This is a genomic window from Acinetobacter sp. AOR01_HL (assembly GCF_027855455.1).
Lineage (GTDB): Bacteria > Pseudomonadota > Gammaproteobacteria > Pseudomonadales > Moraxellaceae > Acinetobacter > Acinetobacter baumannii.
Genome location: NZ_JAKTIM010000051.1, coordinates 1 through 57,671 on the forward strand (window position 1 = coordinate 1; position 57,671 = coordinate 57,671).

The 57,671-nt window shown below is 41.2% G+C and carries 51 protein-coding genes, 2 tRNA genes and 3 rRNA genes (1 of these 56 running past the window's edge); 27 read left to right on the forward strand and 29 right to left on the reverse strand.

Annotated elements, in window-relative coordinates:
- Positions 1-174: 174 nt before the first annotated feature.
- From MKL62_RS15420 to MKL62_RS15445, 6 genes are all read left to right on the forward strand, one after another.
- Positions 175-1,711, forward strand: a 16S ribosomal RNA gene (locus tag MKL62_RS15420).
- 59 nt (positions 1,712-1,770) lie between these two features.
- Positions 1,771-1,847 (forward strand) — tRNA-Ile (locus tag MKL62_RS15425).
- A 55-nt stretch (positions 1,848-1,902) separates the two neighbouring features.
- Positions 1,903-1,978: transfer RNA gene (locus MKL62_RS15430), tRNA-Ala, on the forward strand.
- A 340-nt stretch (positions 1,979-2,318) separates the two neighbouring features.
- A 23S ribosomal RNA gene (locus MKL62_RS15435) occupies positions 2,319-5,211 on the forward strand.
- Between the two features lie 185 nt (positions 5,212-5,396).
- Positions 5,397-5,511, forward strand: a 5S ribosomal RNA gene (rrf, locus tag MKL62_RS15440).
- Together the 16S, 23S and 5S rRNA genes with 2 tRNA genes alongside form the textbook arrangement of a ribosomal RNA operon.
- Positions 5,512-5,651: 140 nt before the next feature.
- Complete coding sequence (locus tag MKL62_RS15445; protein ID WP_005127802.1) at positions 5,652-6,203, forward strand: glutathione S-transferase family protein; 552 nt, start codon at positions 5,652-5,654, stop codon at positions 6,201-6,203.
- Positions 6,204-6,308: 105 nt separating this feature from the next.
- Here the strand turns inward: MKL62_RS15445 and MKL62_RS15450 are convergent, their stop codons facing one another.
- Positions 6,309-7,001, reverse strand: coding sequence for a TIGR04219 family outer membrane beta-barrel protein (locus MKL62_RS15450; protein WP_000698062.1), 693 nt, complete (start codon positions 6,999-7,001; stop codon positions 6,309-6,311).
- Between the two features lie 628 nt (positions 7,002-7,629).
- Here MKL62_RS15450 and MKL62_RS15455 point away from each other — a divergent pair.
- The gene (locus MKL62_RS15455; protein WP_000132725.1) at positions 7,630-9,108 is read left to right on the forward strand and encodes a sodium-dependent transporter; all 1,479 of its coding nucleotides are present in this window, start codon (positions 7,630-7,632) and stop codon (positions 9,106-9,108) included.
- A 12-nt stretch (positions 9,109-9,120) separates the two neighbouring features.
- Positions 9,121-9,264: a methionine/alanine import family NSS transporter small subunit gene (locus MKL62_RS15460; RefSeq protein WP_001097630.1), complete on the forward strand. Its 144-nt coding sequence runs from the start codon at positions 9,121-9,123 to the stop codon at positions 9,262-9,264.
- 42 nt (positions 9,265-9,306) lie between these two features.
- Here MKL62_RS15460 and rsmB read toward each other — a convergent pair whose 3' ends face one another.
- Together rsmB and fmt are read right to left on the reverse strand one after the other, a co-directional pair.
- A complete protein-coding gene (gene rsmB / locus MKL62_RS15465; RefSeq protein ID WP_000084727.1) occupies positions 9,307-10,611 on the reverse strand; it encodes a 16S rRNA (cytosine(967)-C(5))-methyltransferase RsmB in 1,305 nt (434 codons plus the stop codon).
- Complete coding sequence (gene fmt / locus MKL62_RS15470; protein ID WP_000691199.1) at positions 10,608-11,570, reverse strand: methionyl-tRNA formyltransferase; 963 nt, start codon at positions 11,568-11,570, stop codon at positions 10,608-10,610. The genes rsmB and fmt overlap by 4 nt, the downstream gene beginning before the upstream one ends.
- Before the next feature lie 348 nt (positions 11,571-11,918).
- On the opposite strand from fmt, the gene ilvD reads away from it, so the two are divergent.
- The 3 genes from ilvD (at position 11,919) to MKL62_RS15485 (ending at position 16,161) form a co-directional block, all read left to right on the forward strand.
- On the forward strand, positions 11,919-13,748 hold the full coding sequence (gene ilvD, locus MKL62_RS15475) for a dihydroxy-acid dehydratase (RefSeq protein ID WP_025469976.1): 1,830 nt from the start codon (positions 11,919-11,921) through the stop codon (positions 13,746-13,748).
- 313 nt (positions 13,749-14,061) lie between these two features.
- Positions 14,062-15,351 (forward strand): hypothetical protein, encoded by a 1,290-nt coding sequence (locus tag MKL62_RS15480; protein ID WP_000055250.1) that lies wholly within the window; start codon positions 14,062-14,064, stop codon positions 15,349-15,351.
- Between the two features lie 78 nt (positions 15,352-15,429).
- Positions 15,430-16,161 carry a sulfite exporter TauE/SafE family protein gene (locus tag MKL62_RS15485; RefSeq protein WP_000143321.1) on the forward strand — a complete coding sequence of 244 codons (732 nt, stop codon included), beginning with the start codon at positions 15,430-15,432 and terminating at the stop codon, positions 16,159-16,161.
- Positions 16,162-16,169: 8 nt separating this feature from the next.
- Here the strand turns inward: MKL62_RS15485 and MKL62_RS15490 are convergent, their stop codons facing one another.
- From MKL62_RS15490 to MKL62_RS15505, 4 genes are all read right to left on the reverse strand, one after another.
- Entirely contained in the window at positions 16,170-17,060 is an 891-nt protein-coding gene (locus tag MKL62_RS15490) for a LysR family transcriptional regulator (protein WP_001209848.1), read from the reverse strand.
- Positions 17,061-17,139: 79 nt separating this feature from the next.
- Complete coding sequence (locus MKL62_RS15495) at positions 17,140-18,435, reverse strand: solute carrier family 23 protein (RefSeq protein WP_000073454.1); 1,296 nt, start codon at positions 18,433-18,435, stop codon at positions 17,140-17,142.
- 300 nt (positions 18,436-18,735) lie between these two features.
- A complete protein-coding gene (gene ppc, locus MKL62_RS15500; RefSeq protein WP_000250584.1) occupies positions 18,736-21,420 on the reverse strand; it encodes a phosphoenolpyruvate carboxylase in 2,685 nt (894 codons plus the stop codon).
- Between the two features lie 170 nt (positions 21,421-21,590).
- Complete coding sequence (locus tag MKL62_RS15505; protein ID WP_033523151.1) at positions 21,591-22,214, reverse strand: TetR/AcrR family transcriptional regulator; 624 nt, start codon at positions 22,212-22,214, stop codon at positions 21,591-21,593.
- Between the two features lie 149 nt (positions 22,215-22,363).
- Between MKL62_RS15505 and MKL62_RS15510 the strand changes: the two genes are divergently transcribed.
- The 4 genes from MKL62_RS15510 (at position 22,364) to dnaJ (ending at position 28,326) form a co-directional block, all read left to right on the forward strand.
- Positions 22,364-23,464, forward strand: coding sequence for an efflux RND transporter periplasmic adaptor subunit (locus MKL62_RS15510; RefSeq protein WP_001050646.1), 1,101 nt, complete (start codon positions 22,364-22,366; stop codon positions 23,462-23,464).
- A 2-nt stretch (positions 23,465-23,466) separates the two neighbouring features.
- Entirely contained in the window at positions 23,467-26,592 is a 3,126-nt protein-coding gene (locus MKL62_RS15515; RefSeq protein ID WP_005127806.1) for an efflux RND transporter permease subunit, read from the forward strand.
- Between the two features lie 139 nt (positions 26,593-26,731).
- Positions 26,732-27,109, forward strand: coding sequence for a hypothetical protein (locus tag MKL62_RS15520; RefSeq protein WP_005127807.1), 378 nt, complete (start codon positions 26,732-26,734; stop codon positions 27,107-27,109).
- Between the two features lie 104 nt (positions 27,110-27,213).
- Entirely contained in the window at positions 27,214-28,326 is a 1,113-nt protein-coding gene (gene dnaJ, locus MKL62_RS15525; RefSeq protein ID WP_001119029.1) for a molecular chaperone DnaJ, read from the forward strand.
- Between the two features lie 114 nt (positions 28,327-28,440).
- Here dnaJ and MKL62_RS15530 read toward each other — a convergent pair whose 3' ends face one another.
- Positions 28,441-28,788 carry a hypothetical protein gene (locus tag MKL62_RS15530; protein ID WP_000555693.1) on the reverse strand — a complete coding sequence of 116 codons (348 nt, stop codon included), beginning with the start codon at positions 28,786-28,788 and terminating at the stop codon, positions 28,441-28,443.
- Between the two features lie 184 nt (positions 28,789-28,972).
- On the opposite strand from MKL62_RS15530, the gene dapB reads away from it, so the two are divergent.
- The gene (dapB, locus tag MKL62_RS15535; RefSeq protein ID WP_005127808.1) at positions 28,973-29,794 is read left to right on the forward strand and encodes a 4-hydroxy-tetrahydrodipicolinate reductase; all 822 of its coding nucleotides are present in this window, start codon (positions 28,973-28,975) and stop codon (positions 29,792-29,794) included.
- Between the two features lie 51 nt (positions 29,795-29,845).
- Positions 29,846-30,499: an START domain-containing protein gene (locus tag MKL62_RS15540; protein ID WP_001036017.1), complete on the forward strand. Its 654-nt coding sequence runs from the start codon at positions 29,846-29,848 to the stop codon at positions 30,497-30,499.
- 40 nt (positions 30,500-30,539) lie between these two features.
- Here the strand turns inward: MKL62_RS15540 and MKL62_RS15545 are convergent, their stop codons facing one another.
- Both MKL62_RS15545 and dkgB read right to left on the reverse strand, forming a co-directional pair.
- Positions 30,540-31,730, reverse strand: coding sequence for an MFS transporter (locus MKL62_RS15545; RefSeq protein WP_001097146.1), 1,191 nt, complete (start codon positions 31,728-31,730; stop codon positions 30,540-30,542).
- Between the two features lie 4 nt (positions 31,731-31,734).
- Positions 31,735-32,538 carry a 2,5-didehydrogluconate reductase DkgB gene (gene dkgB / locus MKL62_RS15550; protein WP_001025227.1) on the reverse strand — a complete coding sequence of 268 codons (804 nt, stop codon included), beginning with the start codon at positions 32,536-32,538 and terminating at the stop codon, positions 31,735-31,737.
- 120 nt (positions 32,539-32,658) lie between these two features.
- Here dkgB and MKL62_RS15555 point away from each other — a divergent pair, with 120 nt between their 5' ends.
- Positions 32,659-33,561: a LysR family transcriptional regulator gene (locus tag MKL62_RS15555; RefSeq protein WP_000843067.1), complete on the forward strand. Its 903-nt coding sequence runs from the start codon at positions 32,659-32,661 to the stop codon at positions 33,559-33,561.
- On the opposite strand, the gene MKL62_RS15560 is transcribed toward MKL62_RS15555, so the two are convergent.
- Positions 33,545-33,919 carry a hypothetical protein gene (locus MKL62_RS15560; protein WP_005127809.1) on the reverse strand — a complete coding sequence of 125 codons (375 nt, stop codon included), beginning with the start codon at positions 33,917-33,919 and terminating at the stop codon, positions 33,545-33,547. The two genes, MKL62_RS15555 and MKL62_RS15560, sit on opposite strands and share 17 nt — an antisense overlap.
- A 90-nt stretch (positions 33,920-34,009) precedes the next feature.
- Here MKL62_RS15560 and MKL62_RS15570 point away from each other — a divergent pair, with 90 nt between their 5' ends.
- Positions 34,010-35,434: an aminotransferase-like domain-containing protein gene (locus MKL62_RS15570; RefSeq protein ID WP_005127810.1), complete on the forward strand. Its 1,425-nt coding sequence runs from the start codon at positions 34,010-34,012 to the stop codon at positions 35,432-35,434.
- 2 nt (positions 35,435-35,436) lie between these two features.
- On the opposite strand, the gene ahr is transcribed toward MKL62_RS15570, so the two are convergent.
- The 8 genes from ahr to MKL62_RS15610 form a co-directional block, all read right to left on the reverse strand.
- Complete coding sequence (gene ahr, locus MKL62_RS15575) at positions 35,437-36,465, reverse strand: NADPH-dependent aldehyde reductase Ahr (RefSeq protein WP_000069843.1); 1,029 nt, start codon at positions 36,463-36,465, stop codon at positions 35,437-35,439.
- A gap of 38 nt (positions 36,466-36,503) precedes the next feature.
- Complete coding sequence (locus MKL62_RS15580; protein ID WP_000857017.1) at positions 36,504-37,064, reverse strand: DNA-3-methyladenine glycosylase I; 561 nt, start codon at positions 37,062-37,064, stop codon at positions 36,504-36,506.
- Between the two features lie 30 nt (positions 37,065-37,094).
- Complete coding sequence (locus tag MKL62_RS15585) at positions 37,095-37,340, reverse strand: hypothetical protein (RefSeq protein ID WP_001287365.1); 246 nt, start codon at positions 37,338-37,340, stop codon at positions 37,095-37,097.
- Positions 37,341-37,349: 9 nt separating this feature from the next.
- Positions 37,350-37,886, reverse strand: coding sequence for a M23 family metallopeptidase (locus tag MKL62_RS15590; RefSeq protein ID WP_001252461.1), 537 nt, complete (start codon positions 37,884-37,886; stop codon positions 37,350-37,352).
- A gap of 47 nt (positions 37,887-37,933) precedes the next feature.
- Entirely contained in the window at positions 37,934-38,968 is a 1,035-nt protein-coding gene (gene mutY / locus MKL62_RS15595) for an A/G-specific adenine glycosylase (protein ID WP_005127811.1), read from the reverse strand.
- A gap of 140 nt (positions 38,969-39,108) precedes the next feature.
- Positions 39,109-39,471 carry an HIT family protein gene (locus tag MKL62_RS15600; protein ID WP_000130110.1) on the reverse strand — a complete coding sequence of 121 codons (363 nt, stop codon included), beginning with the start codon at positions 39,469-39,471 and terminating at the stop codon, positions 39,109-39,111.
- Between the two features lie 185 nt (positions 39,472-39,656).
- Positions 39,657-40,394 (reverse strand): dienelactone hydrolase family protein, encoded by a 738-nt coding sequence (locus tag MKL62_RS15605; protein WP_005127812.1) that lies wholly within the window; start codon positions 40,392-40,394, stop codon positions 39,657-39,659.
- A 171-nt stretch (positions 40,395-40,565) separates the two neighbouring features.
- Positions 40,566-40,724, reverse strand: a complete 159-nt coding sequence (locus MKL62_RS15610) for a DUF1328 domain-containing protein (RefSeq protein WP_000490267.1) — start codon at positions 40,722-40,724, stop codon at positions 40,566-40,568.
- A 194-nt stretch (positions 40,725-40,918) separates the two neighbouring features.
- Here MKL62_RS15610 and MKL62_RS15615 point away from each other — a divergent pair, with 194 nt between their 5' ends.
- From MKL62_RS15615 to MKL62_RS15625, 3 genes are all read left to right on the forward strand, one after another.
- Positions 40,919-41,377, forward strand: a complete 459-nt coding sequence (locus MKL62_RS15615; protein ID WP_005127813.1) for a YcgN family cysteine cluster protein — start codon at positions 40,919-40,921, stop codon at positions 41,375-41,377.
- A gap of 109 nt (positions 41,378-41,486) precedes the next feature.
- Positions 41,487-42,659, forward strand: a complete 1,173-nt coding sequence (locus MKL62_RS15620; RefSeq protein ID WP_005127814.1) for a PQQ-dependent sugar dehydrogenase — start codon at positions 41,487-41,489, stop codon at positions 42,657-42,659.
- Positions 42,660-42,764: 105 nt separating this feature from the next.
- On the forward strand, positions 42,765-44,030 hold the full coding sequence (locus MKL62_RS15625) for a replication-associated recombination protein A (RefSeq protein WP_030423586.1): 1,266 nt from the start codon (positions 42,765-42,767) through the stop codon (positions 44,028-44,030).
- Between the two features lie 15 nt (positions 44,031-44,045).
- Here the strand turns inward: MKL62_RS15625 and MKL62_RS15630 are convergent, their stop codons facing one another.
- From MKL62_RS15630 to dapA, 5 genes are all read right to left on the reverse strand, one after another.
- On the reverse strand, positions 44,046-44,885 hold the full coding sequence (locus tag MKL62_RS15630; RefSeq protein ID WP_000349489.1) for a formate/nitrite transporter family protein: 840 nt from the start codon (positions 44,883-44,885) through the stop codon (positions 44,046-44,048).
- A 285-nt stretch (positions 44,886-45,170) separates the two neighbouring features.
- A complete protein-coding gene (locus MKL62_RS15635; protein ID WP_000418560.1) occupies positions 45,171-45,374 on the reverse strand; it encodes a hypothetical protein in 204 nt (67 codons plus the stop codon).
- 192 nt (positions 45,375-45,566) lie between these two features.
- Positions 45,567-46,286: a phosphoribosylaminoimidazolesuccinocarboxamide synthase gene (gene purC, locus MKL62_RS15640; protein WP_188200015.1), complete on the reverse strand. Its 720-nt coding sequence runs from the start codon at positions 46,284-46,286 to the stop codon at positions 45,567-45,569.
- Positions 46,287-46,323: 37 nt separating this feature from the next.
- Positions 46,324-46,926, reverse strand: coding sequence for a hypothetical protein (locus MKL62_RS15645; RefSeq protein ID WP_001177091.1), 603 nt, complete (start codon positions 46,924-46,926; stop codon positions 46,324-46,326).
- 15 nt (positions 46,927-46,941) lie between these two features.
- Entirely contained in the window at positions 46,942-47,835 is an 894-nt protein-coding gene (gene dapA / locus MKL62_RS15650; protein WP_000193600.1) for a 4-hydroxy-tetrahydrodipicolinate synthase, read from the reverse strand.
- 329 nt (positions 47,836-48,164) lie between these two features.
- On the opposite strand from dapA, the gene pncA reads away from it, so the two are divergent.
- From pncA to MKL62_RS15665, 3 genes are all read left to right on the forward strand, one after another.
- Positions 48,165-48,809 (forward strand): bifunctional nicotinamidase/pyrazinamidase, encoded by a 645-nt coding sequence (gene pncA / locus MKL62_RS15655; protein WP_005127819.1) that lies wholly within the window; start codon positions 48,165-48,167, stop codon positions 48,807-48,809.
- 54 nt (positions 48,810-48,863) lie between these two features.
- Positions 48,864-49,802, forward strand: a complete 939-nt coding sequence (locus MKL62_RS15660) for a bile acid:sodium symporter family protein (protein ID WP_001275073.1) — start codon at positions 48,864-48,866, stop codon at positions 49,800-49,802.
- Between the two features lie 178 nt (positions 49,803-49,980).
- Complete coding sequence (locus MKL62_RS15665) at positions 49,981-51,324, forward strand: MATE family efflux transporter (protein ID WP_005127820.1); 1,344 nt, start codon at positions 49,981-49,983, stop codon at positions 51,322-51,324.
- A 20-nt stretch (positions 51,325-51,344) separates the two neighbouring features.
- Here the strand turns inward: MKL62_RS15665 and MKL62_RS15670 are convergent, their stop codons facing one another.
- On the reverse strand, positions 51,345-51,815 hold the full coding sequence (locus tag MKL62_RS15670; protein WP_000924612.1) for a 2-thiouracil desulfurase family protein: 471 nt from the start codon (positions 51,813-51,815) through the stop codon (positions 51,345-51,347).
- Positions 51,816-52,338: 523 nt separating this feature from the next.
- Here MKL62_RS15670 and hppD point away from each other — a divergent pair.
- Positions 52,339-53,394 carry a 4-hydroxyphenylpyruvate dioxygenase gene (hppD, locus tag MKL62_RS15675; protein WP_000353163.1) on the forward strand — a complete coding sequence of 352 codons (1,056 nt, stop codon included), beginning with the start codon at positions 52,339-52,341 and terminating at the stop codon, positions 53,392-53,394.
- 65 nt (positions 53,395-53,459) lie between these two features.
- On the opposite strand, the gene MKL62_RS15680 is transcribed toward hppD, so the two are convergent.
- The 4 genes from MKL62_RS15680 to fahA all read right to left on the reverse strand — a co-directional run bounded on the left by MKL62_RS15680 (position 53,460) and on the right by fahA (position 57,031).
- The gene (locus tag MKL62_RS15680) at positions 53,460-54,239 is read right to left on the reverse strand and encodes an IclR family transcriptional regulator (RefSeq protein WP_000568800.1); all 780 of its coding nucleotides are present in this window, start codon (positions 54,237-54,239) and stop codon (positions 53,460-53,462) included.
- A 299-nt stretch (positions 54,240-54,538) separates the two neighbouring features.
- Positions 54,539-55,087: a VOC family protein gene (locus tag MKL62_RS15685; protein WP_000141645.1), complete on the reverse strand. Its 549-nt coding sequence runs from the start codon at positions 55,085-55,087 to the stop codon at positions 54,539-54,541.
- A 17-nt stretch (positions 55,088-55,104) separates the two neighbouring features.
- Entirely contained in the window at positions 55,105-55,737 is a 633-nt protein-coding gene (gene maiA, locus MKL62_RS15690; RefSeq protein ID WP_000781238.1) for a maleylacetoacetate isomerase, read from the reverse strand.
- Positions 55,724-57,031, reverse strand: coding sequence for a fumarylacetoacetase (gene fahA, locus MKL62_RS15695; protein ID WP_000435861.1), 1,308 nt, complete (start codon positions 57,029-57,031; stop codon positions 55,724-55,726). The genes maiA and fahA overlap by 14 nt, the downstream gene beginning before the upstream one ends.
- A 358-nt stretch (positions 57,032-57,389) precedes the next feature.
- Here fahA and MKL62_RS15700 point away from each other — a divergent pair, with 358 nt between their 5' ends.
- On the forward strand, positions 57,390-57,671 hold the 5' portion of the coding sequence (locus MKL62_RS15700) for an amino acid permease (RefSeq protein WP_000107090.1). It continues 1,107 nt past the right edge of the window; the window shows 282 of its 1,389 coding nt (coding positions 1-282); it begins with the start codon at positions 57,390-57,392; the stop codon falls past the right edge of the window.

Consider the following 57,671-nt stretch of genomic DNA (forward strand, 5'->3'; position numbering starts at 1 on the left):
ATCATTAAGAGAATTGAAGAACAACTTGTGTGGATTTTTACTGATTGATTAATCGAAATAATTTTCATTGATTGATTGGTTTAAATTACTCGAAGTTTATTTGAGCGAAATTTAAGTCAGTAATTGATGAGCCAGAATTGGTACCTTGTCTATAAATAAGGTGCAAAATGATTTTAACTGAAGAGTTTGATCATGGCTCAGATTGAACGCTGGCGGCAGGCTTAACACATGCAAGTCGAGCGGGGGAAGGTAGCTTGCTACTGGACCTAGCGGCGGACGGGTGAGTAATGCTTAGGAATCTGCCTATTAGTGGGGGACAACATCTCGAAAGGGATGCTAATACCGCATACGTCCTACGGGAGAAAGCAGGGGATCTTCGGACCTTGCGCTAATAGATGAGCCTAAGTCGGATTAGCTAGTTGGTGGGGTAAAGGCCTACCAAGGCGACGATCTGTAGCGGGTCTGAGAGGATGATCCGCCACACTGGGACTGAGACACGGCCCAGACTCCTACGGGAGGCAGCAGTGGGGAATATTGGACAATGGGGGGAACCCTGATCCAGCCATGCCGCGTGTGTGAAGAAGGCCTTATGGTTGTAAAGCACTTTAAGCGAGGAGGAGGCTACTTTAGTTAATACCTAGAGATAGTGGACGTTACTCGCAGAATAAGCACCGGCTAACTCTGTGCCAGCAGCCGCGGTAATACAGAGGGTGCGAGCGTTAATCGGATTTACTGGGCGTAAAGCGTGCGTAGGCGGCTTATTAAGTCGGATGTGAAATCCCCGAGCTTAACTTGGGAATTGCATTCGATACTGGTGAGCTAGAGTATGGGAGAGGATGGTAGAATTCCAGGTGTAGCGGTGAAATGCGTAGAGATCTGGAGGAATACCGATGGCGAAGGCAGCCATCTGGCCTAATACTGACGCTGAGGTACGAAAGCATGGGGAGCAAACAGGATTAGATACCCTGGTAGTCCATGCCGTAAACGATGTCTACTAGCCGTTGGGGCCTTTGAGGCTTTAGTGGCGCAGCTAACGCGATAAGTAGACCGCCTGGGGAGTACGGTCGCAAGACTAAAACTCAAATGAATTGACGGGGGCCCGCACAAGCGGTGGAGCATGTGGTTTAATTCGATGCAACGCGAAGAACCTTACCTGGCCTTGACATACTAGAAACTTTCCAGAGATGGATTGGTGCCTTCGGGAATCTAGATACAGGTGCTGCATGGCTGTCGTCAGCTCGTGTCGTGAGATGTTGGGTTAAGTCCCGCAACGAGCGCAACCCTTTTCCTTACTTGCCAGCATTTCGGATGGGAACTTTAAGGATACTGCCAGTGACAAACTGGAGGAAGGCGGGGACGACGTCAAGTCATCATGGCCCTTACGGCCAGGGCTACACACGTGCTACAATGGTCGGTACAAAGGGTTGCTACACAGCGATGTGATGCTAATCTCAAAAAGCCGATCGTAGTCCGGATTGGAGTCTGCAACTCGACTCCATGAAGTCGGAATCGCTAGTAATCGCGGATCAGAATGCCGCGGTGAATACGTTCCCGGGCCTTGTACACACCGCCCGTCACACCATGGGAGTTTGTTGCACCAGAAGTAGCTAGCCTAACTGCAAAGAGGGCGGTTACCACGGTGTGGCCGATGACTGGGGTGAAGTCGTAACAAGGTAGCCGTAGGGGAACCTGCGGCTGGATCACCTCCTTAACGAAAGATTGACGATTGGTAAGAATCCACAACAAGTTGTTCTTCATAGATGTATCTGAGGGTCTGTAGCTCAGTTGGTTAGAGCACACGCTTGATAAGCGTGGGGTCACAAGTTCAAGTCTTGTCAGACCCACCATGACTTTGACTGGTTGAAGTTATAGATAAAAGATACATGATTGATGATGTAAGCTGGGGACTTAGCTTAGTTGGTAGAGCGCCTGCTTTGCACGCAGGAGGTCAGGAGTTCGACTCTCCTAGTCTCCACCAGAACTTAAGATAAGTTCGGATTACAGAAATTAGTAAATAAAGATTGAGATCTTGGTTTATTAACTTCTGTGATTTCATTATCACGGTAATTAGTGTGATCTGACGAAGACACATTAACTCATTAACAGATTGGCAAAATTGAGTCTGAAATAAATTGTTCACTCAAGAGTTTAGGTTAAGCGATTAATCTAGATGAATTGAGAACTAGCAAATTAACTGAATCAAGCGTTTTGGTATGTGAATTTAGATTGAAGCTGTACGGTGCTTAAGTGCACAGTGCTCTAAACTGAAATGTTGAAGTTACTAACTTGTAGGTAACATCGACTGTTTGGGGTTGTATAGTCAAGTAATTAAGTGCATGTGGTGGATGCCTTGGCAGTCAGAGGCGATGAAAGACGTGATAGCCTGCGAAAAGCTCCGGGGAGGCGGCAAATATCCTTTGATCCGGAGATGTCTGAATGGGGGAACCCACCTACTTTAAGGTAGGTATTGCAACATGAATACATAGTGTTGCAAGGCGAACGAGGGGAAGTGAAACATCTCAGTACCCTTAGGAAAAGAAATCAATTGAGATTCCCTCAGTAGCGGCGAGCGAACGGGGATCAGCCCATTAAGTTATGTGTGTTTTAGTGGAACGCTCTGGGAAGTGCGAACGTAGAGGGTGATATTCCCGTACACGAAAGGGCACACATAATGATGACGAGTAGGGCGAGGCACGTGAAACCTTGTCTGAATATGGGGGGACCATCCTCCAAGGCTAAATACTCCTGACTGACCGATAGTGAACCAGTACCGTGAGGGAAAGGCGAAAAGAACCCCTGTGAGGGGAGTGAAATAGATCCTGAAACCGCATGCATACAAGCAGTGGGAGCACCTTCGTGGTGTGACTGCGTACCTTTTGTATAATGGGTCAGCGACTTATATTCAGTAGCGAGGTTAACCGTATAGGGGAGCCGTAGAGAAATCGAGTCTTAATAGGGCGTTTAGTTGCTGGGTATAGACCCGAAACCAGGCGATCTATCCATGAGCAGGTTGAAGGTTGGGTAACACTAACTGGAGGACCGAACCCACTGTCGTTGAAAAGCCAGGGGATGACTTGTGGATAGGGGTGAAAGGCTAATCAAGCCTGGTGATAGCTGGTTCTCCCCGAAAGCTATTTAGGTAGCGCCTCGGACGAATACCATAGGGGGTAGAGCACTGTTTCGGCTAGGGGGTCATCCCGACTTACCAAACCGATGCAAACTCCGAATACCTATGAGTACTATCCGGGAGACAGACTGCGGGTGCTAACGTCCGTAGTCAAGAGGAAAACAATCCAGACCGCCAGCTAAGGCCCCAAAATCATAGTTAAGTGGGAAACGATGTGGGAAGGCATAGACAGCTAGGAGGTTGGCTTAGAAGCAGCCACCCTTTAAAGAAAGCGTAATAGCTCACTAGTCGAGTCGGCCTGCGCGGAAGATGTAACGGGGCTAAAACTATGTGCCGAAGCTGCGGATGTATACTTTGTATACGTGGTAGGGGAGCGTTCTGTAAGCCGATGAAGGTGTGTTGAGAAGCATGCTGGAGGTATCAGAAGTGCGAATGCTGACGTGAGTAACGACAAAACGGGTGAAAAACCCGTTCGCCGAAAGACCAAGGGTTCCAGTCCAACGTTAATCGGGGCTGGGTGAGTCGACCCCTAAGGCGAGGCCGAAAGGCGTAGTCGATGGGAAAATGGTTAATATTCCATTACTTCTGTGTAATGCGATGAGAGGACGGAGAAGGCTAAATCAGCCTGGCGTTGGTTGTCCAGGTGAAAGGATGTAGGCATGTATCTTAGGCAAATCCGGGGTACTCTATGCTGAGATCTGATAGCAAGCTGTACTTGTACAGCGAAGTGGTTGATGCCATGCTTCCAGGAAAAGTCTCTAAGCTTCAGTTACACAGGAATCGTACCCGAAACCGACACAGGTGGTCAGGTCGAGTAGACCAAGGCGCTTGAGAGAACTCTGCTGAAGGAACTAGGCAAAATGGTACCGTAACTTCGGGAGAAGGTACGCTGTTGTTGGTGATGGAACTCGCTTCCTGAGCTGACGACAGCCGCAGAAACCAGGCCGCTGCAACTGTTTATTAAAAACATAGCACTCTGCAAACACGAAAGTGGACGTATAGGGTGTGATGCCTGCCCGGTGCTGGAAGGTTAATTGATGGGGTTAGCGTAAGCGAAGCTCTTGATCGAAGCCCCAGTAAACGGCGGCCGTAACTATAACGGTCCTAAGGTAGCGAAATTCCTTGTCGGGTAAGTTCCGACCTGCACGAATGGCATAATGATGGCGGCGCTGTCTCCAGCAGAGGCTCAGTGAAATCGAAATCGCTGTGAAGATGCAGTGTACCCGCGGCTAGACGGAAAGACCCCGTGAACCTTTACTGCAGCTTGACACTGAACTTTGACCTTACTTGTGTAGGATAGGTGGGAGGCTTTGAAGCTGGAACGCTAGTTCCAGTGGAGCCGTCCTTGAAATACCACCCTGGTAATGTTGAGGTTCTAACTCTGTCCCGTGATCCGGGACGAGGACCGTGTCTGGTGGGTAGTTTGACTGGGGCGGTCTCCTCCTAAAGAGTAACGGAGGAGTACGAAGGTGCGCTCAGCGTGGTCGGAAATCACGCGTAGAGTATAAAGGCAAAAGCGCGCTTAACTGCGAGACCCACAAGTCGAGCAGGTACGAAAGTAGGTCTTAGTGATCCGGTGGTTCTGTATGGAAGGGCCATCGCTCAACGGATAAAAGGTACTCTGGGGATAACAGGCTGATACCGCCCAAGAGTTCATATCGACGGCGGTGTTTGGCACCTCGATGTCGGCTCATCTCATCCTGGGGCTGAAGCAGGTCCCAAGGGTATGGCTGTTCGCCATTTAAAGAGGTACGCGAGCTGGGTTTAGAACGTCGTGAGACAGTTCGGTCCCTATCTACCGTGGGCGCTGGAAATTTGAGAGGATCTGCTCCTAGTACGAGAGGACCAGAGTGGACGAACCTCTGGTGTACCGGTTGTGACGCCAGTCGCATCGCCGGGTAGCTATGTTCGGAAGGGATAACCGCTGAAAGCATCTAAGCGGGAAGCCTACCTCAAGATAAGATTTCCCTAGGACTTTATGTCCTCTAAAGAGCCGTTCGAGACTAGGACGTTGATAGGTTGGATGTGGAAGCATAGTGATATGTGAAGCTGACCAATACTAATTGCTCGTGAGGCTTGACTATACAACACCCAAGCAGTTGTATATGAAGCATCAATCGATTCTTAAATATGCAAGACAACTTGATTTAGTTATACCTCTAGCTAAAATGAACAGATAAAGTAAGATTCAATTCAGCCCAGTCTGTTACAGATTTGGAAAACGCTTCGGCATCAAGTAAGACCTAAGCAAGTATCCATAAACAGTTGTGCTGGCGACCATAGCAAGAGTGAACCACCTGATCCCTTCCCGAACTCAGAAGTGAAACCTCTTAGCGCTGATGGTAGTGTGGGATTACCCATGTGAGAGTAAGTCATCGCCAGCTCATTATTCTAAACACCCCAATCTCAAAAGAGGTTGGGGTGTTTTTTTATAGCCGGTAAATCAAAATATTATGGAAGTGTTGTGTTATAAACAATAAGAAAATTATATATTTAAATATGCAGAATAAGGGGGTAAGTACCTATGATAATCTATGGTGATGTAGATTCAGGTAATTGTTATAAAATCAAACTGTTACTATCCCTATTAAATATAAATCATAGATGGATTCATGTTGATATTTTAAATAAAGATACTCAAACAGCAGAGTTTCTATCTTTAAATCCTAATGGGAAAATACCTGTCTTAGTTTTAGATGATGGACGGGTTCTAAGTGAGTCTAACGCTATTCTAGGCTACTTGGCTGAGGGAACGGAATTGATTCCTGCAGATCCTTATATGAAGGCAAAAATGTACCAATGGATGTTCTTTGAACAATATAGCCATGAACCGTTTATTGCAGTTGCTCGTTTTATTAATAAATATCTAGGTTTACCGCCAGAAAGAATAGAGGAATATCATAAATTACAACCAAAAGGCCATAAAGCGTTATCTATTATGAATAAAGCTTTAGTAGAGCACGACTATCTTGTTGGAAATAAATTTACAATTGCTGATATTGCTTTATATGCATACACGCATGTAGCTGAGGAAGGCGGCTTCGATTTAAAGTTATACCCAAATATTCAAGAATAGTGTCAACGAATTCAAAAATGTCCAAAATATGTGAGTATGGTTGAATAAAAAAGAACTCTTATAGAGTTCTTTTTTATATGGGGAAGCTCAAAATTCTGTTTTAATTTAGAAATGTGCTTCTAAGCCTACATAAGGTCCTTTAAATTCAAATTTAAGATCATTGTTATCGTAATCATCTAAATCGATATTGAGGATACGATAACCAGCTGTTAAGCCTAAATCGATTAATAAATTATCGGCAAACTTATACTTTGCTTCCACTAACGCATCTGTAATTTTTGCATCATCAAAGTTTGTATATGTTGCTTCACCTTTAGCGCTTAACCCTGTAAATGGAAGTTTTACTTCACCTGATAAATAAGCAATCGGATATGTCTTATCAATATCTACACGTTTACCAGTATAGGCAGTAATATCTCCATTTAGTACAGTTGCACCAAGACCTGCATCTACACTGACAATATTATCTAGTAACTCATAGTAGAGAATAAAATCACTATGATCTAAATCAACGTTATAGTTAGCTTGACCCAAAGTTTCTGATTTAGTTTGAGTATCTAAATTAACATAACGAATTTTTGCATTTGGAATAAACGGGATTGGGTGCTCAAAAGCTAATGAAAGTTGAGCACTACCTTTTCGGTCTAGATCTTGATCTTCAGGAGATTGTGAAGACATATTAGCTTTGCCGTCATAAAACCAGTAGCCAACGTCTCCTTTTACGCCTATAAAATCTGCTTGTGCGAATCCGCTAAGTCCCATCCCGAGTGCTAAAAAAGACAGTTTTAATATTTTCATCATCAATCCTAAAAAGAAAATCTTTGAACGCATGATATAGATATCTTTGCAGTTATGCATTGATGAAAAATGGTGAATATAAAGCTTCTATATCTTCAATTTTTAACATTCTTTTATTTAATTAATTTTTGTATAAAAATTAATTGCTTATAATGAGTTGAGTTTTAGAGGTTTTAGTATAAATTTTGTGTAAGGGATCGATAATACTTTGATATTTTACTCATCTATAAATTAGTTGATATATCTACTTTATGGATGGGAATGAAATTTTAATGGTAGAAAATATCATTGAATATAAGAAGGTAATAATATGCTTTAAAACAGGAATATTAGCTAAAAAATAACCAATCTAGATAAGAATCTCTAAAAAAACGTAAATTTTCAGACGGAAATTACAGTAAAAAGAAATAAAAACAGGTATTGTTCAGCTATATAGGGGCAAAAAATGGACAAAAATCTTTAAGGAAGAATTTTCTATTTTTGCTTGTTTGTTAAGGGAATAAAAATACTCAAAAGGTGCATTTTATTTTCTACAAACACAAAAGTATTTTTTGGTTCTTTTTTTGCATGCGGAATAACAATCAACAATAGCAGTAAAAATAAGTAATCTTTTAACATTAGGTGTTCTATGACAGATACTCGTGAAAACTGGACGTCACGATCTGGTTTTATTATTGCAGCCGTTGGTTCGGCTGTAGGCTTAGGTAATATTTGGCGCTTTCCGTACGTTGCGTATGAAAATGGCGGTGGTGCGTTTCTTATTCCCTATCTATTAGCACTCATTACTGCTGGTTTACCGTTATTATTTTTAGATTATGCGGTAGGCCATCGTAGTACTGGTTCACCTCCTAAGGCATATCGTGCCTTATTTAAAGGTGGTGAAACATTAGGGTGGTGGCAGGTTTGTGTCTGTATCATCATTGGTTTGTACTATGCAAGCGTACTTACATGGGCTGGTAGCTATGTTTACTTCTCTATTGGCCAAATGTGGGGAAGTGATCCGGAAGGTTTCTTCTTTAATACCTATTTGCAGACCACAAAAGCAACCGGCTTTGATCTACAGTTTGTAGGTCATTTATTCTGGCCGATTGTTGGGATTTGGGCACTTACTCTCATCATTCTTTATGGTGGTGTGAAAAAAGGTGTGGAATTATCGAATAAGATTTTCATGCCTTTATTATTCATTCTCTTCACTATTTTAGTTATTCAATCGTTACGTTTACCAGGTGCGGTACAAGGTTTAAATGCATTCTTTACACCGAACTGGTCTGCAATGATGGATTATAAAGTTTGGTTAGCTGCCTATGGCCATACTTTCTTTTCACTCTCAGTTGGTTTCGGGATCATGGTCACCTATGCATCCTATTTAAAACCAAAAACGAATTTAACTGGTTCTGGTTTAATCGTTGGTTTTGCAAATGCATCAACAGAGATTTTAGCGGGTATTGGTATCTTCGCAGCGCTTGGCTTTATGGCACATGCCGCAGGTACTGAAGTTAAGGATGTTGTGAGTGGCGGTATCGGACTCGCATTTATTGCTTTCCCTAAAATTATTTCAAGTTTAGGTTCTGGTGCTGATCTATTCGGTCTTTTATTCTTCTCTTCATTATTTGTTGCTGGTATTTCTTCAATGGTCAGTATTTTGGAAGTGCCTATTGCAGCAATGCAAGATAAGTTAAAGTGGGGACGTAAGAAAGCGGTAACGATTATTGGTGGTGGTAGTGCACTGGTTTCAATTATTTTATTCTCAAGTGTAAACGCAATTAAGCTCGTTGATATTGTTGATCACTTTATTAATAACATTGGGATTATTGGTGGGGCTTTATTATCAATTATTAGCGTAGCTTGGTTTAAACGTTCAGCACTTAAAGAGCTTCGCGACCATGTAAACCGTATCTCAACCATTCAATTGGGTAAAGGCTGGGACTTCACTTTAACAGTCATTACCTCTTTAATCTTATTAACAACACTCTGTATGACTGTTTTTAATTTGATCAAAAATGGCTATGATACTTATAGTATGAGCTTACAAGGTGTCTTCGGCTGGGGCAGTGTGATTTTCTGTGCAGTCGTTGCTATCGTGTTAAGTAAAATGAAAGATCGCTAGGAGGATAAAATAATGAATACTTCGGCAATCGTGATGTTAATAATTTCGATGGTATTTGTATGGGGTGGATTAGCATTATCCATCTTACATTTAACAAAGCATCCTGAAGAGTTAGATGAAGTTTTAGAAGAAGTAAAAGATCAGCATACACTTTGATATTCTGATCTAGTCAAAAAGCAGGCATAACGCCTGCTTTTTTTATGCAATTTTTTGAATTTTACAATAATAAAATCCATCACCAGATTGTGCTTCTGGCAACAGTTGTCTGCCATGAACTTGTTCAATTCCCCAATCTGCCTCGATTTTCACTTCTTTTGCATCAGCATGTTCTGTGAAGAAGTTAGTCATCTGCTGTTCGTTTTCAGATTTTAAAATTGAGCAGGTGATATAAAGCAATGTACCGCCAACTTTGAGTTGCTGCCACATGTGCTCTAAGATCTGCTTTTGTAGCTCAATGGTTTGGGCTATGTCACTAGATTGGCGCAATAGGCGTATGTCAGGATGACGTCGAATCACACCTGTCGCAGAACAAGGAGCATCAAGTACGATACAATCTACAGGTTGAACAGGAGTCCACTTGGTTGCATCGGCTGCCAAAATTTCCGTATGACTTTGATCGAGTGCTAAGCGATTTAAGTTTTCAGTCACGCGGACTAAACGACTGGGGTCCTGATCAATGGCGATGAGCTGTGCTGGTTTAAACTTTTCAAGCAAATGAGCCGTTTTACCACCAGGGGCCGCACAAGCGTCAATAACCGTTTTATTGTTTAAATCAGGCAACAAGGTGGAACATAGCTGTGCATGTTCATCTTGTACAGAGAACCAGCCTTGTTCAAAACCCGGTAACTGAGTGATTTGTACAGATTGCTCAAGGACAATACCAGCTTCGGAAAACAAACACGCACGTGCCTGAATGTCTAAACTTTGTAGTTTTGCTAAATAAGCATCTCGACCAATATGACGCTGGTTCACCCGTAAAGTTAAAGGCGCGGCTTGCTTTAACGATTGGCAGAGAGCTTCTGTTTGTTCTCCCCAATCCTTTTTTAACCGTTTAAAAAGCCAACTTGGTAAGCCATGTGCTTGCTGTAAACCTTGCTGAAAGTCATCAGTTTCACGAGTTGCTCGACGCAAAATTGCATTAACAATACCACTGAGTGCAGGGAAACCAAGTTGTTTAGTTGCATCGACTGTTTCCGAGATGGCAGCGTGCGCTGCAATACGCGTGCATAAAACTTGATAAAGGCCAACGTATAGGCAGGTTTCTACAGTCTCATTGTTTAAAGGTTTGCTGAGTAAAGGCAGGCTAATTGACTTAAGTGCGAACCATTGGCGCAATGTACCTAAAACAAGTTCATGAAATAGTGCACGATCACGCTCTGCTACTTGATTCAGCTGTGTATTTAAAATACTAGCGAGCGATTGACCTTGCTGAACTTTTAGCAAGGTCTGGACGACTTGAGCGCGCAGGTTAAAACGTGATGAATTTGAAGTAACCTGACTCATGGCAGAATCTGTCCTACGTGAAGTTTTTGAGTTTGTGCAATTTGTTGAGTATTTAATGCTTTACCACCCGGCCACTGCACACTCGTTAAACAAATAAATGTATTTTCACCGCAAGCGACATGTACACCCTGTTTATCGATTGCAATAATTTCACCAGCTTGAGCATCTGCTTTGTTTTGATTAGAAATTGTTGAATTCCAAACACGCAGCGCATTATTTTCATCAAGTTGAATAAAGGCAACAGGCCATGGGTTGAATGCCCGGATATTGCGGTCAACTTGAACTGCATTCATAGACCAATCAATACGAGCTTCTGATTTCACGAGTTTATGCGCATAGACTGTTAAGCTTTCGTCTTGAACTTCACGTTCTGCTAAATATTTTTGCAGAGTTTCTTCTGACTCAAGTACCGCACAAATTGCTGTTGCACCTTGAGCTGCAAGTTTGTCATGCAACGTCGCTGATGTATCTTCGGAAGTGATTGGGCAATAGGTTTTATACATCATATCGCCTGTATCTAAACCCGCCGCCATTTGCATGATGGTGATACCAGTTTCATCGTCACCTGTTGCAATTGCACGCTGAATCGGTGCTGCACCGCGCCAGCGTGGTAATAATGAGCCGTGAATATTTAAACAACCATATTTAGGTGTATCGAGCACAGCTTGTGGAAGAATTAAGCCATATGCTGCAACTACCATGACATCAGCGCCTAAAGCAGCAAGTTCTTGTTGAGCTGCCAGGCCTTCTTCAGTTGAAGCTTTGAAGTGAAGCGGTTGATAAACAGGAATATTATGTTCCAGCGCAAGCTGTTTTACAGGAGACGGTGTTAGTTTTTGTCCACGACCTGCTTTACGGTCTGGTTGAGTATAAACCGCGATAATTTCATGGGAAGTTTTTAGTAGAGCCGCCAATGCTGTTGCAGCAAATTCGGGGGTGCCAGCAAAAATAATTTTCACAAATGCAATCCAAAAAAAGTTTAACGCTAGTATACGTGAAAAACGATTGAAGCCCTAAATCGAGGTACAAAGGAGAGCTAAAGCCATAAATAGTGAACAAAAAATTATTCAAAAACTTTTATTGATAAAAAAAGGTTATAAAAAAATAAAAAATTATTCATGTAAGTTTTGCTAAATATTGACTGAGTATTATCGTTCTTGGCTTTCCCAATATTATTTGCTTCTATAGAATGGAGAATGATCAAATTATGATGATGAGTCAATATTCCGACTGATCTAACGCTATATCAGTATCATTCAGCCAGAGTGGAAGTCATTTCACTCAAGCACAACTTGTTGGAAACACAAATGCCTGACTATCGTTCAAAAACATCGACACACGGAAGAAATATGGCTGGCGCACGTGGCTTATGGCGTGCAACAGGAATGAAAGATGAAGATTTCGGCAAACCGATTATTGCAGTGGTCAATTCATTTACCCAATTTGTTCCGGGCCACGTCCATCTGAAAGATTTAGGACAGCTTGTCGCGGCAGAAATTCAGGCAGCAGGTGGTGTTGCTAAAGAGTTCAATACAATCGCGGTGGATGACGGTATCGCAATGGGGCATGATGGCATGCTTTATTCATTACCATCACGTGATTTAATTGCGGACTCAGTTGAATATATGGTGAATGCACATTGCGCCGATGCGATGGTGTGTATTTCGAACTGTGACAAAATTACTCCGGGAATGTTGATGGCTGCGATGCGCCTAAATATTCCTGTGGTGTTTGTGTCTGGCGGACCAATGGAAGCAGGTAAGGTTAAATTCCGCGGTGATGAAAAAGCAATTGACCTTGTAGATGCTATGGTTGTTGCAGCTGATGACAGCTACACAGACGAAGAAGTTGCAGAATTTGAACGTTCAGCATGTCCAACCTGTGGTTCGTGTTCAGGTATGTTTACTGCGAACTCAATGAACTGTTTAACAGAAGCGCTAGGTTTATCGTTACCGGGCAATGGTTCTATCGTTGCAACGCATGCAAATCGTAAAAAATTATTCTTAAAAGCAGGTCAGCTTATTGTTGAATTGGCCAAACGCTACTATGAGCAAAATGATGCAAGTATTTTGCCTCGTTCAATTGCCACTAAAGCTGCCTTTAAAAATGCGATGACACTTGATATTGCCATGGGTGGTTCAACCAATACAGTTCTTCACTTGTTAGCTGCGGCAAATGAAGCTGAAGTTGACTTTACGATGGACGATATTGATGAATTGTCACGTCGAGTACCAGTGCTTTCAAAAGTAGCACCATCAAAACAAGACGTACATATGGAAGATGTACATCGTGCAGGCGGTATCATGGCCATTTTAGGCGAGCTTGATCGTGCGAATCTACTTGATGTATCTGTACCAACTGTACATGAGAAAACATTAAAAGATGCGTTAGATAAGTGGGATATTATCCGTACTGAAGATCCAGATGTATATGAGTTCTACCGTTCATCTCCGGGTGGTGTTCCAACTCAAGTTGCATTCTCACAAAACCGTTACTACTCAACTTTAGATGGCGACCGTGAAAAGGGCGTGATTCGTAATGCAGAACATGCATTCTCTAAAGATGGTGGTTTAGCTGTTCTTTACGGCAACATTGCGCTTGATGGATGTATTGTAAAAACTGCGGGCGTTGACGAATCTATTTTAAAATTCACAGGTTCAGCACGCGTTTTTGAGAGCCAAGATGCAGCGGTAGAAGCAATTTTAGGCAATGAAATTAAAGCTGGTGATGTGGTTGTTATTCGCTACGAAGGTCCACGTGGTGGTCCGGGCATGCAAGAAATGCTTTACCCAACCAGCTATCTTAAATCGAAAGGTTTAGGAAAAGACTGTGCGTTAGTTACAGATGGCCGTTTCTCTGGTGGTTCATCAGGTCTTTCAATTGGTCACGTTTCGCCAGAAGCTGCTGAAGGCGGTGCGATTGGTTTGGTTGAAGATGGCGATACCATCGAAATTGATATTCCAAACCGTACCATTCACTTGAATATTGATGATGCGACTTTAGCGCACCGTCGTACAGTTCAAGAAGCGAAAGGTTGGCATCCGAAGGAAGAACGTAAACGTAAGGTATCAAAAGCGTTAAAAGTTTATGCAATGCATACCACAAGTGCAGCAAAAGGAGCTGTACGCGTTCTATAAAATATTCAATTTTAATAATTGAGTAGGAAACATGCACCCATTAACACGATGAATTGTTATCATGTTAAGGGTGCATTTTTTATGTCTGGTAAAAAAAATCCGCTTGTAGAAAAAGGTGGTTTCAGATCATTCTATGGGTTTGCCATAAAATGGTGATAAAATCTTCACCTACGCAGAAACTCGCGAAATAACATGACATATTTTCTGCGCGAACTCAGATAGTCATTTTTCCATCTCGACTACTGTTTCACCTTGCACTATGATCAAAATAACTTTTGATCTCGCTTAGGATTTATTTTTAGAGGCACTACTCATGTCACTGCTACGCCGTTGGTTTGACCCTATCCGATCGAGCTGGTTTTACCAAAAGCCTTCTCGTCAAGCGGTGTTACCCACGGAAAATGGTTTAAGTATTTATTTACGACTTGATGATGTGTATAGCTATCTGGCTGTTCAGCAATTGTCTCAGCTAGATGAAATTTTAAGTGATGAACTTAAACCTTTAAAAATTATTATTTCCCATACGGCTTCTGAACCTCCAAATAGCATGACGCATGAGGAGTGGCAGCATTATTGTTTAAATGATGCCAAAATTTTAGCAAATCAGCACCGGTTTGCTTTTGATGAGTTTCCAGAAATCCCAAGTCCAGAATCTTTAAAACAAGCCGCTGTCATATTAAAAAGAACCCCACTACAAGGTCAGAACTTCTTACATTTACTTGAAGATATCTTTCACATGCTTTGGCAACAGCAATATGGAAAATTGCGTACTCTACATGCCATGGCAGTCAAGCATCAGGTTCCTCAGCATTTTCCAGAACGTATTTTTACGGATGAACCTGTTCGAGCGGCATACTTTGAGTTTGGTGGACGTAAATATCATGCAGTAGATGATTTATTACGTTTAACCCGACGTTTAAAACAACAAAAGTTACTGACAGGTAATCCGATATTTTTAATTAATCATATCGAATGGCGTGAACATTTGATTAATGATGCTGAGGCGTTAAATGAAATTCAGGCTTTGCATCCTGAACTTGATGTATTTATCGCTTTAGAAGACCCGATGAGCTGGTTGTTGCTTGCCTATATTAAAGAAGAGCTCGCAGACTATTATGATATTCAGCTAAAAGTTTATCCTTTGAGTTATCGGGGCCGAGACTGGTTTGACTGGAGCTTGGCAACACGTGTGTCTAAACGTACCGAGGTTGCTTTTACACCTTTTTGCCGACCTACAGAAGAAAGTACGCTTGGGATGGCAAAGCTTTTCTATAGTGTGCCGGAAAATCAGCAACTTGATACAATTTTCACTATTTTGCAGGCTGTTTGGACGAAAGGAAAAGATCTATCTTTCCAGAAGCATTTCCAACAGTTACAGCAGCAACTGGGTATTGAGCAGTTAACTGAACAGGATATACAGTCGGTTTTAGCGCAAAATGATGCACTTTGCCAAGACAAGCATCAACCTGATTTGCCGGTTTTAGAGTTGCGTATCGATGGGCAAAGCTATGTATTTAATAGCCTGTATCGGGTTTGGATGATTGAAAGTATTTTTAGCAATGTTTTAGAAGAAAAATACAAAACGGCCTCAACTTCTAATTGAGGCCTACTCCTAAAAACAAGAATAGGGCAAAGCCTGTTTTTTCCGTAGCATAACCTTGTAGGGAATCGGAGATAAACAGTGACATTTCTAGCAATTATTATGATGGTGTTTGCCTTTGCGGGCATGATTAAAGGCATGATCGGCTTAGGCTTGCCTGCGGTATCAATGGGCTTACTCACCATCGCAATGAGCCCTTTTCAGGCTGCATCTCTTTTAATTGTTCCTTCAATGGTCACCAACGTCTGGCAGCTTTTTGCCGAAGGACATGTCTGGGCTTTTATTCGCCGTTTCTGGACGTTGCTCGCAGGTATTGTGGTGGGCTCAATATGGAGTTTTCTACCTACCTTAAGTCAAAGTCATGGTCAAAGTAGTGAAATTTTATTAGGTTGCATGTTGGCCTTATATGGACTTTATGGTCTATGTGTGAAGAAACTTCCGCATTTAGGAAAGCATGAGCGCTGGTTATCACCCATTATTGGATATATCGGCGGGGCAGTGACTGTAGCAACAGGCGTCATTATTATTCCTATCGTACCGTATTTGCAGTCTTTGCATTTAAAACGTGATGAGTTGGTACAGGCTTTAGGATTAACCTTTACGGTCTCTACCATTTGCCTTGCTGTGTTTTTACACCATAACCCGATGTCAGGGATAACACTGGACTATCGTTTATCTTTCGCTGCGTTGTTAGCTGCGCTCATTGGAATGTGGATCGGTAAAAAAATCCGCTATCGACTGAATGAGCAAATATTTCGCCGTATCTTTTTTATAGGCTTGATGTCATTAGGACTTTATATGATTTTGCATTAAGTCAATTTTTAAGGACGATGCTGCAATAAAAAGTCTGCAAACTGTTGATAACTACTGGGCAACTGATTGAAACTTTGTGTGGCCAAAAGTAGTTTACGGTTTGCCCATGCGCCTAGCAATTGAATTGAATGAAAATCATAGTCCGATTGTAGGCGCTGTGCAGCACGGGCAGGCATAATCGCAATTCCTACACCTTTAGCGACTACCTCGGCAATTGCGCCAAAGTTAGGTAAGCGCAACCGATACTGGATGTTAAAACCTAATAATTTGGCTTGGGTTTCAATGGACTGTTGTAAAGAGTGATGTGATTTGAGTCCAATAAAACCATAGCTTAAAGCATCTACTAAATTTAGCTCTTTGTAGTGGGCTAACTCATGTGTCACAGGGCAAATAAGTACTAATGGGTCGCTTGCAAACTCTTTAGTTTGTAAATGTCGGGTATTGAAAAAACTCGAGACTAGGCCAAGACTTGCAATCCCTTGGGTTAATGCATCTACAATTTCTGAACTTTCTGCTTCATGCAAATCGATATTCATTTCTGGATGAAGCACCAAATATTGCGGTAATAACGTAGGTAGATATTCACTTTGAGCAGATGAGTTACACCAAAGTGTTAATGCTTCTGTTGTCGGCTGTCTGAACCGCTGCATTTCTTGTTCGAGTTGATCTTTTTGAGCTAAAAGCTGACGAGCATGCTCTACAAATGCATGTCCAGCTGTAGTGAGTTCTACACCTGTGGTTTGGCGAATAAATAATGGGGTTTCAAAATACTGTTCAAGTTTTTTTATACGTTCACTCGCTGCCTGAAGTGAAATCGCAGAGCGGTCAGCGCCTTTGGTGAGGCTACCAGTCGAGACAATATGAAGAACCAGCTGTAAATCAAAAAAATCAAAACGCATGATAGGAACGTATTGAAATGCAAAAATTCATCATACTAAATCGGAATGAAAAAAGGCAGCTTGCGCTGCCTTTTAGAATTTAGGTTTTATCTTTTAAACTAAACAGCCAGTTTAAAATAATGGCTGCAAACGTTGCTGTACCAATACCACCTAAATTGAAATTACCGAACAATAATTCAAAGTTTCCAGCACCCAAAATAATGGTTACTGAAGCCACGATCAGATTTTTATTGTTAGAAAAATCGACTTTGTTTTCAATCCAGATTTTTGCACCGGCAATGGTAATTAAGCCAAATACCACAATAGATGCACCTGTAAGGACTGCACTTGGAATGGTACTAATGACAGCGCCAAATTTTGGTGATAGACCTAAGAAAATAGCAAAGATGCCTGCAATCACAAATACAATGGTTGAGTACACACGAGTGACTGCCATCACACCAATGTTTTCACCATAAGTCGTCATCCCTGGCGCACCAACACTACCAGAAAGTGTCGTAGCTAAACCATCAGCGACAAAGGCTTTGCCTAATTGTGGAGTTAGGTTTTCTCCAGTCATTGCACCTACTGCTTTGATATGGCCTAAGTTTTCTGCTACTAAAATCAGTGCAACCGGTGCAATAATTAAAATAGCCTTGGTATCAAAAGTAGGATGTGAAAAGCTTGGAATACCGAACCACGAAGCTTGTGAGATCTGGCTAAAATCGATCGGTTTACCTAAACCTAGACCGTTTGTCGCAATCGCATAGATTACATAAGCCAAGATCAAACCTACCAATAGAAGTAGACGCTGCAATAAGCCTCGTGTAAAAACTGCAATACTGCCCATACAAAGTACAGTAATTAAGGCCATCCACATTTCAAAAGGTTGGCCTGCAACGCCTTTAATGGTAACAGGGGCAAGGTTGAGACCAATAATCATCACAATTGCACCAGTCACCACAGGTGGCATAAGTTTTTCAATCCAGCGTGTACCCGTGAGCATGACAATAAAACCGATGAGTGCATAAAAGATACCGCACGCTACGATCCCGCCCAACGCAATAGAAAGATTTGGATTGGCCCCTGAACCTGTGATATGCCCCGTGGCTGCTGCAACAACACCAATAAAGGCAAAACTCGATCCTAAATAACTAGGAACACGACCACCTGTAATTAAGAAGAACAGGATGGTACAGATACCTGACATTAAAATAGCAAGGTTAGGGTTAAAGCCCATGAGTAAAGGTGCTAAAACAGTCGCTCCAAACATGGCAAAGGCATGTTGGATACCTAAAATAGCACTTTGAACTGGAGGGAGATATTCATTGGTAGAGACCGGTCGATGGTCAACATCACCTTGGTAAGGCTGCCATTTGGGAAACCAGTTGGACATAAAATAAGCTCATTATTCTTTAATTGGTGCAATGATACTCTTTCTTGTAAAAGCATTTAATCTCTTGTATTGAATATGAAAGTGAAAAGTAATTATTTTTTAACGATCGGTATAATTTTATAAATTCTAAATATAAGGAATTAGGTGTTTTTTTCTGATAAAAATTAATTTTATGATTTTTAAAAAAATATTCTAAAAAATGAAAAATCGAGGAAAATTTGAGAAAAACAAGGAATTTTGCAAGTAAAAAGCAGCACATCCGAGATGCACTGCTTTAAGAAAGTAGTTAGTAAAATGAGCTTAGCCTGTATTACGTAAACCAGCAGCAATTCCGGCAATACTTACCATAAGTGCATGGTCAACAGGGGTATGCTCTGCCTGACGTTCAGCAAGATAATCACGGCGGCGTTTCATGAGTTCAGCTTGTAAAAGATGCAAAGGCAGTAAATACGGTTTACGAACTTGCATAGACTGATCCAAAACTTCATTGTCGCTTAATAGTTTTGATTCATCTTTTAACGCAAGCAAGGTTTCCACAGCATCTTTTAGACGTTGGCGTAACTGATTGCCCAGCACTTTTAAGTCTTCATCTTCAGTCAAATGAGACTCGTAGTAGAGTGCAATATTGGCATCGGCTTTAGACAATACCATTTCCAGCATATCAATGAGTGTCTGGAAATAAGGCCATTGCTGAAGCATTTCATCAAGCGTTGCTTTTTGCTGATCAGCAATCACTTCATTAATCGCCGCACCTGTACCTAACCATGCAGGTAACATCAAACGGATTTGTGTCCAAGCAAACACCCATGGAATGGCACGTAAAGACTCGATACCGCCACTTACTTTACGTTTTGCCGGACGTGAGCCTAGCGGCAACATTTGTAATTCAAGCTCAGGAGTGACAGTCCGTAAGTACTTCACAAAATGCGGGTTTTCACGCACTGTTTGACGATAAACCTTCACAGAATGATCTGTCATACGGTTCATAAGTTCACGCCACTCAGCCTTAGGCTCTGGTGGTGGTAATAATGTCGCTTCAAGCGTTGCTGCGGTATAGATTTCAAGGTTTTGCATGGCAATACCTTCTAGACCGAATTTGAAGCGGATCATTTCACCTTGTTCTGTCACACGAATTGCACCAGAGATTGAGCCCGGTGGTTGCGAAAAGAGTGCTTGTTGCGTTGGAGCACCACCACGGCTAATTGAGCCGCCACGACCGTGGAACAGAGTCAACTGTACGCCGTGTTTACGGGCAATTGCAGTCAGCTCTTCTTGAGCACGGTATTGGGCCCAGTTAGCAGACATGAAGCCAGCATCTTTTGCTGAGTCCGAGTAGCCGATCATGACTTCGTGTTTACCCTGAATATGCTGCTTATACCAATGCATATTAAACAAAGTATTCATGGTAGTTGCTGCGCCGTCTAAGTCTTTTAAAGTCTCAAATAAAGGCACTACACGTAAAGGATGCTGAATACCGGCTTCTTTTTGCAATAACAATACAGCTAAAACATCACTTGGATATTCAGCCATAGAAATAATATAAGCCCCTAAAGACTCAGGTGGCTGGTCTGCCAAAGTACGCATGGTTGCAAATACTTCTTGTACATCTGGGTGACCAATCAAACTACCTTCTGGCTCATTAATATACTTCGGTAGTAGCGGGCGTTTGCTTTGGAGTTCCTGGATAAGGAAGTTTTGGCGCGCTTGTTCAGTCCATGACTCAAAATTACCCAGACCTAAGTATTCGGTAATTGCTGAAATGGCTTGGCGATGACGGCCTGATTCTTGGCGAATATCGAGCTTAAGTAGTTCAATACCAAAACAGTTCACACGGTAGATAAAGTCGAGTAGTTGACCATTCGCGATTTCAGGTAGATTACTGTCAATTAGAGAGCGATAGCACAGCAATAATGGTTGTAACAGTTCATCTTTGCTTTTAATGACATTGCTGTCATCAGCTTCTAAGCCTTGTAGGCGCTGAGCTAACCAATGACGAGTTGCTTTTAAACGCTCTCGTGTTGCACGTAAATACTCACGATAAGGTTCTGGGTGTGGACTACCAATGGCTTGAACCATTTCTTCGGAACAAGACTGAATTGATAGTTCCCAACGTAAGTTTTCGATATCTCTTAGATAGAGGTCGGCAGCTTGCCAGCGTGATAACCACAATACTTCTTGGGTAATTTGATGAGTAACGTTCGGGTTACCATCACGGTCTCCACCCATCCAAGATGCAAAACGTACCGGAGCAATATGAAGTGGTAAGTTTTGTTGGCAATTGTCTTGAACCAGTTCATTTAGCTCACGGATAAATTTAGGAACAGCATTCCAAAGCGTTTGCTCAATTGTGGCAAACCCCCATTTTGCTTCATCTACCGGGGTCGGGCGGTGCTGCCTGATTTCATCTGTTTGCCAAGCCGAACTAATTTGTTGTTTTAAATTGGCAAGAGCATTTTGTCGTTCACGCGGAGTAAGTTTTTGCTGATCAAGTTGTGATAGACAAGCATTGATATCGTCATATTTTTGAATCAGGGTACGACGACTCACTTCTGTTGGATGCGCCGTAAGTACCAATTCAATCTTAAGATCACAAATTTGCTGGAACAGTTTTTCTGTCGAAATATTTTTATCTTTAAACTTTTTAAATAAGTGAACAAGGGGATTCGGGGAGTTTGCATCCGGATCAAACTCTGCCTGTCTGCGGCTACGTACCACATGATATTGCTCAGCAATATTGGCAAAATTGAGGAAGTGAGAAAAAGCGCGGGTAAGAGGCAATAGCTCTTCATCGGGCAATTCTAAAAATAATTGTTCTAATTGCTTTTCGGCTTCAGCTTGACCATCACGTGCACCTTTGGCAAGAGCACGGATTTGCTCGATCTGATTAAACAGTTCTTGTCCTGCATGCTGTTTTAGGGTTTCACCTAATAAATTGCCAAGTAAGCGGACATCCTCACGCAGTGGCGCATCGATTTGCTGAACCATGCTATTTTCTCCTGTTCTTATTCTTTTCGAATATAGCGCGATTAACGAACATTCCAAGCTTTGAGCGTAAGAAAATGTGAATTTTTGCTTAAAAAATAACATTTAAATCGCTTATAACGCTTTAAAAGTCGGCATGCACCCGTTGCAAATTTTGGCAATCGGACTTTGGTTTAATGCCGATATCTGAGTAGAAATAAATCAATAGCATCCCGAATAAACCGATCTATCTCTTGAGCATTCGGTACAGGAATAATTCTAAGTAGAACCTTGTGATGGCGTACACCAAGCAATAAGGTCAAAAGCAGCTCTGTTTGATATAGCGGATCATCGGCCTGAATAAAACCTAATTGAGCAGCTTTTTGAAAAAACTCAACTAACTGATTTTGCAGACGGGTATGGGATGCGTCAAAAAACTGTAGGGCGAGTGGACTTTGCTCTGCTGCAAGTTCAAATAATACATGCTCGAGTTTAAGTGCTTCGGGGGAATAAATAATCTGCAAGGCACGTGAACACACCATATAAAGTGTTTGATAAAAGTCTGCCGATGCATCTAATTCAAATAGTTTAGTGCCTAGAGTCTCTTCACAAGTTTCTGTAATGGCACAGATAAACAGGTTTGCTTTGTCTTGAAAGTGATTATAAACCGTGAGTTTAGTAACGCCCGCTTCCTGTGCAATCAGGTTCATGCTGGTACCGTGATAACCGGACTTTAAAAAAATAGCTTTAGCGGCCTGTAAGATACGAGCACGCTTTTCCAGATCTTTGGGGCGACCACTTTGATTAACTGTTTGCACGAAACCCTCTAATAAAACTATATAAAAATAAATACTTATAAGTTTTTCTTTAATTAATGTACCAATGGGTATATTAATTAAAAAACAAACAAACTATGATGCAAATATATTGTGCCTTAAAAAACCAGTTTGAATAAGAGCGATAAGATATGAATCTGTTAAAACCTCTCATCATGAGTATGATGATTGTTTGCATGGTCACATTAACGGGGTGTAGTAAAGAGGCTCCCAAAACAGAAGAAATACCCTATGTGATGGTGACCCAGCCTTCAACCACACTTCACGAACAAAAAAGCTATGCTGGAGATGTACAGGCTCGACAACAAACTGCCTTGGCATTTCGGGTGGGTGGACAAGTTACGGCTCGCTATGTCGATGTAGGCGACCGAGTTAGAGTTGGGCAAGTATTAGCAAAACTCGATGTGGCAGATGCACAGCTACAATTAAATGCTGCTAAAGCTCAGCTAGACAATGCACAGGCAGCAGCAAAAACAGCCTCAGATGAGCTTAAACGTTTTCAACAATTATTACCCATAAATGCCGTGAGCCGTTCGCAATACGATACGGTAAAAAATCAATATGATGCGGCTCAGGCAGCATTACAACAAGCTCGTTCTAATTATGAAGTTTCTGCCAACCAGACTGGTTATAACCAACTTGTTTCTAATAAAAACGGGGTGATTACAGCACGTAATATTGAAATTGGACAGGTGGTTGCAGCAGGGCAAGCGGCTTATCAACTGGCAATAGATGGTGAACGTGAAGTGGTCATCGGCGTACCGGAACAAGCAGTTAGCGAGATTAAAGTTGGCCAAGCGGCATGGATAACTTTGTGGTCTAAACCGAACGAACGATTTGCTGGATATGTACGCGAAGTTTCTCCAGCTGCTGACCAGTCCCGTACATTCACAGTTAAGGTGGCACTCAAAGAAGGTCAGTCTGCTATTCAGCTTGGGCAAAGTGCACGTGTATTTTTTAGTTCGACTCAAACTAATGTCATGAGTGTGCCACTTTCGAGTGTATCTGCAACAGATAACCAACCTTATGTATGGGTGGTGAATGCGAATCAGACCTTACGTAAAGTGCCTGTAACGATTGGTGCTTATGGCAGAGATAGTGTTCCGGTATTATCGGGTTTAACACCAAATGATTGGGTCGTGATTGGTGGTGTGCACTTGCTGCGCGATAAACAGAAGATTCACCCGATTGATCGTGAAAATCGTGCAGTGAAAATTCAGGGAGCCAAATAACCATGAAATTTAATCTCTCTGAATGGGCACTGAACAATAAAGGTATTGTCCTTTATTTCATGCTCTTGCTCGGCATTATTGGTGCAATTTCTTATTCAAAACTCTCACAAAGTGAAGATCCGCCATTTACCTTTAAAGTCATGGTCGTACAAACCTACTGGCCAGGCGCGACAGCCAAAGAAGTTTCTACTTTAGTTACGGACCGTATCGAAAAGGAACTGATGACCACAGGTCAGTATGACAAGATTATGGCGTATTCCCGTCCAGGCGAGTCGATGGTGACTTTTGTTGCTAAAGATTCTCTCACTTCTGCGCAGATTCCTGATGTTTGGTACAACGTTCGGAAGAAGGTCAATGACATTCGCCATGAACTCCCAAGTGGTGTGCAAGGTCCATTTTTTAATGATGAATTTGGCGATACTTTCGGTAATATTTATGTACTGACAGGCAAAGACTTTGACTATGCGCTTTTGAAAGAATATGCCGATCGTTTGCAATTACAACTACAGAGAGTCAAAGATGTAGGCAAAGTTGAGCTAATTGGGCTGCAAGATCAGAAAATCTGGATTGAAATTTCAAACACTAAAGCCGTTCAGCTCGGGATTCCTGTTTCTGCCATACAAGAAGCCCTACAAAAGCAAAATAGCATGGCAAGTGCAGGCTTTTTTGAAACTGGAACGGATCGTATTCAAATTCGAGTAAGTGGCCAATTACAAAGCGTAGAGGACATTAAAAAAATGCCTTTACTGGTAGGCGATAAAACTATTCAGCTTGGTGACGTTGCTGATGTCTACCGTGGTTTTAGCCAACCTGCTCAGCCGCGTATGCGTTTTATGGGTGACAATGGTATTGGTATTGCCGTATCTATGCGTAAAGGCGGCGATATTATTGCCTTAGGTAAAAATCTGGAAACTGAATTTGCCCAACTGCAAAAAACATTACCTCTAGGCATGAAATTGCAGAAAGTTTCTGACCAACCTGTAGCGGTACAACGCAGTATCCATGAGTTTGTCAAAGTACTTGCTGAAGCAGTCATTATTGTCTTGTTAGTGAGCTTTTTCTCATTAGGTTTCCGGACGGGTTTAGTTGTCGCTTTTTCCATTCCTTTGGTTTTAGCAATGACTTTTGCTGGCATGAATTTATTTGATGTCGGGCTGCACAAGATTTCGCTTGGTGCCCTAATTCTAGCTTTGGGCCTGCTTGTAGACGATGCCATTATTGCGGTCGAGATGATGGCCATTAAGATGGAGCAAGGGTATAGCCGAATTAAGGCCGCCGGATTTGCATGGAAAACAACAGCATTTCCGATGTTGACGGGGACATTAATTACCGCCGCAGGCTTTTTACCTATTGCTACGGCTCAGTCCAGTACAGGTGAATACACACGCTCTATCTTTCAGGTCGTGACGATTGCTTTATTGGTGTCTTGGGTTGCCGCAGTTTTATTTGTACCTTATTTGGGTGAAAAACTACTACCTGATTTTACCAAGACAGGTCATCAAGCACCTTGGTATGTCCGTTTATGGGCAAGAATAACTAAAAAACCGCAACCGCAAACTGTGGCCATTTCACAGGACCATCATTACGATCCTTATCAATCAAGTTTCTATTTACGTTTTCGGAAAATGGTCGAGTTTTGTGTGACCTACCGTAAAACCGTGATTGCAACAACGGTGGGGATTTTTATGCTGTCTGTACTCATGTTTAAGATGGTGCCACAGCAGTTTTTCCCGCCTTCAAACCGCGCTGAAATTTTAGTCGATTTAAAACTCGAAGAAGGCGCATCGTTAACCGCTACAGAGCAAGCGGTGAAAAAGGTTGAACAATTCCTGTCTAAACAAAAAGGGATTGATAATTATGTAGCCTATGTCGGTACAGGTTCACCACGTTTTTATTTACCTCTAGACCAGCAATTACCGCAAGCCAGCTTTGCGCAGTTTGTTGTTTTGGCATCATCGCTTGATGATCGTGATGAAATTCGCCGTTCTTTAGAAACCCAAATTAAGCAGTTGCTCCCACAAGTCCGTACTCGCGTGTCATTACTCGAAAATGGCCCACCTGTTGGTTATCCATTGCAGTATCGTGTGTCAGGTGAAGATTTAAATCTGGTACGTAAAGAAGCACAGCAGGTTGCTAGGGTAATTAGTGAAAACCCGAATACCACCAATGTGCATTTGGATTGGGGCGAGCCAAGCAAGATTATTTCAATTCAAATTGATCAAGACCGTGCTCAACAAATGGGTGTGTCCAGCCTCGATTTAGCCAACTTCTTGAACGCCTCAATTACAGGTAGTGCGATTGAACAGTATCGTGAAAAGCGTGAGCTGATTGAAATCCGATTACGTGGTGATAAAGCTGAGCGTGTTGAAGTAGCTTCACTGGCGAGCCTTGCAGTACCAACTGCGAATGGAACAACTGTACCTTTAGCCCAGATTGCGAAAATTGAATACAAATTTGAAGATGGTCTGATTTGGCACCGTAATCGGTTACCGACAATTACTGTTCGTGCAGATATTCGTACCAATTTACAGCCAGCTACTGTTGTTGGTGAGTTAGCTGAATCAATGGACAAGTTACGCGCTGAGCTGCCAAGTGGCTACCTCATTGAAGTGGGGGGAACAGTGGAAGAGTCGGCACGCGGACAAAGTTCGGTCAATGCCGGTATGCCACTCTTTTTGGCAGTGGTCATGACATTACTCATGATTCAGCTGAAGAGTTTGTCTCGGGCAACAATTGTATTTTTGACTGCACCATTAGGCTTAATTGGCGTTGTTTTATTCTTACTTTTGTTTAATAAACCATTTGGTTTTGTTGCCATGCTAGGAACCATTGCCTTATCCGGCATGATTATGCGTAACTCACTCATTCTGATTGATCAGATTGAACAAGACAGACAGGCAGGGCATCCAACGTGGGAAGCAATTATTGATGCAACAGTACGCCGTTTCCGTCCGATTATTCTCACGGCATTGGCAGCAGTACTCGCCATGATCCCTCTTTCGCGGAGTATTTTCTTCGGTCCAATGGCTGTTGCGATTATGGGCGGACTCATTGTTGCTACCTTGCTGACATTATTTTTCTTACCTGCATTGTATGCAGCGTGGTTTAAGGTGAAAAAAACAGCATAAAATACATAAATTTTTTGTGAATAAAGGTGCGAAATATTGAAAAGTCCAATATAGTAGCACCTGTCTTTACACAAAAAATACAGGATTATTTCGCTGCATAAAAAATAGGCATAATGCAGTGAATTGAGGTGAAATACAGATGGGGCAAGACCATATCGAAGAGCATCGCCGTTATATTGTAATTTCTTATGCGTTCATGTTTCTTGCATTGTTTACGGTTATTTTTGCGGCCTTTGCTTATCTGGTCGCTCGTAAAGTAGCTGTTGTGGATGATGCGGAAGTTTGGATTCATGCTCATGCGCTATGGATTATGCGCAATGGTATTTTATTCCTCCTCATGTCAGTTTTTGCTGTGGTCTGGTTTATTCCTCTCTTCTTTTTTGCATGGGATAGCAACCTTTGGGTAACGGCTTCAACAGTTGCTGGTGTAGTTTTTAGTGCTATTGCTTGGTTATTTTTATTAAATGCATGGTTAAAAGGCTTGTCTAAATATTTAAAAAATAAGGCAGTTTTTTAATATATCTGTTTTTTGAAAGTTTTCCCCTTGTAAATTCGGCTAAAGCCCCCCATTTAGTCGGCAATAGAGTATTGATAAAATTTCCGTGAGGAGCACCGCCAAACATGGCTAAACGTGATTATTATGAGGTTTTAGGCGTTTCAAAAACCGCAAGTGATGATGAGATCAAAAAAGCCTATCGTAAATTGGCGATGAAATATCATCCTGACAGAAACCCTGACAATGCCGAGGCTGAAGAAAAATTTAAAGAAGCTTCTGAAGCTTATGAGATTTTATCGGACAGCGAAAAACGCAGCATGTATGACCGTATGGGACATAATGCGTTTGAAGGCGGCTTTGGTGGCGCTGGTGGTGGCTTTGGCGGTTTCAGTGCAGAAGATATTTTTAGCCAGTTCGGTGATATCTTTGGTGGAGCGTTTGGTGGCGGCGGACGTCAGCAACGCCAACGTCGCGGTTCAGATTTACGCTATGTAATGGAACTTACCCTTGAGGAAGCTGTAAAAGGGGTTAAAAAAACAATTACCTTTACTGCTCCAGCACCATGTGATGTGTGTGATGGTAAAGGCTCTAAAAATCCAAAAGATGTAGAAACTTGTAAAACTTGTCACGGTTCAGGACAAGTGCGTATGCAGCAAGGTTTCTTCTCTGTACAACAAACTTGTGGCACATGTCGTGGCCAAGGCAAAATTATTAAAAACCCATGCCATGCATGTCATGGTTCAGGTGTAGCAGATCGTCAGCAAACATTAGAAGTGACGATTCCAGCGGGTGTGGATAATGGTGACCGCGTTCGTTTAAGTGGTAAAGGCGAGGCTATTCGTGATGGTCAAGCTGGTGACTTATACGTTGAAGTGGTTGTTCGTGAACACGAAATTTTCCAACGTGATGGTGCCGATTTATATATGGACGTACCAGTAAGCATTGCTGATGCTGCACTTGGTAAAGAAATTGAAATCCCGACTTTGGAAGGCCGAGTTAGCTTGAAGATTCCTGAGGGAACTCAAACAGGTAAATTATTCCGGTTACGTGGTAAAGGTGTGCGCCCTGTACGTAGCAGTATGGTGGGTGATTTACTTTGCCGTATCGTGGTAGAAACACCAGTTAACCTAACCTCTCGTCAACGTGAATTACTTAAAGAATTACAAGCATCTTTCGATGGTGAAGACAGTGCTTCTTCACCAAAGAAAAAATCTTTCTTTGATCGCTTATTCGATTAATGATTGATTAGATCAGAAATTAAAAAGAAGGCGGATATTGATAAAATATCCGCCTTTTTATTGCGCTGATTCATCTTATTATTTTTATTCTGCTTAAAAGAAAATGACTCGTAATTATTCTGTAGGATGAGCGACATCAATATCATCAACACTTACGTTGAGTTGACTTGATGCAACTGGAGCCACTACAGCTTCGACAGTAGCTTGAGGAGCTGGTTGTATAGCTGCTTTTACTGTTTCTTCAGTTTTTTCTTCAATGATTGGATCAATATCTTCAACTTTAACCTCAGCAGTAGCATCGCTTGTTTGAGCTGTAGGTGTTGCTGCAGTATTTACGTTTGTTGTAATACGTGCTTTAGATAAGCTCTCTAATGTTTCTCCGGGCTGGATTGCAGGTTCTGCAAATGCCACTGAACTTATTATCCCCATAATGGCGGTTAGGCCAATAATTTTCGAATGCATGCTGAACTCCTTATAGTCATCTTTTTTTCATTCGTGGCTCAGTAGTGTGCAGATCAATTCTTTAACTTTTGTGAAAACAGATTAAATTCCGGTTCCCTTTAAAAAATATTTTTTACTTTTTATCGTGAGCAAAGAGTTTTGATATAGTAAGCCAATTACGTAAAACAGAAGATTGGGAAGGATTATGTCAGCAGCTCCACGCATTGGTATTTTGGGTGCAGGCGGCCGTATGGGTCGTATACTTATTCAGGCAGTTCAACAAGCAGGTTATCAATTGGGAGCCGCTGTTGTACGCCCAGAAAGTACTTTAATCGGTGCTGATGCTGGTGAACTTGCAGGAATTGGTTCAGTGGGTGTGAAGGTTTCAGGAAGCTTGGCTGATGTACTTAAAGATTGCGATGTAATCATTGATTTTACTGCACCAGCTGCAACCGCCCAGCATTTAAAGTTATGTCGTGAAGCTGGCGTGGCTATGGTGATTGGCACCACAGGGATGTCTGATGAGCAAAAGGCTGAATTGGATGAAGCAGCAACGCATACACCTGTTGTATATGCTGCGAACTACTCTGTTGGCGTAAATGTATCAATCAAGTTACTTGAGCTTGCAGCAAAAGTATTTGGCGATACAGTAGATATTGAAGTAATTGAAGCTCACCACCGTCATAAAGTAGATGCACCATCAGGTACTGCATTAATGATGGGTGAAGCAATTGCGGATACTTTAGGCCGTAACTTAAAAGAAGTTGCTGTTTATGGTCGTGAAGGGTATACCGGTCCACGTGATCGTCAAACCATTGGTTTCGAAACCATCCGTGGTGGCGATATTGTAGGGGAACATACGGTCATGTTTATTGGTGAGGGTGAGCGTGTTGAAGTGACTCACAAAGCCACTAACCGTATGAACTTTGCTGCCGGTGCAGTACGAGCTGCTGCATGGGTTGTGGGCCGTGAAGCGCGTAAATATGACATGAAAGATGTTTTAGGGTTGAACGACGTACAGGTGTAAACCATCTGTACACTTCCCATATGTGGCGAGAAAAACAAGATAGAGCAGAACATGAATAAAAAACAAATTGCTTTGACCACTCTTCTTTGCTTAAGCAGCCTCTATACAGGGGCTGCCTCTACAGACAAGGCTAAACTCAGCCTAGACCGTAATCATATTAAAGTGTGGACCTATCAAAAAGCAGATAACCCAGTCTTTCAATATAAAGCGGAAACAACGTTTGATGTACCTCTTGAACGCGCTGTGGCGGTGATTTTAGATGTAGATCGTGCGGCTCAATGGGTGCCTTATATGGGCAAGGTCCAAATGCTTTCTCAGGATGAAAAGAAAGGCGAATTTACTTTATATATGGTGTTAGATTTTCCTTTTCCGCTAAAAGATCGCGATGTAGTGGTTAAAGGAAAAATGAGTAAAGCAGCCAATGGCCTAATTACTATTAAAAATACGGCAGTTAATAGTAACTATCCTATACAACCCGATGTCGTGCGCCTAACACGCTATGAAGGGGACTGGACATTTCAGAAACTTGCCAATAATAAAGTCAAAGTCACCACTAGTGGCTATGCTGATCCAGCGGGTGCAATTCCGTTGAGCTTCGTCAATATGTTTGTTCAACAGCAACCTTATCAGATGCTGCTTAAAATGAAACGGGAAGTAATGAACCCGATTTATGAGCAACCTAAGTTGCCGGAAATTTTAAAATAAATAAGCTAAAAAAAGCGCCTGATCTCAGGCGCTTTTTTTATTAGTCTGAACACTGTTGTAAGGTTTGAGCGGGGCTGCTTTCTCGTTTGATTTGGAATAAAACCAATAACAAACCTAATCCCGCCAGTAAGGCACCCGCAAAAGATACTGCACTATAACCCCAACCTAAATCGAGTACTAACGCGCCTGCAGCGGCACCTACTGCATTACCTAGGTTAAACGCACCGATATTTACTGAAGAGGCAAGCCCTGGAGCTTCATGAGCGACTGACATGACACGCATTTGTAATGGCGGTACTAAAGCAAAGGTTGCTGCACCCCATATCACCAACGCAATGGCTGCTCCAATCTGGCTTTGAGCAAGAATTGGGAAAGTCACCATCATCACGATCAACAGTACCAAGAAACCAATCAGAGTTTTGTTGATGGACAAGTCTGCAAAACGGCCGCCTAAATGGTTACCAATCGAGAAACCGACACCAATCAGCACCAACATGAACGTAATGAAGGTCGGTGAAGCATGCGTAAACTCAGTCAAACTTGGCGCAATATAGGTGTAGAGCGTAAACATTGCACCTGCACCGAGTACGGTAGTGAGTAATGCAAGGACCACAGGGGTACGCGTTAATACTTTTAACTCGGCCTTCACGTTTGGTTTTTGGGCAACCATACCTTGCGGTAATGCTTTCCACAAAGCGAGCATAGTAATGATGCCGAGCACGGAAATCGCAAGGAAAGACATACGCCAGCCAATGTTTTGCCCAACCCATGTTGCTAAAGGCACACCACCAATATTGGCAATGGTTAAGCCCATAAACATGGTTGCCACTGCACTAGCCTGTTTATGCGCTGGGACAATACTCGCTGCCACAACAGAACCAATCCCGAAGAAGGCACCGTGGTTCAGGCTTGTAATGAGACGTGCACCTAATAAGCTCATATAATTTGGCGAAAACGCTGCAATCAGGTTACCGACCGTAAAGATCGCCATCAAAAAAATAAGCGCATTACGTCGTGCAAAACCACCAAACCACAGGGTCATAAACGGTGCACCTAGCATTACGCCAAGTGCATAGCCTGTAATTAACATACCGGCTGTTGGAATTGAAATCCCTAAATCATTAGCGATGTTCGGAAGTAACCCCATTGGGGAAAATTCCGTGGTGCCAATGGCAAAGGCACCAATTGCCAATGCCAATAACGAGAACGCCGTATTTGATTGAGTGTTCATGAGTTTAGTCCCAAACTGGTGCCCATGGCTCTGGGCTAACTTCACGACTGTTACGATCAAGTTCGGCAATCATTTGCATTTCAGCCGCAGTTAACTCGATATCCTGTGCTTTTAAATTACTAATCAGGTTTTCACGTTTAGTCGAAGATGGAATGACTGCAAAACCACGCTGCAATGCCCATGCTAATGCAATTTGCGCTGTCGTTGCTTTATGAGCTGCTGCAATCTCCGCTAAAACAGGGTCTTGAAGCACTTTGCCGTATGCAAGCGTCATGTATGAAGTGACATCAATATTCTTCTCTTGTAAGAAATTCACAAGTTTATGGTTTTGAAGATAAGGACTCAGCTCAATCTGGTTCGTTGCAATATGCTCTACACCAATTGTGTCAATTGCTTGTTGGGTAAGTGCAATATTGAAGTTTGAAATACCAATTTGTTTGGTTAAGCCTTGTTGTTTTGCTTCAAGTAAAAGCTGCATGATTTCAGGAATTGAAACGCCTAAATCCGGTGCTGGCCAGTGAATCAAAGTTAAATCGACATGGTCAGTACGAAGCTTTTGTAAGCTCTCTTTTAAGCTTGGAATAAACTTCTCTTGAGCAAAATTATCTACCCAGATTTTTGTAGTTAAAAACAAGTCCTGACGTGATACGCCACTTTCAGCAATCGCTTGACCAATTGCTGCTTCATTTTCATAGATTTGAGCAGTATCAATTGCACGATAACCGACATCTAACGCATTTTTAACAGAATCAATCACAGCTTGTTCTTTAAGGCGGAAAGTTCCTAGACCAAAACGTGGGATATTCATGTATTCACCTGAAATTAAATAATTGTTTAACTTGAGGTGCATTTTGCTTTTTTTATTGTTGCGAAAAAATAGATGAATAAGCAAAATATCTTTGATGTTTAGTCAATAATAGAATAAACCATGAAATCAACAATTGAAGAACTTATTGCCTTTATCACAATTGTTGATACAGGTTCATTTGTGGCAGCAGCAGAACATTTAAAGCAAACACCTTCGGGGGTGAGCCGCTCTTTAACCCGTTTGGAAGCAAAGTTAGATGTGACTTTGCTAGAGCGAACAACGCGTAAATTGAAACTGACTCAAGAAGGGCAACAATTTCTTATAAAAGCCCGTAAAATTTTAAATGAGCTGAATGCGGCCGAAGAAGAACTTCAAAAGTCTGATCAAGGTACTGCCGGTCTTATTCGGGTTGATTCTGCCACACCGTTTGTTTTGCACGTGATTGCACCATTAATGCATAAATTCCGTGAGTGTTACCCCGATATTGAAATCGAATTAAATAGCAATGATCAGGTGATTGACTTACTTCAGCATAAAACCGATGTCGCATTTCGATTTGGGGAACTTAATGACTCTAGTCTGCACGCCAAATTGGTATGTAAGAGCCGTTTATATATTGTGGCAAGTCCTGACTATCTAGCTCTTAAGGGAACGCCAACACAACCTGAAGAACTTGAACAGCATGATTTGATTGGCTTTACTAGACCTACTTATATCAATAGTTGGCCAATTAAAGTTGGCGATGAATATTTTTTTGCCCAATCAAAAATTAAAGCATCGAGTGGGGAGACCGTACGCCAACTGACGATTAGAGGACATGGCATTGCGCGACTATCTGAATTTGAAATTTGGAAAGATATGGAAGAAGGGCGATTGATTGCATTATTTGAAGACAAAATTGAGCATCAATATCAAAGCATCCATGCTGTGTATTATCAACAAGAGCATCTACCAAAACGAATCCGTTTATTCATTGAATTTTTGGCAGAACAATTAAAAGATGGTTTTAAAAACGCTCTCTAAAGGTCGTATAACTATCGGTTGGAATATGAACTTCTAAAATAGGTGTCGTTTGTCCTTCTGCCGAATGTTGAGACAGAAAATAGCTTTTTTGCTGTTCTTGGCAGCTAAAATATAATTTGGAATAGACTGAATTCACCATAACAACTTCATTTGAGCTATTACGTTTATATTGATAATGAGAAATCGCACTGGTCTCGTCATCAGTGCGTTGCTCCATTTTGTAGTCTTGCTGGTTGGTCATTTTTAAATAACCTTCAATCAAACTTTGGCAAACCGTGTGTCTGTGCTGTTCATTTTTTGGGTGTGGTTGGCAACCTGCTAAAACAATAGTAAATAACAATATAACTTTTAATTTCATTGGTTTGCTACTCTCTGAGTTGATTTCCATAGCCTAAAGGTGTTCTATAAACCAGTACAGATACAGAAATTTTTAAAAAAGCAGCACAGAATGACTTTTCAATATCAGGTTCTTGCCAATCAATTAGCACATCGTATTTATCAAGATGAACTTAAACCTCATCAAAAGCTCATTTCCTTACGAGATTTTGCCCGTCAACAAGGTATTAGTTTAAGTACAGCAAAAAGTTGCTATGAATTACTTGAGGCGAGGGGACTCATTTATGTAAAGCCGAAGTCAGGTTATTTTGTGGTTGCTCGTACCCCATCCAGCCCTATTCCGGATAGTCCAGATTTTTTATCTTTGCCTCGACATGTCTCAAATCTGGAGTTGCATAACCAAATTCAGGAAGCTGCCTTACAAAGTCATCTTGTACCTTTGGGATCGATTCAGTTAACGCCGCACTTTATTCCTGTAGAAGGTTTACGTCGTTCTATTCAACGTGCTTTAAAAAATTGTCAGCCTCAAGATTTTCTTTATTGTAATAAACAAGGCCATGAACAATTAAGAAAAGCACTATCCGATCATTGGCGTGAAGATGGTATTTATATCGCTCCAGAAGATATTTTTATTACCAATGGCTGTATGCCGGCTTTGTCTTTAGTGATTCAGAAGCTTACTGAAGTGGGCGATAGTATTCTTATTCCTACACCCACCTACAATGGTCATTTACAGTTATTAGCAAGTTTAAAACGACAGATTGTTGAGATTCCGGCAGATTATCGCGGAATTGATCTTGAGCGCTTAGAATCTTTAATGCAGCAAGGTTTGGCGAAGGTTTGCTTAATGACAGCCAACTACCAAAATCCTTTGGGATATTGCTTTAGCAACACAGAGAAGCAGAAGATTGCTGAATTATCTGCAAAGTATCAGTGTTTTATTATTGAAGACGATATTTTTGGTGAGTGTGGCTACAGTAGTGAGCGGCCATTACCCATTCGATATTGGGACCGTGAAGGTTATGTGATTTGGTGTGGTTCAGTGTCTAAGTCTTTGTCGAGTGCGTATCGAGTAGGATGGTTTTGTTTAACGACAAAGCTAGTACATCTAAAACTTGAACTGCTAGTAAGTAATATTGGCGTGAATACACCCTTACAGTTAGGTCTAGCTGATTTTATTTATAGTCGTGGTTATCGAGAGCATTTAGAGCAGCTACGACCAAATTTAATGCGGCAAGTTGAAGAATACCGTAGCTGTATTTTAAGAGCCTTTGAAGGTATACCAATTGCATTGAGCCAGCCCGAAGGCGGATATGCATTATGGATACAGTTACCTAAGAGTGTAGATAGTTTAGCGCTCTATTACACTGCACAAGCTCAGGGAATTACAGTGGTACCGGGCCATGTTTTTGGTGAGGATGAACGCTATCGACATTTTATTCGTTTAAACGCAGGCCATGAGTTAACAGCCGATGTCCGCCAAGCAATTATGAGCTTGGCAGACTGGTCTCGACAACAGATGCAAACAGTGAGTTAGTTTTATTCTGCGAAGTCTGCTTTAAGCACAATGCGGTAGCGTGCTTGACCTGAGTGTAGACGTTCAATTGCTTCATTGAGCTGTGACATTGGAAATAGCTCAATTTGAGGCGCAATTTTTTTGCGTGCGGCAAACTTTAAAAGTTGGCGTAGAGCGGCAGGTGAACCTGTAGGTGAACCAGTTACTGATTTGGCACCATCAATGAGAGAACCTACAGAAACAGGAACAGGTTCTAGTGTAAGTCCTAAGAAGTGCAAAGAACCGTTTGGTGCTAGCGTAGAAATGAAAGCACGCCAATTTAAAGACACATTTACGGTACTCAGCAATAAATCAAATTTACCCTTTTGAGCTTTTACCGCTTCTGTATCGCGGCTATTCACCACATGGTCGGCTCCCATAGCTTTGAGTTCTTCGGTTTTATCTGGGTTAGAACTAAAAGCCGTAATTTCACAGCCCCACGCTTTAAGGAGCTTAATGGCGATATGACCCAAACCACCAATACCAATCACACCCACGTGATGTGTTGCCTGAATTTTGTGTTTGAGTAATGGGTCAAAAACGGTAATTCCGCCGCAAAGTAAAGGGCCTGCACTTTCGGGGTCTAAATCTTCGGGAAGGGGAATGGCCCATTGCCAACCAGCACGAACCTTATCGGCAAAGCCACCCGCATGTCCCACGATTGTTGCGACATTTTCGCCCGTACAAAGAACTTGCTGACCACCAATACACTCATCACAGGCTTGGCAACTCTCAGCGGTCCAGCCAATACCGACACGTTGCCCAATTTGTAGTCCTTTGGCTTCTGAGCCTAAAGCAACAATTCGTCCAATAATTTCATGGCCTGCAACTACAGGGTACACGGTTGAGCGCCATTCATTATTTAAAACAGAAATATCAGAATGACACAAACCACAGTATTCAACTTTTACCTCAACCTGATGCGGTTGTAATTCACCTGCATCAAATTGGTATGGGACCAGTTTTTCACCTGCCTGCATTGCAGCATAAGCCTGAATCGTATTATTGCTCATCGGAAACTCCTTAAGCGGATTTGAACCGTTCTGGTGGGTTATGAAGCTTTAAATTGACAATCATTTTCATGGTCATTGACCATACCCACTGCCTGCATAAACGCATAGCAGGTGGTTGGACCAACAAATTTGAAACCATTTTTTTTAAGCGTTTTGGAAAGTTTTAGGCTGAGCTCAGTTTGAGCAGGGGCGTTGCGATAATCTACAACATCATTGTGTTGAGGAGTGGCATCTACAAACTGCCAAAGCCATTTAGAAACATCACCAACTTGGGCTTTAAGGGCTTGCCAAGCAATTGCATTATCACGAATGGCTTTGAGTTTGCCTAAGTGACGAATTAAGCCTGCATCGGATAGTTTTGTTTCTAAAAAGTCATCCGTAAATGCGGCAATGTCAGCAATAGGGTGATTAAAAAAGTGCTGGCGGTAGCTTTCTCTTTTTTTCAGTACGGTAATCCAAGATAGACCTGCTTGTTGTCCTTCAAGACAGAGCATTTCAAATAATCGGGCTTCGTCGTGTTCTGGTTTGCCCCATTCTTCATCATGGTAAGCAATATAGAGTGGATCATCGGAACACCATCCGCAGCGTTGAGTTTTCATGATGATGCTCCTTATATTTATCTTGGTATTTTAGAGTTTGAATGGTACCCATTCATTTGGGCGAGTATCCCAATAATACAGTTCAGCTTGAGTTAAGTCTTCAAACTTTAGCCAAAAGTCTTTGCCAACTTTATCTGAAAAACCGGTACTGATCAGTAGGGCATCATCACTGATTTCCATGATCCAGCCTTGATAGCTATTGCCATTTAAAATGATCTTTTGCTGGTTGCCAGACTCGGCAAACTCTACTAAGCGATTGATCAGCGCTTCCGACATAAAATGTTCCTAGCGTAAATATGAATAAGGATTAACAGCACCACGACCTTTACCATCTAAGTAAAGACCATAATGAAGATGAGGTGAAGTATAACGTGCATTGCCCGTGTTGCCGACATAGCCAATTAAATCACCTTTTTTGACATAGTCACCTACGTTTAAGCCACGTTTATGTCCATCAAGATGAGCATAATAATGCCATGTTCCTGCCGGGCCTAAAATCCAGATGACTTTGCCACCGAGGTTATTATTACGAAGATCGGCAATGAGCCCTTCAGTTGCACTGTACACTTTGGTTCCACGTGGAGCCAAAATATCAATTCCTTCGTGGCTACGGCCCTGACTCCGAGCAGCTCCCCATGTGTCTTTTAACTCATCTCGATCGACACCTTTTACCGGAACAGGAAGCCGACTTGGAAGCTGCATACTCTTGAGTTTGCTAACTTGAGCTGGTGAAAGCGGGGCAGGTTTTTTAGGTGCACTGGCACAGGCTGCCAATAGAATAATGAGAAAACCAAGTGAGAGATGGGAAACAAAACGTCGCACAAAATACTCCCTGTCACAGCCATATCAAAATTATTTTGCTCACTATGTCATGAACGGCTTGTCGAGATCAATTTTTTCATAGCAGTTGGGACACCTTTAGCAATAGCTTGTTCTGGGCTTAACCATTGGCCTTCAAGTTCAATCGCCAGATGTTCTTTTTGATCAGGTTCCACGTGGAACACATGAGTATTAAGTAACCATGTAAAGTGAGTGAAGCTATGACTGATCTGAAAGGTTTGTAGTTGAGGCTGTAGTTTAAATTGCTGGCTTATGCTCAGTCGTTCATGTTCATTTTCTAAAATAGGTAAACAGAATAAACCACCCCATAGGCCATGAGCTGGGCGTTGTTGCCAGAACCATTCATCTTCGCACTGAATAATAAGAACATCTGCTGTTTTAACAGGTGGTGTTTTTTTCGGTTTTTTAAAAGGTAATTCTTGTTCTAAACCTTGCTGGTAAGCCAGACAATGAGCTTGCATTGGACAATATAAACACAGCGGTTTTTTAGGCGTACAAATGGTTGCACCCAAGTCCATAATCGCTTGCGTGTAGTCATGATTACGATGTGTCGGGCAAAGCTCTTCAGCCAGTTTCCACATTTCACGTTCGTGCTGTGGTTTGCTTAAATCATCTTCAATAGCAAAAAAACGGGCTAATACACGTTTTACGTTGCCATCCATAATCACGCCGTACTGACGTAAACCCAAAGACATGAGTGCACCTGCGGTCGAGCGACCAATGCCCGGTAGTGCAATCCATTCTTCTAGGGTTTCAGGAAATTTGCCTTGCTGTGCTACAAGGCCGGCAGCTTTATGCAAATTGCGGGCACGAGCGTAATAGCCAAGACCTGCCCAATAAGGGGCGACTTCATCCCAAGTTGCATAGCCTAAAGCTTCTACAGTTGGGAAGCGCTCCATAAAGCGGTCAAAATATTGTAGAACCGTTTTCACCTGAGTTTGCTGTAACATAATTTCAGAAACCCAGACTTTGTATGGATCATCTGCGACTTGCCAAGGCAAATCATGCCGACCATGTTGATCGAACCAGTTTAAGAGGGCATCAGAAAAAGAAAATTCAGGCATGAACAGCTATAGAAGAAAAGTAAGGGCTAAATTATAGCTGAAATTTGGGTGAAATTTTGTTTAAAGAAACCGAAGAAAATGGACACATGAAAACAGGGACTACATCAAAAATGTAGTCCCTGTTCTATGAGTAAAAAGGATTAATCCTTTTGTACACCCCAACGTTGATCAAGTTTCAACGGTTGGTTTTTGTAGTATGGAATGACATGAATGTGGAAATGGTCAGAAGTCTGTCCAAACACTTCACCATCATTAAAGCCAATATGGAAACCGTCTGGCTGATGGCGAAGCTGGGTTTCATGACGGGCAATTTCAAGAAGTGTCAGTAAGCCTTGGTGCTCTTTAGACGTAATATCAAAAAACGAGCTGACATGGCGTAGTGGAGTCACTACACAGTGACCTTTAGACAACGGATTTGGGTCTGGTAAAATTACAGCAAATTCATTCTTATCAATGATGTCATATTCATCAAAATCGCAATACGGACATTTCTTGTCAGTCATTGTTGTATCCTCTCATGTTATTCCATTAAACCCCGAGTGCGGGAAATAAGACTAGGCTTTGCTCTAGCTCAACGGGAGTATATTTATTGAAGTATGGTTTAAAAAATACAGTAAAAATATTGCAAAGTCATAAACATTTAAGGGAGCAAATGCGAAAAATGCCATTTGCTCCAAATTTGCTTCTTTTATTTTAAAGTACGTTCTAATAAAGCGTACATTTTAGCAAGGCCTTGTTTCTCCGCTTCGCTGTTGTAGCCAAGGTCTACACCATTCGCTTTAGCTCTTTCATCTGCAAGCGGGTTACTAAAGCCATGTTTAGCATCTTTTAAAACCACTACCTCATGTTTAACCTCAGCAGCTTGCATCTCTTTTTCAAAATTAGCAACATCTTCTAAGGTGACCATGCTGTCTAGTTCACCATGTAGAACCAATACCTCACCTTGAATGTTGCCTTTTTGAGCAGGAGCCTTAGGAGCTAATGTACCATGGAATGTCGCAGTTGCTTTGAGGGGAGCACCTGAGCGAGCTAGATCGAGTACCACTTTGCCACCATAACAAAAACCTACCGCTGCAAGTTTTTCACTATTTACTTCCGGTTGAGCAGCCAAAGTCTGAAGACCTGCGTTGGCACGATCAGTCACAGTGTCTAGATTTTCAAATGTCTGCATCATCCATTCATAAGCTTGAGCTGCAGTCGTTGTTACTTTTTTATCGCCATACATGTCAATTGCAAGTGCAGCATAACCGTGTTCAGCAAGTTCACGCGCACGTTGTTCAGTGTATTCGTTACGACCCCACCACTCAGGACCAATAATGACACCTGGTACAGGTGTTTCACTTTCTGGAGCCGCAAAGTAACCAATTAAATGGCTACCATCTGGTGCAGTATATTGAATTTCACGGGTTTTAATTACTGTACTCATGACATTAATCCTGAAATTAAATTCGATTTAAATACGCTTGATTAAAGCATAAAAAATAAAAGCCATATAAATAACTATGTAAAAAACTACATCAAAAGAAAAGCATAGAAATATTTATGCAATAAAAAAAGAAGGAACGAGTTCCTTCTTTTTGATATGGTCATGATTAAATTAAGTTCGGCCTCGCGAAATAAAACCAATAACAGCGAGAATTACAGCTATCACTAATAAAATCACGGCAAAGTCTTTAGATAACCCTGCAACACCACCAAACCCTAATAGACTGGCAATGAGTGCAATCACTGCAAAAATTATTGCCCAACGGAACATATGCTGTCCTCCTTATTTTTCATTGTCTTTTTACTATATAGCGTGTTTTTTGCACGAAATGTGTCGTTTATGTGGTTGAAATGTATATTAAACAATCATTTTGTGATGCCAAAAATACGGCTTCTTTTCTTAAGACCAGCGTACTTCAATGCTATAATCTGATTTTGCTTGATCTATATAGCCGTTAAAATCTTATGTCTACCGAGACCTCACTTCGTCCATTGTTTTGGAAAAATTATACGCTAGAGCAACTGACTCAGGCTGAGTGGGAGGCACTGTGTGATGGATGCGGATTGTGCTGTTTGGTCAAGCTAGAAGATGAAGATACACATGAAGTTGCGTACACCAAAGTGGCGTGCAAGTTACTTGATTGCAATACTGGACGTTGTTCTGACTACCCAAACCGTCAGCAGCAAGTACCCGACTGTTTACAACTAACACCGGAAACTTTAAAAACCATACACTGGTTGCCATCGAGTTGTGCCTATAAACGTTTGAATGAAGGCAAAAATTTACCTTCTTGGCACTATTTAAATACGGGTTCCAGACAAAGCGTAGTGAAAGCGAAAAAGTCGGTAGCAGGGCGTTGTATTCCTGAAACTGATGTATATGAAGATGATATCGAAGATTATGTGGTGCGTTGGGTGCGTTAATACGCTCCCGATGAGCATTTTTAATTACAGCGTATAATAAAGTAACATTTTTATCGTAAATTTTTTAATCATCTCCGTTATATAAAAATAAAAGCAAAAGGAGATAAAAATGATGAGACGATTAGCAGCCCCCTTATTATGTAGTAGTTTCTTCTTGTTAATGGCCTGTGGCTCTAATAATACTAATTCAAAAAATCCTGAACAAAATACAATTGCAAAAACAGAGCAGACCAGTGCTGCCAAACAAACTTATCAGGTCGAGGCAGTCGCACATTTTAATGAGCCTTGGGCGATCACCAGTTTGCCTGATCAGCGGTTATTGGTGACTGAACGGCAAGGTAAGCTAAAAATTTTTAATCCACAAAATAAACAAGTGCTAGATGTTCAGGGTGTTCCAGCGGTGAACTATGGCGGACAGGGCGGTTTAGGGGATGTTGCTCTACACCCAGACTTTGCCAAAAATCACTGGATATATCTTAGTTATGCAGCCAAAGGGCAAGGTGGGTCTGGTGCAGTGATTTCACGTGCAAAATTAGATTTATCTAATCCTAATCAGCCAAAACTCACCGATGTAAAGCAGATTTGGCAACAAGTACCTAAAGTCTCAGGACAAGGCCATTATGGGCATCGCATGCTTTTTGGTGCAGATGGTAAGCTTTGGGTCAGTTCAGGTGAGCGCCAAAAGTTTGACCCTGCCCAAAATGTGAAAAGCAACTTGGGCAAAATCTTGCGTTTAAATGACGACGGTTTAGCAGCCTTAGGTAACCCTTTTTATGAGCAAGGCGGTGTCACTGCTGAAATATGGTCACTTGGACATCGTAACCCATTAGGAATGGCCTTTGACCGTAAAGGACAGCTATGGGTGGTTGAGATGGGGCCTAAAGGTGGTGATGAGCTTAATATTATTACCAAAGGCGAAAACTATGGTTATCCGATTGTTTCAAATGGAGATCATTATTCAGGTCAGCCTATTCCAGATCATCACACGCGCCCAGAGTTTAAAGCGCCAGAAATTGACTGGACCCCTGTAATCTCACCGTCGAGCTTAATTATTTATCGCGGACAACAATTTCCCGCATGGCAAAATAAAGCTTTAATTGGCGGGTTATCTTCAGAAGCAATTGTAGTTGTAGATTTAGAGCATAAGCCCGTAAAAGAAGTACAAAGATTAGAGATGAAGCAACGTATTCGTGGGTTACATGAAGCACAAGACGGTTCAATTTGGGTAATTGAAGATGGCCCCAATGCTCGTTTACTCAAGCTGAGTAAGAAACCCTCTTAATGCTAGGAAATACCCTGTAAATAAAGGATGTGTCTCATAGATTCAAATTGTAGATTTCTGTGAGACACAATAGACTATAGTGAAAAGACGATAAAGCTATTTGAGATGTCAGACACCCATATTCCACTTCCTGAACGCCTGCGCCCGAGAGACTTGTCTGAAATTATTGGGCAAGATCATTTGTTAGGTGAACATGCACCCTTACGTCAAATGATTGATCAGGGACATTTGCCTTCTATTATTTTTTGGGGGCCGCCAGGCGTCGGTAAAACGACAATTGCTTTGCTTTTAGCTCAGGCAATAGATCGTCCATTTGTGAGCTTATCTGCGCTGAATACGGGCGTAAAAGAATTACGTGAAGTGATTGCAGAAAGTGGTGACTTACTGACCCCTGTAGTTTTTATTGACGAAATCCATCGCTTTAATAAATCACAGCAAGATGCATTATTAGGTGCCGTAGAAAAAGGTAAAATTACCTTAATTGGCGCCACCACTGAAAACCCGTCTTTTGAAGTCAATAGTGCACTTTTATCACGCTGTCAGGTCTATACCTTAAACAGTTTAGACAGTGAGGCAATTCAGACGCTACTTAACAATGCACTCCAAAACGATAAATTTTTAAAAGAACGCTATATTCATATTGAAGAGTATGATGCTCTTTTACAGTTTGCAGCAGGTGATGCCCGTAAAGCACTAAATTTACTAGACTTAATTGCAAGTACTTTTGAGCCCGAAGTTGAAAATACCATTACCAATGCAGTTGTAGTAAAAGTCGCTCAGCAAAATATTGCGCGTTATGACGAATCGGGTGAACAGCATTACGACCTCGTTTCTGCCTTTATCAAATCGATTCGTGGTAGTGATCCAGATGCGGCTTTGTACTGGATGGCGCGGATGCTTAAAGGCGGGGAAGATCCGGTTTTTATTGCAAGACGTATGTTGATTGCCGCTTCAGAAGATATTGGAAACTCGAATCCAAATGCACTATTGCTTGCAGGTGAATGTTTCCGTTCTGTACAGGCGGTGGGAATGCCTGAGGCTCGAATTATTTTGGGTCAAACAGCAGTTTATTTAGCGACCAGTGCAAAAAGTAATAGTACTTACCTCGCGATTAATAAGGCCTTAGAACTTGCTGAGAAAACGGCAAATTTACCAGTACCTTTACACTTGAGAAATGCGCCAACCAAACTGATGAAACAGCAAGGTTATGGAATTAATTATCTCTATCCTCATGACTACCCTGAGCACTTTGTACTGCAAGATTATTTGCCGCCTGAGTTAAAGGGAACCAAACTCTATGAGTCGGCAAGAAACAAGCGTGAAGTTGAAGGTGAACGCCTACAACAACGCAGATGGCAGCAGGAACAATAGTTTTATTGTTTCCTGCTATTGTTCCAATTCTTCAGTCACCTGACCATAAATCAGCAGGGTAAACACGCCTGTACCACCAATAATATTGCCAATGGTGGTTGGAATCAGGAAATTAAACAGATATTCACCAAGAGAAGCTTCTCCTTGCCAGACCAGATAGGACATTTCGGTAGAGCCAACGACCACATGGGTAAAGTCGCCTAGTCCTATTAGATAAGTCATGAAAAAGATGACTAGGAATTTATTGCTGACGGAAGGTAGCATCCAGACCAATGCAGCAATTAAAAGACCAGACATAACCCCTTTAAGCAGATTTTGGGTGGCGGAAAAAGACGCAACATGATGTGCGAGCTCATCTAGGGCTTTATCAATGTTTGGAGTAAACAGGTCGGTGGTCAGGAAGAATAAACTCGCCAAAGCTGTTCCAATGATATTGCATAGAAACACGATTCCCCATAGACGGCCTACAGCTCGTAATTTGTCTAAGGTAAAGGGCTTAAATAGGGGCACAACTGTAGTAATAGTATTTTCGGTAAAGAGCTGCATGTGTCCTAAAATAGCGATCAGGAATCCAATGGTATAACCGAAATTGGTAATTAAATCGGTCCAGATGGCATCAGTTGGGATATAAGAAGCAATAATTGCCTTAAATACAAATGAAAAACTGATGACTAGACCTGCTGCAATGCCTGAAAAGATGAGCGCGGCTGTTGGGCGATCTAACTCTTCGGCACCATCACGGCGAATAATTTCATATACTAAACGGGGCGACAGTTTCTCGTGTTCTTCAACTGCCATTTTTTCACGCCAGCTTAGGGTTTGATCGACTTTCTCTTCTTCTAGTTCATGGTCCATCGGGTTTACTCCTCACTGAATAATTAATTTATATTTATCGTTTTTTATTTATTGTTAAGGCAGTGTTCAGGATAAATCTAGAAGATTCCTACCAGCTTTATGTATTTTTTTATGAATTGAACACTCTCGGGGTAAGCGAACTAGAACAATAATGCATGAAGAAAAGAATCGACCAGACCTGAGAGAAAAGTTAAGTATAAGAAAAGATAGCAAACTCAATCAGCCTGCTATAAAAAGTGTAACGTTGAAGCTAAGCGCTTGTAGTCATGAAAATGGCAACAATAATTAAAACAAGGTATATGCTCTCAAGGTACGTATGAGTTTCATATAGTCGCCTTGGGAAGCTTCAGAAATGACAGTTTCGACTTCAGCTTGGCTCCATCCTTGCTTTAAGGCAGAGTGGCTAAAATTAGATAAAATCACTAATGGATTTTCACCAAAATGGATTGGATGATTCATTAATCTCTTTTCTGGTTTAAATAGTTCCATAGACTCATCCTATTTAAAAATTTAATTATTGTGATGCAATTTATATTTTTTTAGATTTTAGTGCTTTGTTTTGAGATTGTGCAACTCATAATTTAATTAAATATACAAATCTGTCTACTTTTCCTAAATTCTAGGGTGCTGAAAATAAAAAAACCGAGCTGAAATGCTCGGTTTTTTATAAAGTTGAGCTGATTAGATGTCAGATAAATCTACGCCTAAACGAGCAGCAACTTCTTCATAAGCTTCAACAACACCGCCTAAGCCTTGACGGAAACGGTCTTTGTCGAGTTTTTTCTTAGTGTCTTTGTCCCATAAACGGCAACCGTCTGGAGAGAATTCGTCACCAAGTACGATACGATCATGGAAAACACCAAATTCAAGTTTGAAGTCCACCAAAATCATGTTGCCTTCAGCAAATAATGCTTTTAATACATCATTTACTTTATAAGTTAACACTTTCATTTGTTCTAACTGTTCAGCAGTCGCCCAACCTAAAGCAATCGCTTGAGATTCGTTAACCATTGGATCGCCTAGGCCATCATCTTTGTAGAACAATTCAAATGTAGGAGGAGTTAACTCTTTACCTTCTTCTATACCTAAACGACGGCATAGAGAACCTGCTGCATAGTTACGGATTACACATTCAACAGGAATCATTTGAAGTTTTTTAACAAGAACTTCAGTTGGAGAAAGCAATTTTTCAAAATGCGTTTCGATACCCGCTTCAGCAAGTTTTTCCATGATGAAGGCGTTAAAACGGTTGTTCACCTTGCCTTTACGATCTAGTTGTTCGATTTTTTCGCCATTGAACGCAGAGGCATCATCACGAAAGACTAAAATCAGATGGTCGGCATTGTCTGTTTCATATACAGATTTTGCTTTACCAGTATAGAGCAAGGTTTGTTTTAACATGAGGGAACCTTTTTTAAAAAAAATGCCTAGTAAACGACTAGGCTGGCCAATTTTGGTAAATCTGGTTTAACACTTCTGCGGCAACATCAGGGCTAGCAAAAGTGTTATCTGGATTAAATAGAGCAAGGCTATGACTAGAGCCAACACCAGTGAGCTTAAGCACATATGTATTGTCATTTACTTTAATCGTCGCTTGATTGTTACCTTGAGCGATGACGTTGTAATTTAACGTGCTTAACGTAGCTTTGGTGTATTGCCAAATCTCGGCAGTACTTCCATCAATTTTTAACAGTGGGTTTTTATTACCATCTGTCACAAGTTGAGGGCGACCAAGCGCACTACCTGTTTGAGCAGATGCATCTGCTGTCGTATCAGTTTGAAGTGGTTCAGGACGTGGCAATGCAAAACGATTGCCACGCTTGTTTTCAAACTTCGGTGCGTGATCGATAGCAAGCTGGTCTACTGTTGGTGCAGGATACAAAGGTGTCGCTGGTCGTACAGTTGCATCGGCAGGGTACTCAAGTGGGGCGAGTTGCTTTGCATTTTTATAATCTAAAGAGTGATTATTGAGTGCGAAGCGACCACAGCCAGCTAAACTTAAGGCTGAAACTGCAAGGACTAAACCAAGACGTAATTGCATCATAAATTGCTCTTATTAAATAATTCCCGCATCTTTTAGGGCATTGCGGAGAGGTTCGCGATATTGCTCAGCGAGAGGAGTGAGTGGTAAACGAATACCAGTATCAATCAGTCCCATCTCATGTAGTGCCCATTTCACAGGAATTGGGTTTGATTCGCAAAATAGAATATTGTGTAAATTTGCAATCTTATTGTTAAGCGTCTTTGCTTGTTGCTCATCTTTTGCAATTGCAACCGCACATACTTCGCTCATTGCTTTAGGTGCAATGTTTGCAGTAACCGAGATATTACCGTCTGCGCCAAGAAGCATAAGTTCCCACGCAGTTTCATCATCACCTGAATACACAGCCATCTTGCCGTTTAAAGCATCGATTAAAGCTTTACCGCGTGGTACGTCACCTGTTGCATCTTTAATGCCGACAATATTTGGAATTTCCGCTAAACGCACAGCTGTATCGTTTGACAAATCTACACCTGTACGACCAGGTACGTTGTAAAGAATAAGCGGTAATTCAACAGCTTCAGCAATCGCTTTATAGTGTTGGTAAAGGCCTTCTTGAGTCGGCTTGTTATAGTATGGGGTTACAAGTAAAGCTGCATCTGCGCCAAGGTCTTTGGCAGCTTTAGTTAATTCGATTGCTTCACGGGTTGAGTTTGCACCAGTACCGGCAATAATTGGAATACGTTTGTTGGCTACACGAATAATTTCTTTAATAACCTGTGTGTGCTCTTCCATGCTCAATGTTGAGGCTTCGCCGGTTGTACCGACGGCTACAATACTGTTTGTACCTTGTTCTATGTGCCACTCAACCAGCTTCTCAAGACTCTTCCAATCTACACCGCCATCTTTCAACATGGGAGTGACGATTGCGACGATTGAGCCTTGAATGGTCTGTGCTTGCTGAGTCATTTTAAAAAATATCCTATTTATCCATCCGAATCTGAGGTAAGAAAAACAAAATGTGGGATGGTTGCAGTATTTTGATTGTCCAGTTCTAACAATAACAGATTGTTGAATGACAATTATGCAAATTATGACTGATCAGACGCATAAGAACAATATGCTTGACTGATAAACCCTATGTAAACTTGAGCAAAACATAGAATGCCAATTTGATCATTTCAAGTAAAAGACAGTAAAAATGAGAATATGGTGCAATTCTTCCAACCTCTACTTAACACGGTCTTTTTTATGGCAAGATAAAATGCATATTTCTCCCGAATGGGACTTAAGATGGCATGAAAATGAATAAACAACCACAAAATTCGGCTTTAGTCGTAGTTGACGTGCAAAATGGTTTTACCCCTGGTGGAAACCTAGCAGTTGCCGACGCTGATACGATTATTCCAACCATTAACCAATTGGCAGGTTGTTTTGAAAATGTAGTCCTCACTCAAGACTGGCATCCGGATAATCACATTTCTTTTGCAGCCAATCATCCGGGCAAGCAGCCATTTGAAACGATTGAACTGGATTATGGATCACAGGTGCTTTGGCCTAAGCATTGTATACAAGGCACTCATGATGCCGAATTTCATCCGGATTTAAATATCCCGACAGCTCAACTGATTATCCGAAAAGGTTTTCATGCTCATATTGATAGTTACTCGGCTTTTATGGAAGCTGACCACACCACAATGACAGGTTTAACGGGTTACTTAAAAGAACGTGGTATTGATACGGTCTATGTGGTCGGAATTGCTACAGACTTTTGTGTCGCATGGACTGCTTTAGATGCGGTTAAGCAAGGCTTTAAAACTTTAGTAATTGAAGATGCATGCAAAGGTATTGATCTTAATGGTTCATTAGAACAAGTGTGGCAAACTATGCAGCAACAAGGTGTTGTTCGTATTCAATCGACTGATCTGTTGAATGAATGCTAGAGATACTGATTTTGATGCTTGGACTTTAATTGCGATTTGGTATGGATGAACAGTATGTCTGCATTACTCCGTTTTACTCAGTTTGTTCAAAAGACGTTTGCCCTATGGGTAATTATTTTTGCAGCTCTGGCGCTATGGCAGCCTGAATTTTTTGTTTGGCTGAAAGCTTATATTCCATGGATTTTGGGCATTATTATGCTTGGCATGGGAATGACCATGACCGTTGATGATTTTAAAGGGGTACTACAAAGCCCTAAAGCCGTGTTAATTGGGGTTGTCGCGCAGTTTGTGGTGATGCCGGGCTTGGCATTTATTTTATGTAAATTATTTAATTTGCCTCCTGAAATTGCGGTCGGCGTTATTTTAGTCGGTTGTTGCCCAGGAGGAACAGCTTCAAATGTCATTACCTATATGGCCAAAGGCAATGTGGCTTTATCGGTCGCCTGTACCTCGGTATCAACACTCTTGGCTCCTGTGTTAACACCTGCAATTTTCTATCTACTCGCCAGCCAATGGCTAAAGATTGACGCGGCTTCGATGTTTATTTCGATTTTGCAAGTCGTACTACTTCCGATTGTGATTGGGCTGATTTTGCGAACTTGGCTTAAACGTCAGGTTGAATCCTATATTCAAGTCATGCCATTAGTTTCAGTGATTGCAATTGTAGCGATTGTGGCAGCCATTATTGGTGGCAGTAAAGCAGCTATTTTACAGTCGGGTTTGCTCATTTTGGCGGTAGTGATATTGCATAATGGGCTTGGATATTTATTAGGTTTTACCGCAGCGCGTTTCTTTAAATTACCTTATGCGGACAGTAAGGCGATTGCTATTGAGGTGGGGATGCAAAACTCAGGCTTAGGCGTGGCGCTTGCAGCAGTGCATTTTGCGGCTTCTCCGATTACAGCGGTACCAAGTGCTATTTTCAGCCTTTGGCATAATATTTCGGGTCCTGCACTTGCGACTTATTGGGCAAGTAAACACAAACAAGAATAACTGTATAAACAACATACATGACAAAAGAAGGCCAAACAGATAGTTTGGTCTTTTTATTTAAAGCACTTTTTATTTGAGCTGAATTTAAAACTGGTATGTCTTTTGCTTCGAATTGATGCACTAAAAATAACGTGAATATCGACATAAATCGCAAAGAAAAAAATAAGGCATTTTTTTGATGAACCAGATTTTTAAATTATTTATTCCCATGCTCTCTAGCAATTTAATTGTAGTTTTAAGTGGATTGATTGATATTGCTTATGTAGGGCATTTTAGTAATGACCATGTTGCCGCCTTATCGGTGACCTTATCTTTATATACAGTGGTTTATGTCATTGGAATGGGGATACTGCAAGGTGTGATGCTTAAGCTCTCGGAAGCTTATGGTTGCCATGACATACCACGTATTCGTCAAATTTTTATTCAAGGCGTTTGGCTGATGTTATGTTCGGCATTGGTGAGTATTGCCTTGCTTTACTTGTTCCGTGATTTACCAAAATTATTTGGTGCATCTGAGCATGTCGTTTCAATTACTAAAAACTGTATTTGGGCTTTGGTATTTATTTTACCTGCCCATTTATTGATGCGCTTATTTACAGCTTTGTCTCAGGTCACTGAAAATGCGTATAAGGTTTTATTATCAGATAGTCTTTTCTTCATTCTTAAAATTATTTTGTCCTATCTTCTGATTTATGGTGTTGCTTTATTTTCAATTCCGCCACTCGGGGCGATAGGGGCGTTGTTAGCCACTATCATTGTACGGTGGTTTATGTTGGCCGTTTATTACCTGTTTTTTCTAGAGAAAAGGTACATCTTTATTGAACATCCAGAACAGTCAGTTGAAGATAGCCGGCAAAGTCTGTGTATGATTTTAAAAATAGGGATACCTACTGCGATCATGGCGTTGATGGACGTTGTTGCATTTTGTTCAGTTGCTATTCTGATTTTGCCTTTCGGGAGTGTGGTATCTGCAGCCCATCAAATTGTCGCGAGCACTGGCGGTTTCATGTTTATTTTTCCTTCATCAATTGCCTCGGCTTATAGCATTTTGGTGTCAAGAACTATGGGCAGCGGCAACATGAAAGAAGCAGATAAAATTGCCAGACAAAGTATATGGGTCATTATGGCAGTGAGTGGCAGTTTATCCTTGTGTTTATGGTTGGAGAGGGGCTTAATTGTCACGTTCTATTCAGATGATTTGGCTGTACAGATTTTGGCTGCATCACTGCTCTTGATTGTCTGCATGTCTCATTTTCTCGATGGCTTAATGACGTTATTGACCTCTTTGTTGCGTTGTTGGGATGTGTCGATTTTACCGATGCTGATTTTTTTAGTCGTGGTGTTATGTTTCGGATTGGGCGGTGGTTGGTGGATGGCTTATAAAGGGCTGCACTGGGGGAGTCACTCTATATCTGCAATGGGAATTTATGGTTTTTGGAGTATGGCAGCCATAAGCTATTTAGTAGCTTGTGTATTGAGTGCCTTCTGTTTTCGTTTTAGAAAGCAATTAAGAGGTTTTTGATTAGGTAAATCAACACAACCTTAAAAAGGATGTGCTGCTAACCATTCTTCAATCTCATTTTCAGAAATCACTTCAAAACCATGGCGCTGTAACAGTGCTGTGGTAATCCCAACACCCGTAATTTTCTCGCCTTGAAAAGTACCGTTATAAATTTTTTGACTACCACAAGACGGACTGTTTTCTTTTAAAACCACACAACTTGCTTGTATTTGCTGTGCAACTTCTAGGGTGCGGTAAGCACCTTTTAAATATAGCTCAGTCACATCTAAACCAGATGAATCTAGGATTTTTGCCTTGCCATTAAGCACATCTTGCCCTGTTCCTCCCACAATTTCTGCGGGTAGACGAGGGGTGCTAAATCCACCTAATAACTCCGGACAAAGTGCATGCGCTTTTTTATTTAAAAATAACTGCTTAAGTGTAGTGTGTAAGCAAGAGCGTCCATCGTAGCGTACAGGCTCTCCAATTAAACAGGCACTGATTAAAAGCATGATTTTTTCCGCCCTTAGAACTTTAAAAGCCATGTGAGTGTACTCAATGATTTATAAAATATGAAATCTAAAACAAGCATAAACAAACGAAGTAATTTGATTAATAAATTACACAATTCATAATTAAATTATGTATTGCATAATTTAATTGTTTTTAGTAGCATCTGTCTTAAGGTAAATGGCCATTGGAGGTCCAACAAGGATGTTGGCCTCCATAAATCTAGGAATAACTTTAGGAAAAGACGATTTTTAAAAGTTTATTGAAAAATCTCAATCGTACTTTTAGATAAGAAAGGACAGTGTGTATGGAAAACAAACACCATATAGAAGGGAAATTAATCATCGGCTTTGCGCTCACTCAATCTTCGTTTTAGTTATTGGTTTTTTTCTCATAGGATGCGTTGGGCTAAGGCATTTTGACGGTTCAAATATACTCCCAGCAAATGCGTATTCTATAGAGAAAGGAGCTGACCAGATCAGCATGAGAAGTAAACGGATCAGGTAATTACCAGAGGGAAACTAGATGGATATTTTAGAGAACCCATTAGAATTATGCGGTTTTGCATTTATTGAGTTTGTTTCAAAAGAAAATGAATTAGATCCAATTTTTGAAACAATCGGCTTTTCAAAAGTAGCCAAGCATAAATCGAAAAAAGCGTACTTATGGCGTCAAGGAAATATCAATATTATCCTGAATTATCAGCCAGAATCTTATGCTTCATTCTTTTTTAATGAGCATGGTCCATCTGCTTGTGCGATGGGATTCAAAACTCGTGATGCAGCAAAAGCTTTTAAAAAGGCGGTTGAGCTTGGTGCAGAACCAATGTACTCAAAAGTTGGGCCAATGGAGCTTAACATTCCGGCAATTAAAGGTATTGGTGGCATGCCAATCTTCTTGGTTGACCGCGATATTTATGAAAATGACTTTGTTTTCTTCGATGATGCGCAGCGTAACCCTGAAGGTGCGGGTTTAAAAGAAATCGATCACTTAACGCATAACGTCTACAAAGGACGTATGGAGTATTGGGCAAACTTCTACGAGAAGATTTTCAACTTCCAGGAAATTCGTTATTTCGACATTAAAGGTGAATATACAGGTTTAACCTCTAAAGCATTAACTGCACCAGATGGCATGATTCGTATTCCTTTAAATGAAGACTCAGACAAGGGTAACGGCCAAATTGCAGAATTCTTAGCTGATTTTAATGGCGAAGGTATTCAGCATATCGCGTTTATTTGTGATGACTTAATTTCGACTTGGGATAAGTTAAAAGGCCTTGGTCTTAAGTTTATGACACCACCGCCAAATACGTATTATGAAATGCTTGAAGAGCGTTTACCTGAACATGGTGAACCAACTGAAGAGTTAAAACAACGCGGTATTTTATTAGACGGCAGTACTAAAGATGGCCAGAAGAAGCTTTTATTACAAATCTTCTCTGAAAATATGATTGGGCCAGTCTTCTTCGAATTTATTCAACGTAAAGATGACGACGGTTTCGGTGAAGGTAACTTCAAGGCATTGTTTGAATCGATTGAACGTGACCAGATTCGCCGTGGTGTGCTCGAAGCAAAATAAGTTTTGCTTTGTCTCTAATCTAAAAAAACCAAGAGCAATGCTCTTGGTTTTTTTATGGCTATTGATTAGCGGCTTTTAATATATTGATTAATTGAATTAATCTCATTTTTAAGTGTTTCAATAATTTTACTTTGTGGATCGACGGGTAAAAACATTTCACTATCAAGCGCCACAATACAAAACTCAATCCCTTGGTTTGAGTTAAATACTGGCAGGCCTACTGCGTTAATACCGGTAAGTAAATCACCTTTCGCTGCAGACATTTGTTGTTGGCGGATCGTCTCTTTAAGTTCTAAAAATTCTTCCCAGTTATGTGGCGCAATGTTTAGCCCAAGTTCCTGATGTTTTTGCCACTCAGTTTCTAATAAAGGACGAACAAAATGCTCAGGAAGGTAAGAAGCAAATAAACGCCCAGCAGCAGAATTGACTAAAGGCATAATTGAGCCGACTTTGGTCACAATCGAAATTGGGTGGTTAGATTCAATCGATTGAACCACGACAGGGCCTTTGGGTGACCACTTACTAATTTGAATACCACAGCCAATTTTGCTTTGTAAGTCGTAAATTAAATGTTGTACTAACTGTAAAGTATCGCTGTGCTGAATGCAGTTTAAGCCTAAACGCCATGCTTGATCACCTAAGGCATATTGGCCATCCTCAAGCTGTTTGGCGTAATCCATGCGAATTAGGCTCACCAAGTAGCGGTGTACTTTGGCAGGATGCATCTCAAGCTTACTAGATAAGTCTTTGAGAATAATGGGTTGATTGTGCTCTAAAAGGGCATTTAGTACGGATAAGCCAACTTCAAGTGATTGAACCCCCCCAGATATTTTTTCTTCAATCATTTAAATACCCTTAATCGATTTACTTCAACAGTTAAACAGTTTTGTTCAGAACATAAATTGGCATTGATGCGTTTTACATCATGCCTGAGCCTATAGAAAAATAGAAATCACCTTTTTCTATTAGCGAAATTCACATGTTTAATAATCCACAATTTTTACAAACACCTTCATCTTACATTTATAGCGTAAATTGATAGAGGTTTAGTAGATTTAAACAATATAAATCGGCATTGATATAGAACAGTTCATTCAAACTATTCCCATCAATGCCGACTTTTAAAACGATTGCTTTGAAAGAATTACGCGCCTAATTCTTCTTCATGCAAGAAATGAGTATGGTGTGGAGCGCGTTTGGTTTTGCTCCATTCCTCTAACATTTCAGTTTTCATTTCTTCAGTAATTTTTGCAATTTTTTCTTCAGCATGTGCATCGTTATAAGTCAGTTCTAAACGATGTCCATTTGGGTCAAAGAAATAAATTGAGTGGAAGATACCGTGGTTGGTAATACCTAATACTTTAACACCGTTGTCTTCCAAATGTTTTTTGGCAGCTAAAAGGGCATTTAAATCTTCAACTTCAAAGGCAATATGTTGCACCCATTGAGGCGTATTTTCATCACGGCCCATTTCTGGTTGGGTTGGCAATTCAAAAAATGCTAAAACGTTGCCTTGACCTGCATCTAGGAATAAATGCATATACGGGTCAAAAGCTTTCGTTGAAGGTACATGGTCTTCTGCAAAAGCTAAGATAAAGTCCATGTTGAGCATTTTTTTATACCACTCAACAGTTTCTTTCGCATCCTTACAGCGATATGCAACGTGATGTATTTTTTTAATGGCAAATGTCATGTTGAAACTCCTTTTTACTATTCCCAATCTGGTTGTTGTTCTGGCGCCGCGTTATAGAAGGCTGGGATAGACAAACAATGTTGATAAATTGATTCAATTTTTGGAAACGCCGACAAATCAATCTTGAAGCGTTTCGCGTTGTAAACCTGTGGAATTAGGCAGCAGTCGGCAATGGTTGCGTGTTGTCCAAAGCAAAATTGTCCATTTGAATCTTGAAGTTGCTGTTCGAGTGTTTGAAAGCCTTCAAGAATCCAGTGCTGATACCAGTAATTTTTTTGTTCGTCCGAAACATTTAAATCATTTTTTAAATATTTCAGCACGCGTAAGTTATTTAACGGGTGAATATCACAGGCAATCGCCTGTGCAAAAGCACGGATTTTGGCTCTCTCTTTCACATCATTTGGAAGTAATTTGGTTTCAGGATATTGTTCATCCAGATATTCCAAAATACTTAATGACTGTGACAGGGTTAAATCGCCGTCCACTAAAGTTGGTACTAAGGCACTGCGATTTAACTTTAAATAGTCTTCGCTTTGCTGCTCATTTTTAACTAAATGAACGGGTACAGTTTCATAAGCGAGACTTTTAAGGTTGAGACCAATCCGTACTCTGTAAGCTGCAGAGCTACGAAAGTAACTATACAGCTTCATAATTAGGCTCCGAAGTTTCTGCAAAATCAAAAGTTAATGCAGGAAGTACCGTATTTCGGACTTCACCAAAACCAATACGGATACCATTTTTCTCACAGTGGCCTTTCATGATGAGTGTGTCGCCGTCTTGCAAGAAACCACGAGTTTCACCATTCGCAAGTGTTAGAGGCTTGGTGGTGTTCCAAGTCAACTCAAGCAAGCTACCATACGAATCTGGTGTAGAACCAGAAATAGTACCTGAACCCATTAAATCACCAACCTGAACGTTACAGCCTCCAATGGTGTGGTGAGTTAGCTGCTGAGCCATAGACCAATACATATATTTAAAATTAGTACGGCAGATCACATCAGGTTGTGCTGATTTCGGGCTTTGGATTTCAACACTTAAATTAATATCGTAAGTATTGGCGATATTTTCTTGTAAATAAGCAAGTGGCTTCGGTTCTTGTTTCGGACCTTCAACTTTAAATGGCTCAAGAGCTTCAAGCGTGACTACCCAAGGAGAAATCGAACTTGCAAATGTTTTCGCGTTGAAAGGGCCAAGTGGAACATATTCCCATTGCTGGATATCGCGTGCTGACCAGTCGTTTAGCAGAACCATGCCAAAAATATGATCCCATGCATCTTCAATGGCGATTGGTTGACCTAATTGAGTTGGTTTCCCCACAATAAATGCAGTCTCAAGTTCAAAATCGAGCTTGCGAGTTGCTGAGAAAACCGGACGTTCTTCATTTGGAAGTTTAATCTGACCAGAAGGGCGTACGACGTGAGTTCCACTTACTACAACAGAGCTAGCACGGCCGTTATAACCGACAGGCAACTCGCTCCAGTTTGGAAGCAAAGCATTTTTAGGGTCACGGAACATACAGCCTACATTGGTTGCATGTTCTTTAGAAGAATAGAAATCGGTATAGCCAGGAACTTGAACAGGTAAATGTAAAGTCACGCTGTCTTGCTTGACTAAAACTTCCTGACGTAATGCTTCATTTTCTTGAAGCGTTAAATTATCAACTGAAAGAAGAGACTGTAGCGTTTTACGAACTTTAGACCAATTGGCTTTGCCCGATTCAATAAATTTATTCAGTGTAGGCTGGTTAAAGTAGGTGTCTTGATCTGAAAGTTTTAAAAGACCATGCTTTTCAAGAGCAGCGAGATCAATGACCCAATCACCGATAGCTACACCGACCTGACGCTCGCCTTCGGCTGTTCTACTAAAAATACCATAAGGCAAATTATGAATAGTGAAATCAGATTGAGGTGAAACTTCAATAAAAGAGTTTAGTTTTTGTTCCATTTTCGCTTCCTTGTCTTCATCTCGCGTCTTATACAAATAAAAGTTCGGTCTAGGGACTGAGCTACTCAATAAGTTTTAACCGTTATTTAGATCATCTTTTTACTTATGAGTTTGATAGAGACCGAGAACAACCAATTACTTCATGGTTCTTATAATACTGAATTCATAAAATTACGCAATACATAATTTAATTACACATTTCATAATAATTGTTATTTCTTGCATTTTCTGTTTTCATGCGCGGTTGTGAGAAAAGTAACGCAATTATTTTTTCATCAATCTCTATGAAAATCCGATCAATTTATGATATACGTAATTTATTGGAAAAAAATTACGTGACAAGGATGAGAATAATCATATGTCAACACAAGAGCAAGGAAACCTGAAACATGGTTTGAGTAATCGTCACATCCAGCTGATTGCGTTGGGTGGAGCGATTGGTACAGGGCTGTTTCTTGGTATATCACAATCGATTAAATTGGCAGGTCCATCGGTAATCTTGGGTTATGCGATTGCAGGATTTATTGCTTTTTTAATGATGCGCCAGCTCGGTGAAATGGTCGTAGAAGAACCTGTAAGTGGATCTTTTAGCCACTTCGCTTACAAATATTGGGGACCTTTTGCAGGCTTCATGTCAGGA

Excerpts from the sequence above, each read along its gene's own strand:
- dkgB (WP_001025227.1), bottom strand. The coding sequence starts at position 32,538 with ATGAATATCCCACGTTTTGGTCTAGGAACTTTCCGCCTTAAAGAACAA.
- MKL62_RS15620 (WP_005127814.1), top strand. The coding sequence starts at position 41,487 with ATGATGAGACGATTAGCAGCCCCCTTATTATGTAGTAGTTTCTTCTTG.
- MKL62_RS15545 (WP_001097146.1), bottom strand. The coding sequence starts at position 31,730 with ATGAACACTCAATCAAATACGGCGTTCTCGTTATTGGCATTGGCAATT.
- dapA (WP_000193600.1), bottom strand. The coding sequence starts at position 47,835 with ATGACTCAGCAAGCACAGACCATTCAAGGCTCAATCGTCGCAATCGTC.
- ppc (WP_000250584.1), bottom strand. The coding sequence starts at position 21,420 with ATGGTTCAGCAAATCGATGCGCCACTGCGTGAGGATGTCCGCTTACTT.
- mutY (WP_005127811.1), bottom strand. The coding sequence starts at position 38,968 with ATGCCTGAATTTTCTTTTTCTGATGCCCTCTTAAACTGGTTCGATCAA.
- MKL62_RS15600 (WP_000130110.1), bottom strand. The coding sequence starts at position 39,471 with ATGACTGACAAGAAATGTCCGTATTGCGATTTTGATGAATATGACATC.
- MKL62_RS15480 (WP_000055250.1), top strand. The coding sequence starts at position 14,062 with ATGTCACTGCTACGCCGTTGGTTTGACCCTATCCGATCGAGCTGGTTT.
- MKL62_RS15540 (WP_001036017.1), top strand. The coding sequence starts at position 29,846 with ATGAATAAAAAACAAATTGCTTTGACCACTCTTCTTTGCTTAAGCAGC.
- MKL62_RS15460 (WP_001097630.1), top strand. The coding sequence starts at position 9,121 with ATGAATACTTCGGCAATCGTGATGTTAATAATTTCGATGGTATTTGTA.
- MKL62_RS15445 (WP_005127802.1), top strand. The coding sequence starts at position 5,652 with ATGATAATCTATGGTGATGTAGATTCAGGTAATTGTTATAAAATCAAA.
- MKL62_RS15670 (WP_000924612.1), bottom strand. The coding sequence starts at position 51,815 with ATGCTTTTAATCAGTGCCTGTTTAATTGGAGAGCCTGTACGCTACGAT.
- MKL62_RS15520 (WP_005127807.1), top strand. The coding sequence starts at position 26,732 with ATGGGGCAAGACCATATCGAAGAGCATCGCCGTTATATTGTAATTTCT.
- MKL62_RS15615 (WP_005127813.1), top strand. The coding sequence starts at position 40,919 with ATGTCTACCGAGACCTCACTTCGTCCATTGTTTTGGAAAAATTATACG.
- MKL62_RS15665 (WP_005127820.1), top strand. The coding sequence starts at position 49,981 with ATGAACCAGATTTTTAAATTATTTATTCCCATGCTCTCTAGCAATTTA.
- MKL62_RS15530 (WP_000555693.1), bottom strand. The coding sequence starts at position 28,788 with ATGCATTCGAAAATTATTGGCCTAACCGCCATTATGGGGATAATAAGT.
- MKL62_RS15680 (WP_000568800.1), bottom strand. The coding sequence starts at position 54,239 with ATGATTGAAGAAAAAATATCTGGGGGGGTTCAATCACTTGAAGTTGGC.
- MKL62_RS15450 (WP_000698062.1), bottom strand. The coding sequence starts at position 7,001 with ATGAAAATATTAAAACTGTCTTTTTTAGCACTCGGGATGGGACTTAGC.
- MKL62_RS15645 (WP_001177091.1), bottom strand. The coding sequence starts at position 46,926 with ATGCAATTACGTCTTGGTTTAGTCCTTGCAGTTTCAGCCTTAAGTTTA.
- MKL62_RS15490 (WP_001209848.1), bottom strand. The coding sequence starts at position 17,060 with ATGCGTTTTGATTTTTTTGATTTACAGCTGGTTCTTCATATTGTCTCG.
- dapB (WP_005127808.1), top strand. The coding sequence starts at position 28,973 with ATGTCAGCAGCTCCACGCATTGGTATTTTGGGTGCAGGCGGCCGTATG.
- MKL62_RS15570 (WP_005127810.1), top strand. The coding sequence starts at position 34,010 with ATGACTTTTCAATATCAGGTTCTTGCCAATCAATTAGCACATCGTATT.
- MKL62_RS15455 (WP_000132725.1), top strand. The coding sequence starts at position 7,630 with ATGACAGATACTCGTGAAAACTGGACGTCACGATCTGGTTTTATTATT.
- ilvD (WP_025469976.1), top strand. The coding sequence starts at position 11,919 with ATGCCTGACTATCGTTCAAAAACATCGACACACGGAAGAAATATGGCT.
- MKL62_RS15510 (WP_001050646.1), top strand. The coding sequence starts at position 22,364 with ATGAATCTGTTAAAACCTCTCATCATGAGTATGATGATTGTTTGCATG.
- MKL62_RS15515 (WP_005127806.1), top strand. The coding sequence starts at position 23,467 with ATGAAATTTAATCTCTCTGAATGGGCACTGAACAATAAAGGTATTGTC.
- fahA (WP_000435861.1), bottom strand. The coding sequence starts at position 57,031 with ATGGAACAAAAACTAAACTCTTTTATTGAAGTTTCACCTCAATCTGAT.
- hppD (WP_000353163.1), top strand. The coding sequence starts at position 52,339 with ATGGATATTTTAGAGAACCCATTAGAATTATGCGGTTTTGCATTTATT.
- pncA (WP_005127819.1), top strand. The coding sequence starts at position 48,165 with ATGAAAATGAATAAACAACCACAAAATTCGGCTTTAGTCGTAGTTGAC.
- MKL62_RS15555 (WP_000843067.1), top strand. The coding sequence starts at position 32,659 with ATGAAATCAACAATTGAAGAACTTATTGCCTTTATCACAATTGTTGAT.
- MKL62_RS15605 (WP_005127812.1), bottom strand. The coding sequence starts at position 40,394 with ATGAGTACAGTAATTAAAACCCGTGAAATTCAATATACTGCACCAGAT.
- MKL62_RS15585 (WP_001287365.1), bottom strand. The coding sequence starts at position 37,340 with ATGTCGGAAGCGCTGATCAATCGCTTAGTAGAGTTTGCCGAGTCTGGC.
- ahr (WP_000069843.1), bottom strand. The coding sequence starts at position 36,465 with ATGAGCAATAATACGATTCAGGCTTATGCTGCAATGCAGGCAGGTGAA.
- dnaJ (WP_001119029.1), top strand. The coding sequence starts at position 27,214 with ATGGCTAAACGTGATTATTATGAGGTTTTAGGCGTTTCAAAAACCGCA.
- MKL62_RS15580 (WP_000857017.1), bottom strand. The coding sequence starts at position 37,064 with ATGAAAACTCAACGCTGCGGATGGTGTTCCGATGATCCACTCTATATT.
- MKL62_RS15610 (WP_000490267.1), bottom strand. The coding sequence starts at position 40,724 with ATGTTCCGTTGGGCAATAATTTTTGCAGTGATTGCACTCATTGCCAGT.
- rsmB (WP_000084727.1), bottom strand. The coding sequence starts at position 10,611 with ATGAGTCAGGTTACTTCAAATTCATCACGTTTTAACCTGCGCGCTCAA.
- MKL62_RS15660 (WP_001275073.1), top strand. The coding sequence starts at position 48,864 with ATGTCTGCATTACTCCGTTTTACTCAGTTTGTTCAAAAGACGTTTGCC.
- purC (WP_188200015.1), bottom strand. The coding sequence starts at position 46,286 with ATGTTAAAACAAACCTTGCTCTATACTGGTAAAGCAAAATCTGTATAT.
- MKL62_RS15635 (WP_000418560.1), bottom strand. The coding sequence starts at position 45,374 with ATGGAACTATTTAAACCAGAAAAGAGATTAATGAATCATCCAATCCAT.
- maiA (WP_000781238.1), bottom strand. The coding sequence starts at position 55,737 with ATGAAGCTGTATAGTTACTTTCGTAGCTCTGCAGCTTACAGAGTACGG.
- MKL62_RS15625 (WP_030423586.1), top strand. The coding sequence starts at position 42,765 with ATGTCAGACACCCATATTCCACTTCCTGAACGCCTGCGCCCGAGAGAC.
- MKL62_RS15495 (WP_000073454.1), bottom strand. The coding sequence starts at position 18,435 with ATGTCCAACTGGTTTCCCAAATGGCAGCCTTACCAAGGTGATGTTGAC.
- MKL62_RS15685 (WP_000141645.1), bottom strand. The coding sequence starts at position 55,087 with ATGACATTTGCCATTAAAAAAATACATCACGTTGCATATCGCTGTAAG.
- MKL62_RS15560 (WP_005127809.1), bottom strand. The coding sequence starts at position 33,919 with ATGAAATTAAAAGTTATATTGTTATTTACTATTGTTTTAGCAGGTTGC.
- MKL62_RS15630 (WP_000349489.1), bottom strand. The coding sequence starts at position 44,885 with ATGGACCATGAACTAGAAGAAGAGAAAGTCGATCAAACCCTAAGCTGG.